Here is a 57,671-nt window from a genome sequence, read left to right on the forward strand (position 1 = left end):
GGTCGTGAGCGGCGCCGGGATGCGGTCGAGCCAGCGCTGCGCGCGGGCCGGGTCGCCCGCGGCGAGGTCGAGGTCCGAGAGATCGAGCAGCGCGAGGCGCGCCGCGTCGCGCTCCTCCGGCGCCGACGTGGCCCGCTCGAGCGCGTCGCGCGCGCCGTCCCAGCCGATGCGCTGCCCCGCGCGGCCGAGGCGGAGCCACACGTCGGCGCGCCACGGGACGCGCTTCGCGAGATCCGTGAGCGAGGCGACGACCTCCTGGTCGAGCCACGCGTCCTCCGCGGCGTCGGCCCAGAGCGCCAGCCCGACGGCCGAGTCGGGCAGCACGGAGAGGATGGTGCGGGCGTGCTCGCGGGCCTCGAGGGGCATGCCCTTCGCGAGCGCGGCCTCGGCGGCGCTGCGCTCGTTCTCTAGGCCGAGGGCGAGGATCTCGACCCGCCCGAAGAACCGGTTGAGCGCCTCGACGAGCCTCGCCATGGGCCGGATGAAAGCCTCCCGGGAGGGCGGTCGTCCAGGAAGAAGCGAAGGCCGGAGCGGCGGGCGGCCAGGCTCCGATCTGGCCGGCGGCTCCCCCGGGGAGCCTCGCTGGAGGTCTCGACCTGGGCGGGACCTCAAAAACGAGGGGACCGCCCAGGTCTGGGCCCTGCTCAGCGTCTGGCGACGAGCGCTCGGACAGATCTCGATCTGGGCGGGGCCTCGAAAACGAGGGGACCGCCAGGTCTGGGCCCTGCTCAGGATCTGGCGACAAGCGCTTTGCCAGATCTCGACCTGGACCAGACCTTGAAAACGAGGGAGCCGCCTGGTCTGGCCCTGCTCAGGATCTGGTGACGGGCGCTTTGCCAGGTCTCGACCTGGGGGGGTGCCTCGAAAACGAGGGGACCGCCAGGTCTGGGCCCCTTCAGGATCTGACCACCAGCGCTCGGCCAGGTCTCGATCGGACCGAGCCCGGAACGTGAGCGCCTGTTGTTAGAGTGGACCTGTGCCGGCAGACATCGTTACAGGGCGCGTCGATGCGCTGATCGTCACCGCGCTGCAGGACGAGCTCGAGGCTGTCCTCGCGCTCGGCGAGGGTGGTCGAGACGGCTGGCGGGAGGCGCGGGATCCGGGCGGGTTCCCGTACTTCGTCCGCGACCTCCCGAACGACCGCGGCGAGCCGCTCCGCGTCGCCGCGGCGTGGTCGGGGCGGATGGGCGAGAGCGCGGCGGCGGCGAGGGCGCAGGGGCTCATCGAGGAGCTCGATCCAGGGTGCCTCGCGATGTGCGGCATCTGCGCCGGCAAGCGCGGCGAGGTGTCGCTCGGCGACGTCATCGTCGCCGACCGGGTCTACAGCTACGACGAGGGCAAGCGCGTCGCCCACGGCGGCGAGGGCGCGTTCTTCCACGACATCGAGACGTACAACCTCGAGCGCACGTGGAACATGGATGCCGCGCTCTTCGCGCGCGAGTTCGAGCGGCAGGCGGCGTTCGCGGCCGAGCGCCCGCCGTCGAAGCCGTCGCAGGCGTGGTGGCTCCGGCACGCGCTCTACGAGAGCCAGGTGGAGGGGGGACCGCCGGCCGTCTCGCGGGGGGAGCGCGCGGCGCGGTGCCCGGGCTGGACCGAGCGCATCGGCGAGCTGGAGGCGGCGGGCGCGCTCCGCATCGGCGACGGCGGCCTCGAGCTCACGGATGCGGGCGTGGCGCAGGTCCGCCGGGATCGCCTTCTCCACCCGGACGGCCCGCCGTCGGCCCGGCCGTTCCGCGTGCACATCGGCCCGATCGCCACAGGCAAGGCGGTGCAGGAGGACGCGGGGCTGTTCGAGCGGCTGAAGCCCATCGGGCGCAAGGTGCTCGGCGTCGAGATGGAGGCCGCGGCGATCGGCTACGTCGCGGAGCGCCTCGGGAGGCGGTCGATCATCGCGAAGGCCGTCTCGGATCACGCCGATCACGACAAGGACGACAGCTTCCGCGCGTTCGCGTGCCGCGCCTCGGCAGAGTTCCTCGTCGCGTTTCTGAGGCGCTTTCTTGGGCCTGCGCGCGCCGAGAACGCCGGGCGAGTCCCCAGGCTGCGCCGCCTCCCGGCGCGCGCGCGGGGCGGCCACGCGGGTCCGCACGGCGACGACATCCTCCTGCCCGGGGAAGGGCGCAGCGACGACTTCCTCTCGCGGGTCGAGCGCGTGTGCAGGCTCCGCGAGTCCGAGGGCGTGAAGATCGAGTGGTTCGACGCGCCCCTCCCCTTCGGCGTCTACCTCCGCGTCTCGGTCAACGAGGGCGGCATCGTCCGGATCGCGCCGCTCGCGGCGCTCGAGAGCGGCATCTCGACCGAGGCGGTCTCCGCGTTCATCGAGAGCATCGACGCCTCGTACCGGCGCGAGGATCCCGGCCTCGTGTCCACGCTGGTCTATGGCGGCGAGCCCGCGCCGGAGGAGCTCGTGCGTTACGCGAGCGCGCGGCGCGTGCGCCTCGTGCGGTTCCTCGAGTACCAGGGGCTCATCGACTTCCGCGGCTACCTGGCGTGGCAAAACGCGAGCCTCGAGCGGGACCTCACGTATCCGCCGGATCTCTACGTCGACCAGCGCGTCGCGCTCACGACGGGCCAGGAGGAGGTGGTGCGCGAGCGCGCGCTCGACGCGATCGCGGAGCTGCTCGACTCCGAGCACAGCCGGTTCGTGCTGGTGCTCGGCGACTTCGGCACGGGCAAGACGTTCCTCCTTCACGAGCTCGCGCGGCGGATGGGCAAGGCGGGCGGCCCGCTGACGCCGGTGCTCATCGAGATGCGCGCGCTGGAGAAGGCGCGCGACCTGAACGCGCTCATCGCGCAGCACCTGGCGCTCGCGGGGCTCGGCAAGATCGATCTGCCCGCGTTCCGGCACATGCTGGCCGAGGGGCGGATCGCGCTCCTGTTCGACGGCTTCGACGAGCTCGCCTTCCGCGTGACGTACGACCGCGCGGTGGAGCACTTCGACACGCTGATCCAGGCGGCGCAGGGCAAGGCGGCGAAGGTGGTGGTCACGAGCCGGAGCCAGCACTTCATCTCGGAGCAACAGGTGAGATCCGCGCTGGCGGAGAAGGCCGCGCTCTTGCCCGGCTACCGGCTCGCGCGGCTCTTGCCGTTCACCGAGGCGCAGATCCGCAGGTTCCTCCTCAACCGGCTCGGCGGCGAGGAGGCGGCCGACGCGCGGATGCGGCTGCTCGCGGACGTGAAGGACCTGCTCGGCCTGTCGGCGAACCCGCGGATGCTGGGGTTCATCGCCGAGATCGAGGAGGCGCAGCTGCGGCAGGCGAAGTCTGGCGACGGGGAGATCACCTCGGCGGGGCTCTACAAGCTGCTCCTGGATCGGTGGCTCGTCTGGGAGTACGAGCGCGCGCACCCGAAGGGCGCGCAGCCGGGGCTGTCGGTGGCGCAGCGGTGGCGGGCGGTGACGGAGCTCGCGACAAGGCTGTGGCAGCGGACGGAGCAGAGCGTGAACGTGCGCGAGCTGCCGGCGGAGCTCATCGCGACGCTGCAGGCGCTCGGGCGGCACGAGCTCGACCTGGGGGTGACGGCGCACCAGATCGGGTCGGGGACGCTGCTCGTGTGGGACGACCAGGAGAACTTCCGGTTCATCCACCAGTCGGTGCTCGAGTGGCTGGTGGCGCGGGCGGCGGCCGAGGAGGTGCAGCGCTCCGGGGAGTCGACGGCGCTGGCGCAGCGGGAGGTGAGCGACCTGATGGCGGATTTCTTCGGGGCGCTCGCGGGAAGGGAGGCGGCGGCGCGGTGGGCGCGGAAGGCGCTCGGCGGGGCGTTCGGAGCCGTGGCGGCGGGGAATGCGCTGCGGATCGACGGGCGGATGGGGCTCGGGGTGAGCGAACGGATGAACCTCGCAGGGGCGGATCTGCGGGGGCAAGATTTTTCGGGAAAGGACCTCAGCGGGGGCGATCTGCGGGGAACCGATCTAAGGGGGGCGAAGCTCGTGGGGGCCAACCTGAGCGGGGCCCGGATGGCGGGGGCGCTGCTCGATGGGGCCGATCTGACAGGGACAACGCTCTGCGGGGCGGATCTGACGGAAGTGACGGCGGTGCGGGCGCGGATGGTGGGCGCGGATCTGACAGGGGCGAGACTCGCCTCGGTGAGACTGCGCGGGGCAAAGCTGGTGGGCGCGCGGGGCGTGCGGTTCGACAGGTGCGACACGTTCGGCGCGGCAATGCCGGAGGCCGCAAGGTTCGAGCCGACCTGGGCGCAAGGGAGCCGATGCAACGCCGTGGCGATCAGCCCCGATGGGATGCTGCTCGCATCCGCTCATGCCAGCTGGATCGTGCTGTGGGACCTGGCGACAGGCGCCGCGCTGCGCAGGCTGAACGGTCATTCCGACTGGGTTACGAGCCTCGCCTTCAGCCCTGAGGGCGACACCCTCGCCTCCGGCTCAGAGGACTGCACCGTCCGGCTCTGGGACGTATCGACCGCCAACCTGCTCTGCGCGCTCAAGGGGCACTCGCATCACGTGACCACCGTCGCGTTCAGCCCTGACGGGACGATGTTGGCTTCCGGCTCTTCCGGCGCCAGTGTCCGGCTCTGGCAGGTCGCCACCCTCGGGCAGCTGGGCATGCTCCGAGGTCACCAGGACAGGGTGAAGACCGTCGCGTTCAGCCCTGATGGTGAGATGCTGGCTTCCGGTTCGTCGGACGAGAGCATCCGGCTCTGGAGGGTTTCAACCGGCCACCCGATCCGGGTGTTGCGCGGTCACCGGGGCGATGTGCTCAGCGCTGCCTTCAGTCCCACCGGCGAGATGCTGGCTTCCGGCTCTGCAGATGGCAACATCCGCGTCTGGCACGTATCGACGGGCGAGGCGTTGTACACGCTGAAGCACCACGCGAAGCATGTGACCAGCGTGGCGTTCAGCCATGATGGCGCGACGCTCGCCTCGGGTTCCGAGGATGGCATGGTGGGTCTTTGGCAACTCTCGACCGGAGACGCGCCGCACCTGAAGTGCTCGTCTTTGCTGGAGGGACATTCAGCCGCGGTGACAAGCGTCGCTTACAGTCCGGACGACACGACGCTCGCCTCCGGCTCAGGAGACCGAACGGTGCGACTCTGGCAGGCGTCGACCGGCGGCGTCCTGCGCGTGCTGCAGGGACAGCCGAGCGTGTCCTTCACAATGGCACTGAGCCGTGATGGCGCAACGCTCGCTCTCGTGTCCGACGACTCCGAGGTTCATTTCTGGCAGATGTCCACGTGGCGCACGCTAACCCCATTGAAGGACAGCGGCAGATCCTTGTCGAGGGCGACCTTCAGCCCCGACAACGTGACCCTGGCCCTGTACACACACGACCGCAAAATCTGGCTATGGAAGCGTGACACAAAAGCGGCCCTGCGCGTGCTGGAAGGGCACTCCAATCACATCACGGATGTGGCATTCAGCCCTGACGGCAAGATGCTCGCGTCAGGCTCGTTCGACAGCACGGTGCGGCTCTGGCGGACCGAGACGGCGGACTCGCTTCGCGTGCTCGTAGGTCACGATGACGCTGTCAGGAGCGTGGCGTTCAGCCCTGATGGCGCGACGCTGGTTTCAGGCTCCGTCGATCGAACCGTTCGACTCTGGAACGTGGATGATACAAGAACAGCGCGCGTGCTGGTCAATCACGATGATATTGTCAGAAGCGTGACCTTCAGTCCTGACGGCGCGATGGTGGCATCAGGATCCGACGACAAGGTCGTGCTCCTGTGGTCGCTCGCCGAACACGGTAAGCCACGCGCGCTGCGCGGCCACGAGGGCCGGGTGAGGAGCGTGGCCTTCAGCCCCGACGGCACATCGCTCGCTTCCGGGTCCGACGATCATAGCGTTCGGCTCTGGGACGTGGCGACTGGCAGCATTGCGCGCGTTCTGCAAGGGCACTCCGATGCGATCGTAAACGTGGCGTTCACCCCTGACTGCACCACGCTCCTCTCCAGCTCCTTCGACAGCACCGTTCGTTTTTGGGACGTGCGTACCGGTGCGTGCCTCGCCGTGCTCCTCAAGCTCCCCGATGGCTGGGTCGCCTTCCGCCCCGACGGCCGATACAAGCTCGGCGGCAACGTCGCAGGCGGCTTCTGGCACGCCGCGAATCTCTGCCGCTTCGAGCCGGGCGAGTTCGACGCGTTGTTTCCCGGTCTGCGCATCTCGGATGACGAGCCGCTGCTCTCCCCGTCGCCTGCTCTCCACGCCTCGACGCCGAGCGACAGCCTCTCGACGAGCAACCCCGTCCGCCTCTTCTTCAGTTATTCCCACGAGGACGAGGGGCTCCGCAACGACCTGGAGAAGCACCTCGCCCCCCTCAAGCGCGACGGCTTGGTCCGGGGCTGGCACGACCGCCGTATTGCGGCCGGCGACGAGTGGGCTGGCCAGATCGACAGGAACCTTGAAGAAGCGGACGTGATTCTGCTCCTCGTGAGCGCCGACTTCCTCGCCTCCGACTATTGCTTCGACAGGGAGATGAAGCGCGCCCTGGAGCGCCACGACGCCGGCACGGCCCGGGTCATCCCGGTTCTTCTCCGGCCAACCGACTGGCACAGCGCCCCCTTCGCCCGGCTCCAGGCGCTTCCGGCCGATGGCAAGCCGGTCACTTCCTGGCAAAACCAGGACGAAGCCTGGACCGAGGTGGCCAAGGGCATCCGGCGCGCGGTCGACGCGCTTCGCGCCCGACCCCGGTGATCGGCGGGGCGCGCGGCAAGCGCTGTCGAGCTCCTACGCTGTCTCGTCGATCGCCTCGATCACGATCCCGCCGAATCGGCCCTCGTCGGCGCGGCACCTCACGCCCCGGATGACGCATGCGTGGCTGTCCCGAGGCTCGCCGGTATCGGCATAGCGCGCCCCGAAGCCGCCGCCGAACGACGTGTTGAAGAACTCGAGAGGCCGCCCGGCCTCGTCCGTGGCCTCATGCTTGCAGAGCCCGCACACCGCGCGCGGGTGGCGTGGCCACATCTCCAAGGGATCGCCGCAGATCGGGCAGCGGTGCGTCCCGTCCGGCATCCCGCTCCCATCGGCGGTCACGAGGCGCGCGCCGCGCTCGCCCGCGGCAAACCGGTACGGGCCGCTGATCCCCGCGATGCTGGCGCGCTCCTCGCTCGCGACCGCGAACAGGCCGGCGCCGGCGAGGGTGAGCGCTTCGAGCGCCGCCGCGAAGCCGGGCCGGTCGCCGGTGTCCTGCCCACGATCCTCCTGCCAGGAAGCGATCTCGACGCCTTCCCGCCTTGCCCAGGCCTCGATCGCCTCGCGCTGCTCTGTAGCGGAGGCGCACGCGGCGTCCGTGGAGACGCGGATGTAGGCGACGGCGCGCTCGGGACTGCCGCGCTTGAACCGGCGAGCTGTCATACGGGATGAGACAATCCTGGACAGTGACGGTTGTCCAGCGGGCCGTGGTCGCGGTCGCGGGTGGCTAGCCCCCGAGCACCGCGCACAGGGGATCTCGCCGCGCTGGCAGCGCGGATTGTTGGCCTCGACCTGGACAGGCCTGTAGACGACGCCCGATGGGCTCGACCCGGACGGCCTGGCACGTGCTGCTCGTCGCGCTGCTCAACCAGCGGGGCTCGCGCGGGTTCGAGGTGCGCAGCGAGGTGCCGCTCTCGAACGAGCCGCTCCGCGCCGACTACTTGCTACTGCGCCGGAGCGCCGGGCCGAGCGAGCCCGCGGGCACGCTGAAGAAGCTCTGGGACCTGTTGCCCAGGGACACCATCGTCGAGTTCAAGAGCATCGGCCGGCCTTACCGACGGCGCAACCTCGACCGGCTGTGCAGTTACCTGCACCTGTACTGCGCCGACGAGCCGGAACGGATCGAGCGGCGGAGCGACCTGTGCGGTGTGCTGCTCGTCCCGTCGCGCACCAGGTCGCTCGACGCGGATGTGGCCGAGCTCGGCCTGGAATGGGGCGACCTCGGCGGCGGCTACTGGCGGCTCGAGGGCGGGGCGTTCACGCTGCTCGTCGTCGAGATCGACGCAGCGGCGGAGGCGGAGGACGACGATCTGCTACGCTTGTTCGGGCACGGCGAGGCCCGGACCGTCGAGGCCCGAAGGTGGCTCTCGCAGCAGCTTGGAGCCGAGGAGATCGCCATGGAAATTCACGAATTGGAGGGCTTCGACGAGATTGTCCGCAAGCTCCTGGCCACCCTCCCGCCGGAGCGGGTGCTTTCGGCTTACGCCCCCGAGCAACGCGTGGCCGGGCTGCCGCCCGAGCAGCGCGTGGCGGGGCTGCCGCCCGAGCAGGTGCTGCTCGCCTTGCCCAACGACGTGCTCCGCGCCCTGTCCGATACCTACCTCGACACGCTCTCGGCGGAGACGCGCGCCGCCATCCGCGCGCGCATCGGACGGTAGGGCGGCAGCTCTGCGAACCGCGCGCAGCAGAGCAGCGTGCCGGCAGGCCGCGGCGCTTGCATGATGCGCCCAGCCAGGCATCCGCTGCGTCCGGGTAGACTCCGGACCGATGCTCCTCCCGCCGAGAACGATCGGCCTCGCCGCGCCCGCGGGCGTCCTGCGCCCGTGGCCCTCCGTGCTGGCGACGTGGGGCCCTGGAGAGCGGAGCACGCTGCACGCCCACCATTGCTGGCACCTCGTGCTGGCGCTCGACGGGGAGCTCCAGATCGGGACGGCCGACAGGGGCCCGTTCCAGCCGGGAGGCGCCGTCCTCACGGCCCCGGACACCGCGCACTCGATCGATGCATCAGGCACCCGTGTGCTCATCGTGTTCATCGAGCCGGAGAGCGACGTCGGCGATGGGCTCGCCCAGGCGCTCGGGGCGTCGCCCATCGAGGTCATGGGCAGCGAGACGGCGGATCGGCTGCGATCGCGCATCGCCGAGCGTGGAGAGGCCGGGCTCGCGGCGGCGCTGCCCGGCATGTTCGAGACGCTGGGGATCGCGGTCCCGCCCTCCTCGCCGAGGCCGAGGCACCCGGGGGTCCAGCGCGTGCTGCGCCATCTGCGGGCGGGCGCCGCAGACGCGGACACGTCGCTCGAAGCCCTGGCCCGCATCGCGCGGCTCTCGCCGGGGCGGTTCATGCACGCCTTCACGGAGAGCGTCGGCGTGCCGCTGCGGCCGTACCTCCTGTGGCTCAAGCTGGAGCGCGCCGGGGCGGCGATCGCCGGCGGCGCGGCGCTCTCGGAGGCCGCCAGCGCGGCCGGCTTCGCGGACGCGGCGCACATGACCCGGACCTTCCGCCGGATATTCGGGGTGAGCCCCTCCGATCTGAGACGCCGTAGCCAGCTCGTTCAAGACGGGTGAGGAGCGGGTCGCCACCTTGAGGGCATGGCACCTCTGATCGTCCTCTCGATCTCGTTCGCGCTGTTCGTTGTCCTCGGGCGCCTCGGCGTCAGGTACCTCGGGAGCTGGGTGACGTGCTTGCGGTACGCCCTCGCGGCGATGTTCCTGCTGACCGGCTCGGCCCACTTCGGGAGCCGGCGCGCCGAGCTCGTGGCGATGGTGCCGCCGGCGTTGCCCTACCCCGAGGTCCTCGTCGCCGCGACGGGGGTCCTGGAGATCGCGGGCGCGGCGGCGCTCCTGGTTCCACGGCTCGCGCCGTGGGCGGCGGTGGGGCTGACGGTGCTGCTCCTGGCGATGTTCCCTGCGAATGTCCATGCCGCGCGCGCGGGGCTCACGCTGGGCGGTAGCCCGGTGACGCCGCTCGTGCCGCGAACGCTGATGCAGATCGTGTTCGTCGGCGCGACGGTCGCCGCGGCGATCGGTGCCCGTGGCGGGGAGCGGATGAAGCGTGAACGAGCTCGGGGTGCGCTGCGCGGCGCGCGAGGCGCTGCCGATCGAGGCATTCGAGCCGGCAGGATGCTGGGTTAGCTCAGATCATCTCCAAACCCTCCAGACGAAGCTTCGAGACGCGGGAGAACTCGGAGACGCGCGATCGATCCCCTGCCAGACGAGCACGACCTCGACACGACGGTGAGGGGCGCCGACCTCCAGGTCAACGTGCACTATGCCTTGCTCGTCGCTCTCGTACAGCTTGCGAACCGTGTCCATCCAGGGGGCGCCTCCGGAGCGAGCAGAGAGAGCCATCTTTCTAGGATGCCGACTCGACGATGGGGCAGCTGGCTCGGTGCGGCGGCTACCGTGGCTCGTCCTTGCGCCGAGTTGACCCTCGAATCAGTTCGCGCTCAGGTCGTCTGTCCGATCGCTGTTGGCAGCGGCAAGGGCCGGCGCGACGTGGCGTCGGCCGAAACGGAGCCCGGATCCAAGGCCGCCCCGCAGCGAGCCCGAGGTGGGCGGATCGCTCTGGTGCGCGCTGCGGCTGGCGATGCCATGGAGTAAAGGCGCTGTCCGAATGTGGTCTTTCCGAGCCACGATTTCACGGACTTGCGAGGTAAATTCGGACACCACCGAATACGGGGAGATGCGGCGGCGCTCTGCGCTGCTCGCGACAACGAGCAGGTCGTCTGTCAGATAGACTGCGCCATGGCGCGAGACATCATCGACTTCAGCATCGAGCGCAACCGCCACGAGCACTTCTTCGGTCGAGAGGACGTGCTCGCCACCATCGATCACCACATCGATGGCGCGGGCGCGTCGGGCCGTTGGTTGCTCGTCACGGGCGGACCCGGCATGGGCAAGAGCGCGATCCTCTCGCGGTGGCTCGACGTGCAGGAGCAGCGCGGTCACAGGGCGCCGCACCACTTCCTCCGGCGCGACGTGATGGACTGGGCTCACCCCGAGGCGGTCGCGCGCTCCCTCTCGACGCAGATCGAGGCGCTCTACCCGGCGCAGAAGGACCCCGAGGCACGGCCGGATAGCCGGCTGATCGAGCTCCTGGCGAAGGTCTCCAAGCACGAACTCGTCCCCCGCGGAGAGCGCCTGGTGCTCGTCGTCGACGGCCTCGACGAGGCCCGGAGCGAGGGCGCCGGGCAGAACCCGCTGCCGAGCTTCCTGCCGTATGCGATGCCGCCGCGCGTGCACGCGCTCTGCGCCTCACGCCCGCAGTATCCGCACCTCGAATGGCTGGAGAGCCGCGGGAACGTGCGACGTATCGACCTCGACGCGCCCGCGTGGGCGAGTTCGAACGAGCAGGCCTGCCGCGCGTTCTGGGGCGATCAGGCGCCGCGGTTCACACCGCGGCTCAACCCGAGCCTCGTCGAGGAGGCGGTCACGAGGGCGGAGGGGAACCTGCTCTACGCGGTGAAGCTCAGGGAATGGCTCGAAGAGCAGCCGGTCGAGCTGCGGCGTGTGGAGCGCCTGCCCCGCGGGCTGAGCGGGTTCCTGGAGCAGATCTGGCAGCAGCTCCGAGACCTGCCGCGCGAGCAGTTCGGGCTCGTCGCGAGCGCGCTCGGGCTGGTCTGCGCGGCGCGCGAGGCGCTGCCGCTCGAGGAGATCGAGGCAGCGGGAGGGTGGAGCGGCGTCGAGGCCGGTGAGGACTTCCTTCGCGCCGCGCGAGCGTTGCTCTTGGAGGAGCCGGCGTCGTGGCGCGACGCGCGGGCGTACCGGCCGTACCACGAGGCGTTTCGCGCGTTCGTCACCGAGAAGCTCGGGCCGAAGCGCATGGTCGAGCTGAACCGACGGCTCCTGGAGACGACGGCCCGGTGGCCCGTAGCAGAGGGGGAGAGCGATTTCCGGAGGCGGTACGCTCCGCGCCACGCGATTGCGCATGCGCTCGCGGGAGGCAAGCAGGAGCAGGCGCGGGGGTTGTGCAAGGATCTCGGGCTGCTGGAGGCGCTCTGCCGCGAGGATGGGCCTGCGGCGCTCGAGGATGCGCTGCGCCTCGGCGCGAAGGAGCTCAGGGACGGCGAACTCGACCTGATCCACCGGGCGGTGCGAGCCGAGTCGCACTGGCTCCGCGATGCCCCGGAGGCACTGCCGGAACTGGTCTACAACCGGCTGCGCTCGGCCGGATGGGAGGCGGAACGAATCGCGCGGACGCTGCGGTTCCCGCGCGGCTTGCCGACGATCCGGCTGCGAAATCCGGTACGGATATGGACCGGAGAGGAGCGCACGCTGCACGGCCACTCCTTTTGGGTCAATGCCTGCGCGATCAGCCCCGAAGGCCAGCGCATCGTCTCGGCCGCCGCCGATGGGACGCTCAAGGTATGGGAACTGGCGACCGGACAGCTCCTTGCCACCCTCGAAAGCCACTCCGGTTGGGTCATTGCCTGCGCGATCAGCCCGGATGGCCGGCGCATCGTCTCCGCCTCCTCCGACAGGACAATCAAGGTATGGGACCTTGCAACCGGGCAGCTCCTCGCCACCCTCGAAGGACACTCCGATTCGGTCAGTGCCTGCGCGGTCAGCCCCGATGGCCAGCGCATCATCTCGGCCTCCTACGACAGGATGCTCAAGGTATGGGACCTTGAAACCGGGCAGCTCCTCGCCACTCTCAAAGGACACTCCGCTGGGATCCACGCCTGCGCGATCAGCCCCGACGGCCAGCGCATCGTCTCCGCCTCCTCCGACCGAACGCTCAAGGTATGGGATCTTGCGACCGGGCAGCTCCTCGCCACCTTCAAAGGACACTCCGATCAGATCCGCGCCTGCGCGGTCAGCCCCGATGGCCAGCGCGTCGTCTCGGCCTCCATGGACTGCACGCTCAAGGTGTGGGACCTGGCAACCGGGCAGCTCCTCGCCACCCTCGAAGGACACTCCAGGTTGGTCAATGGCTGCGCGGTCAGCCCGGATGCCAAGCGCATCGTCTCGGCCTCCGACGACAGGACGCTCAAGGTGTGGGACCTTGCAACCGGGCAGCTCCTCGCCACCCTCGAAGGACACGCCGATTCGGTCAATGCCTGCGCGGTCAGCCCCGATGGCCAGCGCGTCGTCTCGGCCTCAGACAGCACGCTCAAGGTGTGGGACCTGGCCACCGCGCAGTTCCTCGCCACCCTCGAAGGCCGCTCCAGGTTGGTCAAGGCCTGCGCGGTCAGCCCCGATGGCCAGCGCGTCGTCTCGGCCTCCTTAGACAGCACGCTCAAGGTATGGGACCCTGCGACCGGGCAGCTCCTCTACACCCTCGAAGGGCACTCCGCTCAGATCCTCGCCTGCACGGTCAGCCCCGATGGCCAGCGTATCATCTCGGCCTCCTACGACAGGACTATCAAGGTATGGGACCTGGCGACCGGGCAGCTCCTCGACACCCTCGAAGGACACGCCAATTTGGTCAGAGCCTGCGCGTTCAGCCCCGATGGGCAACGCATCGTCTCGGCCTCAGACAGCACGCTCAAGGTACGTGACCTTGCGACCGGGCAGCTCCTCGAAGGACACTCCAGTTTGGTCAGTGCCTGCGCGTTCAGCCCCGATGGCCAGCGCATCGTCTCGGCCTCCTACGATAGCACGCTCACGGTATGGGACCTGGCGACCGGGCAGCTCCTCGCCACCCTCGAAGGACACTCCAGTTTGGTCAGTGCCTGCGCGTTCAGCCCCGAGGGCCAGCGCGTCGTCTCGGCCTCCATGGACTGCACGCTCAAGGTATGGGACCTGGCGACCGGGCAGCTCCTCGCCACCCTCGAAAGCCACTGCGGTTGGGTCAGTGCCTGCGCGGTCAGCCCGGATGGCAAGCGCATCGTCTCGGCCTCCGACGACAGGACGCTCAAGGTATGGGACCTGGCGACCGGGCAGCTCCTCGCCACCCTCGAAGGACACGCCGATTCGGTCAATGCCTGCGTGATCAGCCCGGACGGCCAGCGCATCATCTCGGCCTCCTACGATAGCACGCTCAAGGTATGGGACCTTGCGACCGGGCAGCTCCTCGCCACCCTCGAAAACCACTCCAGTTTGGTCAACGCCTGCGTGATCAGCCCGGATGGCCAGCGCATCATCTCGGCCTCCGACAGCACGCTCAAGGTGTGGGACCTTGCGACCGGGCAGCTCCTCGCCACCCTCGAAGGACACTCCGCTCAGATCCGCGCCTGCGTGATCAGCCCGGATAGCCAGCGCATCGTCTCGGTCTCCGACAGCACGCTCAAGGTATGGGACCTGGCGACCGGGCAGCTCCTCACCACCCTCGAAGGACACGCCAATTTGGTCAGTGCCTGCGTGATCAGCCCGGATGGCCAGCGCATCATCTCGGCCCTCTTAGACAGCACGCTCAAGGTATGGGACCTTGCGACCGGGCAGCTCCTCACCACCCTCGAAGGACACGCCAATTTGGTCAGTGCCTGCGCGATCAGCCCGGACGGCCAGCGCGTCGGCTCAGCCTCCTCGGACAGCGCGCTCAAGGTATGGGACCTTGCGACCGGACAGCTCCTCGCCACCCTCGAAGGACACTCCGCTCAGATCCGCGCCTGCGCGATCAGCCCGGATGGCCAGCGCATCGTCTCGGCCTCCGACAGCACGCTCAAGGTATGGGACCTTGCGACCGGACAGCTCCTCGCCACCCTCGAAGGCCACTCCAGTTTTGTCAGTGCCTGCGCGATCAGCCCGGATGGCCAGCGCATCATCTCGGCCTCCTTAGACAGCACGCTCAAGACATGGGAAATGTCGACAGGAAAATGCCTGGATACAGTGCGCGGAACCAGCTCATTCTTTAGCGTGGCTGTATCACAACAGATCCTCTGCGCGGGCGACGCCAATGGCAACCTCTGGTATCTCGATTTCACGACCGCGGCACCTCGTGGGGGAAATTCCCCGATGAAGAAGACCATCCGCCTCTTCTTCAGCTACTCCCACGAGGACGAGGCTCTCCGCGACGAGCTGGAGACCCACCTCGCCCTTCTCAAGCGCGAAGGCATCCTCCAGAGCTGGCATGACCGCTGCGTCTCCGCTGGCGACGAGCGGGCTGGGCAGATCGACAAGAACCTCGACGAGGCCGACGTGATCCTCCTCCTCGTCAGCGCCGACTTCCTTGCGTCGGATTACTGCTTCGACAACGGGATGACGTGCGCCCTCGATCGCCACGACGCCGGGCAGGCCCGCGTCATCCCGGTCATCCTCCGGCCGACCGACTGGCTCAGCGCGCCGTTCGCCAGGCTCCAGGCGCTGCCCAAGGATGCCAGGCCGGTCACCCTCTGGCAGAACCGCGACGAAGCGTGGACCGACGTGGCCCGCGGCATCCGGCGCGCGATAAACGCGCTCGGAGGGCACGCCGAGTAGCTTCCCAGGACGTTCGCCTGGGGCACACCCCGGGCCCATATCCGCACCTACTCACCTTCGCGGTGTTCGTCATGACGCGGCCGCGCCAGGAGGCGGCTCGCCCAGGCCGAGGCGGAGCTGACAGCGACAACGCGGGCGCTGGATGCAGCGCCGCCGTGAACGGCGCTGGAAACGGAGCGGACCGAGATACCATGGGCGCACCGACCGCCCTTCAAGGAGCACGCGATGTCCGACGCGATCACGACGTCTCAGGCTGAGCCGATCGACGACGAACAGTACCCGGCCTTCCTCGAAGCCATCCGCGCCCGCTTCGGCGAAGTGACCGCCGGCGGCGCGCGCCTCTTCACCACGGACGCCGCCGGCCTCTTCGACGCGTTCCTCGACGGGCTCCGCGCGGAGCGGCGCCAGCACTACACATGCAGCGCGTGCCGCCGCTTCGTCGAGCGCTTCGGCGGGCTGGTGAAGGTCGCGCCCGATGGGTCCGCAACGTCAATCGCGTGGGCCCCCGAGGCAGCGCCGCCGTTCTTCCGGGCCTCCGTCGAGGCCATGGCGCTCCTCGTCGCGCGCGCGAAGGTGACCGGCGTATTCCTCTCCGACGAGCGCACGTGGGGGATGCCCAGCAACAAGAGCCAGAAGCCGCCCTTCTCCTGGAAGCACATGGCCGTCGCGCCCGGGCGGGAGCTCGTCTTCAAGCCGTCCGCCGTGCAGACCACCTCGCAGGTCGTGGCCGAGAAGCTCCAGGACTACGGCACCCTCTGCCGAGGGCTCGCCGAGTTCCCGCTCGAGGTCGTGAGGCAGGCGCACACCCTCCTGACCACCGGGAACCTCTACCGATCGGAGAAGTGCATCGGCGTGGCGAAGTGGCTGGTCGATCTGCATGAGGCGCGCGCGGCGACGAAGAACCCCGTCGCCCGCGACAACCTCACATGGCTCGCCGCGGCGACCGCGCCGGCAGGGTTCTGCCACGTGCGCAGCGGCATGATCGGCACCCTCCTGGAGGATATCCAGGCCGGGCTCGGCTTCGCCGACATCAAGGCGAAGTTCGACGCCAAGATGCACCCGCTCCTCTACCAGCGCCCCCAGGCGGCGCCGAGCGCCGGCAACATCGCGCAGGCCGAGGCCATCGTGCAGAAGCTCGGCTCGGCCGGCGCACTGGAACGCCGGTTCGCCAGGCTGGAAGACATCCAGGCGCTGTGGAAGCCGAAGGCGGGTGCGCCCAAGGAGCAGGGCGGCGGCGTCTTCGGCCACCTGAAAGCCAAGATCGCCACGGCCGCAGCGTCCGTGGAGCAGCCGCCGGTCGTCATGACCTGGGAGAAGTTCCAGCGGACCGTGCTCGCGGACGCGGAGCGCATCGAGTTCTTCGTGCCCGAGCAGAACGCGTCGTACGCGGCGCTGGTGACGGCCGCGAACCCTGATTCACCGCCCATCCTCCAGTGGGATCGCGAAGAGAAGCGGAACCAGGTGAGCTGGTACATGTACGTCAAGGGCTCGCCGGCGAGCGCGTGGAACCTGAAGGCGGGGCAGTTCCAGAACGTCACGGCGATCGCGCTCCAGCCGACGATGTGGGACGGCCCGGACAAGTACCCGCACCAGGGCCAGTCGGTCTTCTTCCTCCTCGACGGCGCGCGAGACGTGAACCACGAGCGCAGCGGCGGCCTCTTTCCGGAAGACCTGCGAAGCGAGTACCACGGCATCCGCGCCACCATGGAGGCGTACGCGAAGAACGCGACCATCGCGGGAGCCAAGGAGGCGTCAGCCTGCGGCATCAAGCTCCAGAAGAGCGCCGGCAAGTGGGATTACCTCTTCCGCGTCACCACGAAGAACGGGCGAGTCACCTACAAGCTCGACCGCTGGGACTGAGGATCGGGGACCGGGACATCCCCGCGAAGCCCTCCCTTGCGACGCTCTCGGCGAAGGGGCGCGACGCCGTGCGCGCGCATCGGACGGTAGGAACCGCACATCGGGGGCCCTGCGGGTGCTGCGTCATCGGCGGACGGGTGCCGGGAGCGCGGACACGCCGCTCGAAGCCCTGGTCCGCATCGCGCGGCGCTCGCCGGGCGGGGCATGCGCGCTGTTAAACTGGCGCCGTGGCGAGAGACCTCATCGACTTCGGCATCGAGCGCAGCCGCCACGAGCACCTCTTCGGTCGAGAGGACGTGCTCGCCGCCATCGATCGCCACATCGATAGTGCGGGCGCGTCGGGCCGCTGGGTGCTCGTCACGGGCGGGCCCGGCATGGGCAAGAGCGCGATCCTCTCGCGATGGCTCGACGTGCACGAGCAGCGCGGCCACACGGCGCCGCACCACTTCCTCCGGCGCGACGTCAGGGACTGGGATCGCCCCGAGGCGGTCGCCCGCTCCCTCTCGGCGCAGATCGAGGCGCTCTACCCGGCGCAGAAGGACCCCGAGGCGCGGCCGGAGAGCCGGCTGATCGAGCTCCTGGCGAAGGTGTCCAAGCACGAACTCGTCCCCCGAGGCGAGCGCTTGGTGCTCGTCGTCGACGGCCTCGACGAGGCGCGGAGCGACAGTGCCGGGCAGAACCCGCTGCCGGGCTTCCTGCCGTACGCGCTGCCGCCTCGCGTGCGTTCCGGAGGCGGTATGCCGCGCGACACACGATCGCGCATGGCCTCGCGGCGGGCGAGAAGGAGAAAGCGCGGGGGTTGTGCCGGGATCTCGGCCTCTTGAGGGCGCTCTGTCGCGAGGATGGCCCCGCGGCGCTCGAAGAGACACTGCGCTTCGGCGCGAAGGAACTCCGGGACGGCGACATCGACCTGCTCCACCGAGCGGTGCGGGCCGAGTCGCACTGGCTCCGCGATGCGCCGGAAGCATTGCCGGAGCTGGACTACAACCGGCTGCGCTCGGCGGGATGGGAGGAGGAGAGAATTGCGCGAACGCTGCGGTTCCCGCGCGGCCTGCCGGAGATCCGGCTGCTGCATCCAGTACGGATGTGGACTGGAGAGGAGCGCACGCTGCAGGGCCACTCCGGTCCGGTCCATGCCTGCGCGATCAGATCAGTCCAACTAGCCCATTCAGGTGTGCGGCAGCATCGCAAAAGTTCCTCTGCGCAGGCGACACAAATGCCAACGCATGGCATCTCTATTTCACGACCACGGTACCTCTTGGGAAAGGTTTCCCGATAGGGAATGCCATCCGCCTCTTCTTCAGCTATTCCCACAAGGACGAGGCGCTCCGCGACGAGCTGGAGACCCACCTCGCCCTTCTCAGACGCGAGGGTCTCCTCCAGAGCTGGCATGACCGACGCGTCGGCGCCGGCAACGAGTGGGGATGCCAGGCCGGTCACCCTCTGGCAGGACCGCGACGAAGCGTGGCACGACGTGGCCCTCGGCATCCGGCGCGCGATCGAGGCGCTCCGAGCGCGCTCCGGATAGTTCCCCGGCCACGTCCCCGCCAGCACATCCGTGGCCCTGTCGCAACATGCTCGCCTGCCCTGCCGAACAGCCCCCGGTCGTTCACACCCTGTCGGACTTACTGCGCGCTTGGCTCGCAGTCCAACGTCTCCACACGGCATGGCCGGCGAGCCCGTGGAGTCGATTCAGAGCGCCGATGACGTCTGGGAGCTGTGCTGCGGCCCGGTTCTGCTCGCGCAGGTCCCCCTCAAGAACAACGAGCTGAAGCTGGCCAGGGCGCGGTGACGTGCGCTGGCTCACGCCGGATCATGCGGAGAGGGCAGCTACGATCCCCCGGTACCGCCGGCGTGACGCTGGCCCTTGCGAGCAAACGTGCGGCCGCATGCGGGACATTTCCAGGCCGGCATGGTCTGACTCCTGCGCGAACCGGCAATTATCATTCTGCCGAACGGCGCGTCACCCCGCCGGGGACTTCAGCGCTCGTTCGAGGTGCCGCTCGATATGCGGAGAAACTTCGCCCGCGCGCTCGGAAACCAGATCATGCGTGCCGCCCGGGACGACGATCAACTCGGCTCGTGGCAGCAACTCCGCGAGCCGACGACCCACAGCCACCGGGCTGATCGGATCAGCATCCCCCCAAAGCAGCAACACCGACGTAGAGATTTCATGCAGCCGCGGGGAGAGATCGTCCCGCGCGTCTAAGAACCAGCGTGGGGCACCGGGGTTCCGCTGCTCGAACTGTGGACGCCAATCGACCGCGCCCAACGTACGGACATCAATGCCCCCGGACGTCACGGAAAGAACCATCGCTCGAACACGCTCCGGCCGCGCCATTGCCTCACGCAATGCGATCAGCCCGCCCATCGACTGCGCAAAAAGCACCACCGGACCGGTGATCTCGTTCACGACGCGCTCGACGAGGTCGGACATCCCACGCACCGCCGGATCTGCAGCTGCCCCACCAAGCCCCGGCCAGCTGAAAAATCTCCGCCGACCTCGGTGCGAGAGGCCGTCACTGACCGGCTTCCACATTGTCGTGTCACCGCCTGCGCCGGGCAGGAAGAGCAATGCTTCTGAGTCTTCGTGGAGGAAGTTGGGCACGTGCTGCTCTAGCATTCCTCCATTCCCTTGAACAGCTCGTACCTGTCACGGTCGAAGGCCGCGGAGAGGTGGCGGAGAGCGACGACTCCGGCGGGGCTTTGTCCCCTCGCGGCGTGGGCCTCGTGCTCTCCTCTGACCGAAGCCTCGGCGTCATCGAGCTCCTCATCGGACGGCCGCTATCGCAAACTGCTCACGTTGATCAACCGACTGGCACCTTGACCATTACCCGCCGACGAGCCGCCGCCCAGATCGCGACCTACCCGCTTGCCCCGCCGACGAGCCGCCGGCCATCTCACCACCTCCCCGCCCGCCCTGCCGACCAGCCCCCGGCCATGTCTCGTCCCCGCCCTCGCTCGCCCTCACCGGTACGGCCCGCCCCGCCCCTCCCCCCGCATCTGCCGCGCGAGCGCCAGCATGGGCCGCAGCACCTCCCGCGCCGCCGCCGGATCCGCGAGCGGCGCACCGATCACCACCGCGATCGCGCCCGGCGCCACCGCGACCCCCTCCTCCGCATCCGCAACCCCACCGAGGCGCGCCGCCTGCTCCAGGATCGCCGCTGCGATCCCCTGCTCCGCCGCGTTCCTCGGCCGGGCCGCGCCCTCGATCGGCGGATCCAGCCGCAACGAGACCCGCGTCCTCGCAGGAACGGCCCCCTTGAACAGCGTCTCCAGCTCGAACCGCGCCCCTTCGAGCGTCCCCGAGAGCCGCATCGAACCGGCCCGGAGCGCCCCGTCGCTCTCCTCCGCGAAGCGGCGCCACGCGGGCAGCCACGCCGCCATCACCGCCGGCGGCGGCAGCGCCGCGCCGGCCTCCGCGAGCGCCTGCGCGAGCGCGTTGACCTGCGCCAGGAACGCGCCGAGGGCCTGCTCGTCCGACGCCTCCGCGGCGCTCCACACCCACGCCTCCCTGTCGTCCACGTCGGCCCGATGGAAAGCACGCAGCGCACGGCGGAGCGCAGGCCCGAGCACGGCCACCACCTGGGCCTCCTCCCGTCCCGCCGCCCGGAAGCGCCGATCGAACCCCTCGTCCCCCGTCTCCAGCCCATCAAGCTCCAGCACGCGCCGCCACTGCACGTCGAGGCGCAACCCCCAGGGCTCCGCGAACCGCACCGTCGCGCCCAGACCGGCCCTCAACCCCTTCACGGCAGAGGCCACCTCCACGGTGCACCCCGCGCGCACGCCGCGGAGCCGCAGCCCCCGTTCCAGCGAGAGCCCCACCCGCCGCCCCGCGCGCGCCCAGACCGCGCGCCAGCGATCCGCGCCTATCCGGGGCCGCTTTCCATCGCGCCCGGTCCGCGGCTCGAACAGGCCGACGATCACCGGCACGCGGTGCCGCACCAGCTCCCCGCCCGCCAGGTGCTCGATCGTCACCTCCAGCGCGTACTCCAGGGCCACCTCGCGGAGGCTGAAGGACGGCGCGAGATCGCCCGGCAGAGAGATGCGGAAAGGCACCTCCGTTCCCTCGGCGATCCCTGTGACATCCTGGAAGAACACGTTCGGGCAGCTCTCATACGAACCGCCGCGCGCGTTCACCTGCTCCACCCCATTGCCGACCAGCGCGACGCGGAGCCCGAAGGGGTAGCGCCCCGGGAGACCACCGAAGGCGACGGCCCCGGTCACGATCGCGCCCGGGGTGAGGGTCCGGCCCGGCAGCGACACCTCGACGAAGGCGCCGCGCCCCCGGTGGCTCGCGTCGATGAACGGCCTGTCTTCCGGCCGCTGAGCGGACCGGGGCCGGATGAGGACCTCCTGGCTCTCCCGCGCGTCGAGCCACCACGGAATGGAGACGTGCGCGCGGACCTCGCACCGGCACGCCTGGAAGGCGCCGGCGAACGTCGGCGGGAGATCACCGGGCAGCGCGAACGAGACGCGGTAGCGGTGAATCCCCTCGCCGAGCCGCCCTTCCCCGGCCACCTCCTCGCTCAGGAGGAGCAGGTCGCGAACCTCGAAGGTCCTCTCGCCCGGAACCATCTGCTCGTGCGTGTGCCGCAGGGCCACGCGCACGAAGTTGATGGGCGTCTTCGCGGCGCTCTCGAGCGAGAGCCCGACGTCGAACGCCTCGCCCGGATGAACGACCCTGGGGAGGCGCAGCGTGATGAAAGGGCGGCTCCTCATCGCCGCCTCGCAGTGTAAACGACCTGGCCAACCGCCCTCCGCCAGGGCGTCATGCCGCTCGTCGAACAGCGACGCGGTTGCCCTACCCACCAGCAGCACGCCTTACCCACCAGCAGCGCGCCCTACCCGCTCTGCAGCGCACCCCCGCCGCGCGCCATGTACGCCGCGAACAGCGCCGGCGCGAGCCGCTTCATCGCGCGCCGCGCGTCGATCACCGCCTCCCCGGAGCGGCGCGCCTCACGCGAAGACGCCGCCGCGAGCGCCGCGACGAAGCGCCGCGCCCTCGAGAGCGCCTCGGCCTGCCCGGCCGCTCGCGGTGGCTCGACGACAGCTCCCCCGGACGCGGCACGCTCCTCGAGGACCGCCTCGTCCAGCGCGATCCCCACCGGCGGCGGCAGCACCCCCGTCACGATCCCCACGGGCGCCGACCACGCCGCCGGCTCCTCCTCGATCTCGATCTCGTAGCGCGCCACGTCGGGCAATCCGCGCACGGCCTCGTCGCGCGCCGACGCGAGCGCCGCGTCGAACGGATCGCGGAGGAGCGCCTCGAGGTAGTACCGCCGCGCCGCGGGCTCCCCGAGCGCCGTCGCGACGTCCGCGAGCAGGAACAGCGTGCGCGCGCTCCGCCGCACCGCCGCCGCGCTCGTCAGCGAGGCGCGCGCCTCGGCCGCGTCGCCCGCCGCGAGCCAGTAGTACCCGGGAGGCTGCCCCTCGAGCCGCCCGTCGTCGCCCTCGGCCTCGCGGAGCGCCTCCGCGACACGGCGCAGCAGCACGCTGCGCAGCAACGCGAACGCGCCGCTCGCAGGCTCGAGGCCGCGCGCGATCCCGAGCAGCGCAGCCGCCGGCGCGGCCGAGCCCTGCGCCCGCGCGAGCTTCCGCTCCAGCGCGGCGACCCGCTCTGACTGGCGGCGGAGGTCGGCGTCCGCCGGATGGATCGCCGCGAGCTCCGCGAACAGCCGCCGCGCCTCGCGCAGCTCCCCCGCGGCGATCGCCTCGGACGCAAGCGATAGCCGCAGCGTGCGCTGCGCGAACAGATCGAGCTGACCTTCGGGCGCGCCGTCGCCGGGCGAGAGCGCCGCGGCGCCGTCGACCGGGACCGGCTCCACCAGGAGCGCGCGGCCTTCGAAGAGAGACAGCTGTCGCATCGCGAGATCGAGCTCCGCGCAGGCGCGCCGAGCCTAGCTCGAGCGGCCCAGGGTCGATGGCATTGCATCGACAGCGGTCGGTTTGCCGTTCCTCGGGATGTGGCGGAGCGGCGAGCGCGCTCGGCTACTCCGCCGCCTCGCCCAGCCACGCCCGCGCGAGCTCGAGCGTGCGCGCGTTGTCGACGGCCCGCTCCAGGAAGTGCGCCCGGAACGCGCCGTCGCTGATCTTCTCGGCGCGCGCGAGCAGGCGATCGCGCGCCTCGGCGATCGCCCGCGCGGCCTCGGCGCCGCGCCCGCAGACCGACAGCGCCTCGGCGTAGACCAGGCGCACCACCGACTCGCCCTCCTCCACGCCCACCTCGTCGAGCAGCGCGCGCGCACGCTCGGCGGCGGCGAGCGCGTCGCCAGGGCTGCCGAGGTGGAGCAGCGCGCGCCCGAGCACCGCGACGGCGTAGGCGCGCATCGGCGGGGCCCGCTCGAGGATCGCGTCCGCCGCCCGCGCCTCGCGCGCCGCCGCCTCGGGATCGCCCGCGAGGAGCAGGATGCTCGCGAGGTAGACGCGCGCGCAGCCCTCCATCCGCACGTCGCCGTGGCGCTCCAGCATCGCGCACGCGGTCTCCTCGACCGACCTCGCCTCGTCGAGCCGGCCTCGGTAGGAGAGCACCAGGCCGAGGTTCTGGAGGACGTACGCCGTGGTGCCGCGCAGCTCCATGCGCTCCGACTCGGCGAGCGCCTGCCGCAGCGCCGCCTCGGCCTCCTCGAGCTGACCCACCTGGCCGTACGAGTAGCCGAGGTTCATGCGCGCCATGCACGCCCGCCGCACGTCGCCGGCCTGCTCGAACGCCGCGAGCGCCGCCGCGATGCCCGCGAGGCTCGCGCCGGGGTCCCCGCCCGCGTGCGCGCGGATCGCGCGCGCCTCGTGGAGGTTCGCCACGGCCTCGAGATCCGGCGCCGGGGCGCCCTCGATCGCGCGCTCCGCGCCCTCGAGCAGCGCGTCGGCCAGCGCGTAGCGGCCGCCGAAGATCAGCATGAGCGCGGCGGAGCTCAGGCAGGCGCTCTTGGCGGAGCTCCCGTCCTCGAGGGGCGCAGGCGTGTCGCGCGCGACGGCGGCCCAGCGCTCGACGCGCTCGAGGCCGCCCGTGGCGCCCGCGGCGATGATGATCCGGGTCAGGGCGGCGAACCAGGCGGCGGATCCCTCCGCGAGGTGCTCCGCGGAGGCCGCGGCGCGCTCCTCGGCGAGCGCGAGATCGCCGCGCCAGAAGTGCGCCTGGCTCTCGAGCAGGCGGAGCTCGCCCACCGTGGCGGGCGCCGGATCACACGCGACGCCGCGCGCCGCGCGCGCCAGCACCGCGCCGAGGTCGTTGCCCCGCAGCGCCTGCCGCGCGGCCGCGAGGTACGCCGTTGCCGCGCGCGCGGGCTCGCCGCCGCGCTCGAAGTGCTCGGCGAGCGCCATGGGGTCGGCCTCGCCGCGCTGCGCGAGGAAGCCGCCCGCGAGCGCGTGGCCGAGCCGCCGATCGCCCTCGGTCAGCATGCCGTAGGCGGCCTCGCGGATGAGCGCGTGGCGGAACCGGAGCGCGGCGTCGCCGGCCGCGCTCCGCGGCCCGATGCGCACGATCGCCTCATGCCGCACGAGCTCGTCGACCTCGCGCGCGACCTCCGACCGGCCCACGAGCGCGGCGACCCCCGCCTCGGTGAACGCCTCGCCAAAGACGCTCGCGGCGCGCAGCACGCGGCGCGCCTCCGGGTCGAGCGCGTCGAGCCCGGCCTGCACCATCGCGAGCACCGTCTCCGGCGGCGCCGCGGTCCGGCCGCGGGCGGCGGCGCGGATCTGCTCCTCCAGATAAAACACGTTGCCGTCGGCGCGCTCGACGAGCGTCCTCACGAGCTCCGCGCTCGCCCGGGCGCCGAGCGCCTCCCGCACGAGCCGCTCTCCGCCCGACGGCGCGAGCGGAGAGAGGCGGACCTCCCGGACGAGGTGAGGCCCCCAGAGCCCCGGGAAGAGCTCGTGCACGCCGGGCCGCGCCAGCGCGAGCACCGCGAACCGCCTGCCCTTCAGGTTGCGCAGCGCGGCCTCGACGAGCGTCACGGTCGGCAGATCGCCCCAGTGCAGGTCGTCGAGCACGAGGAGCACCGGCTGCGCGGCGCACTCGGCGTCGAGGAAATCCTCCCACGCGAGGCGCAGCTGGTCGCTCATCAGGAGCGGGTGCCGCCGCGCCACCCTGAGCTGCACGTCGTCGTCGTCCGGGAACGGCGCGCCCGCGAGCTCGCCGAGGAACGGCGCGACGCGCGCGGCCGCCGCGGCGCCGCAGCGGCGCTCGACGCGCGCGCGGATCTTGCGCCGCTTCGACTCGATCGGCTCGCCGTCGCGCAGGCCGAGCCCGCGGCGGAGCGCGCGCTGGAGCAGGCCGAAGGCGGAGCCGGCGCTCATCGGGTCCGCCTGGCCGAGCCACACCGCGAGGGGCTCGCTGCGCGACCGGAGCGCGCGGACGAGCTCGTAGCAGAGGCGTGATTTGCCCGACCCCACCGCGCCCGTCACCAGCACCGCGCCCGGGGCCGCCCCGCGGACGCAGGCGTCGATCTCGGCCTCGATCAGCCCGAGCTCGCGCTCGCGCCCGACGTAGGGCGCCGGCCGGCCGAGGAGCGAGGGCTGCGTCTCGGGCTCCTCGCGCGCGCCGTGGAGCCAGCACCCCGACGCGTCCCGGGTGGCGTCGAACCGCGCGCCGAGCAGGCCCGCGGTCGTGTCGTCGATGCGGATCGCCGCCGGATGGAGGGGCTCTCGGCTGCCCTGGACGAGCTGCACGAGGCGATCGATCACCGCGCCGACCGGCAGCCGCGCGGCGACCTCGGCCCGGCCGATGACGAGCGAGAGGCGGGCGCCGCCGAGCAGCTCCCTGAGCGAGAGGGCGCAGCGGGCCGCCTGCGCCGCGAGGTCGGTGGGCGCGGCCGATCCCGAGAGCGTCACGAGCAGCCACCGCGCTTCCAGGAGCTCGATCCGGCCGCGGTGGCGTTCGACGATCTCGCGGATCGCCCGCGCCCGCGCCTCGTCCTCGACGTCGGAGAGCGTCGCCTCCGCGTCGGCCCAGCCCTCCCGGGCGAGGAGGAGGCACATGACCTTCCGCTCGCTGGTCGTGATCTCGCGGCCGCGCTGCGCCGGCGGGTGGGACGACGGGGGCTGCAGCGACGGCGGGCCCGCGTCGAGGCGTGAATCCAGCGCCTCCGAGGCGAGCGCCGCCGCGACGACGCCCGCGTCGCGCGGCCGGGATTCCCGCGCCTTCGACAGCATCCGCGCGACGAGCCGATCGAGCCAGGCCGGGACGTCGTCGCGGAGCTCCCTGAGCCGCGGCGGCTCCTCGAGGAGGACCTTCATGAGGACCGAGAGCGGGTCGCTGCCGCCGAACGCGGCGCGCCCGGTGAGGCACTCGAAGAGCACGCTGCCGAGCGCGAACACGTCGGCGCGCGCGTCGATCTGCGGCTCGCCGCGGGCCTGCTCCGGGGCCATGTACTGGGGCGTGCCGCGGATGTCGCCGAGCGTCGGGAACTCCTCCTCGTCATCCCCGGAGAAGCGCGCGACGCCGAAGTCGATGAGCCGGACGCGCTGGAGGTCGCCGCCCTCGAGGATGAGGTTGCCCGGCTTCACGTCGCAATGCACGAACCCCAGCTGGTGGACGGCGGCGAGCGTCTCGGCGATGCGCGCGGCGAGCGTGAGGCCCTCGGCGAGCGTGAGCGGGCCGCGATCGAGCCGCTCCGAGAGGGTCTCGCCATCGAGCCACTCCATCGCGAGGTAGAGCCGGCCGCCGCCCGTCGCTCCGTGCGCGACGTAACGGGCGACGCCGGGGATCGCGAGCGTCGCGAGGGCGAGGTGCTCGCGCGCGAGGGCGCTCAGCGACGCGGTCGCGGCGGTCTGGAGGAGCTTGAGCGCGACGAGCTCGCCGGACCGGAGATCGCGCGCGCGGTACACGCGCGCCGTCGCGCCCGAGGCGGCGTGCTCCTCGATCTCGAACCGGTCGTCGACGACCTCTCCTGCCTGCATCGAGCTGACGCGCTCCTGGCGGGCGCTCTGCCGCTATTGCACAGCGTGCCAGCGGCGCGCGCCGTCCGTCCACTGTCACTTCGCTCGACGCCGCGCGGCGTGCGCGCCGGCTCACCGTGGCCGATCCCCTGGCCGAGCCACCTCGCAGGGACGCATGTCGCGGCGCAGGCGCTCGCGTCGGCGCGGCGCACACGCTGGCGCACTGGCGCGCCTCCCCGGCCCACCTACCTGTCGCGCTGCGCGCCCGCGTCAGGGGGCGCTTGGCCTGCCTCTGCGTCGCCTGCGCGCCGCCGCAGCACGACGTAGCGGAGGTGCGGGAGGCCGCTCACCGCCACGGGAGCGAACGCGTCGCCAGCGCCGGGCAGGCGCGCGACGCGCTGCTCCACCCCGCGCGCGAACCGCGACGCGGGCCACGGCGACGCGGGCGCCTCGCCCTCGGCGAGCAGCAGCACCAGCGCGTCCACCCGGCGCGCATCGAGCAGCGCCCCGGGGATCCGCTTCGTTGTGTGCCCGCCGGGCAGCGCCGCGATCGCCGGATCCGTGACCCCCGCGAGATCGACGAGGGTCGCGCCCGTCGCCGCCCCGAGCCAGCCGATGTCGAGCGCCGCGACGACCTCCGCCCCGGCGAGCGCGCCGCGGAGCTCCTCGACGACGCGCAGCCGGTCGCTGCCCACCCGCGCGGCGGTCGGCCCGACCCGGACCATCACGAAGAGCTCCCCCGCGAGCGCGAGCGCGAGCCGGAGCGCCGTGGCGCGCGCATCCGCCACCGAGGCGACGTAGGCCGCCGCGAGCACCACGGCGGGCAGCGCCGGGACGACGAGCCGCGAGAGCGGCATCCAGTCGCCGCCCGCCGCCGCGACCGCGAGGAAGTGCACCGCGACCGCCGCGAGCAGCCCGCGCGGCCACGCGGGGAGCGCGCGCCACGCGGCCGGCGCGATCAGCGCCGCAGGCCCGGTCAGGAGGAAGCACGCGAGCGCGTACCGGGCCCCGAGCGCCGCGTCCGGCGCCTTCGCCAGCGCGGCGAGCGGCGCGGCCCGCCCGAAGATCGAGAGGCGCGCGAAGGCCACGGCGACGAAGGGGAGGCCCGCGAGCGCGAGCGCGGCGAGCGCTCGCGCCCACGCGGGCCGCGGCGGCGCGCCCCCCGCGGCGTCGCGGCGCGGAGCCGCCTGGGCCGAGAGCGCGACGACGAGCGCGAACGGCAGGAGCTCCGGCCGGAGCGCCGCCGCGGCCCCGGCGCAGGCCGCGCCGGCGAGCGCGCGGCCGAGCGCCGGTAGCGCGACGGCGAGCGCCCCCAGCGCCGCGACGACGCCCGTCTCCATGCCCGCCACGCTCCAGGCGGCGAGCGGCGCCGACGCCGGCACGAGCGCGAGCGCCGCGAACCGGATGGGACGATCGGACGCCCGATCGATCGCGAGCGCCAGGACGCCGGCGGCGAGCGTCCACGCGAGGGCGCCGAGCGCCTTCGCGGCCGCGAGCGCGGCGAGCGGCCCGCCGGCCGCGAACGGCGCCAGCACGAACGCCCACCCGAGCGGCGTCACGCCGTCGGTCACCGGCCCGGCCGCGTTGAAGCGGTAGCCCAGCCCCCGGGCGAGGTGGTGCGCATAACGCGCCGTGATCAGGGCGTCGTCGACCGTGAACCCCGAGAGCGCGAGCGCCGGGAGCAGCGCCGAGAGCGCGCCGGCGAGCGCAACGAGCAGCGAACGCTCCCGCCCCGTCACGCCGCCCGTGCGTCCGCGCGGCACTCCGATGGACACGAGGCGCCGACGCCCGCGCTGGACCGGAGCCCGCGCCGCTCCGCGCGATCTCCATCGAGGACGCACGGGCAGCGGAGCAAGCGCTCAGGGTGTACGGCGATCAGCACGCAGCGATCCTGTGACAGGCGCACGAAGGACGCAATTGCGCTCGTCTGCCCGCAATCGTGCGAGCAGCCGAGATGCGAGACGCGACCACGCGGACACGTGCGCGCGAACGTCGCGAACACCTGGGCTCGCCGCGGCGCGCACGCCTCGGACAACGGCGGCGGCGCTGCGCCTCGTGGCAGCCATGCGCCCTCGTGGACGGTATAGTTCCCCGCATGGCACTTCCCGCCGCGCTCCTGGCCGCCGTCGAGCGGCATTCGTGTTTTACCGGCTGCTATCGCAGCGAATCGGAAGTCCAGGTCTGCATCGATCCCGCGCAGGCGCTCGTGCCGACGGTGCCTGTCTGTTGCAGCGATTGCCTGAACTTCCACCCGGCGGCGCTCGTGAGCCTCTTGCCCCTCGGCATGACGTCGTACGCGCTCGCGAACGCGCTGACGACCCACGTGCGCTCGCTGCGCGGGTACAAGTGGGCGACCGGCGGCTACCACACCGCGGGCACCGGCTTCTGGCTCAACGCCGCCTACTACGGCAATGGCCTCTTCCTGGTCGACGCCGCGCGCAACCGCAACGCGAGGACGGACGTCGACATGCTGATCGAGGCCTTCCAGCACGGGATCGTCCAGCCGGAGGACCCGCGCATGCTCGATCCGGCGCTCTACACGATCGAGCTCGCCTACATCAACATGTCGCGACCCATCCTGCCGGTCCGCAGCAAGCAGGATCTCCTGACGTCGCCGCAGCGCAGCGCCACGCCGAGGCAGGGGTTCTCGCGCGTGTCGATCGTGGAGTTCCAGCCGCTCGCCGTCGCGGGGACGTCCCCCTCCGCGCAGCCGGCGAAGCCGGCGCCGCAGCCCCGCGAGCTCAAGCTCGGCGATACGTGCCCGACGTGCGGCGCCGCCGTGATGGAGCGACCGCTGTTCTCGGGCACGTTCGTGGGCTGCCTCTGCTGAGGGCGCGCCGCGGGCCACGCCGGCGACCGGCTCACGGCGACGGCGGCGTGGTCGCGCGCCACGCGGTCTCTCCGGTCGCCGGGTCGATCGCGCGCAGCGCAGCGCCGCTCACGGCGGCGCCGCTGATGACGTAGACGTAGGGGCCGGACGCCTTCGCCGCCGTGAGCCGGTCGCCGAGGTAGGCCGCGGCGCGCTCGTACCGCGCGGCCCCGGACACCGGGTCGAGGGCGATGATCCGCGGCTCGGTGCCGTTCACCACGTCGACGCCGACGACGACGGCGGCGCCGCCGCTCGCGACGAGGAACAGGTCGGGCCGCCCGCCGGAGAGCGGCGCGCGCGCGGCGAGCTCCTTCTTCCAGAGCGACTCGCTGCCGCGCCGCCCCTCGGCGGTGAGCCGCGGCGGGCCCCCGGCCGGCGCGGTGAGCACGACCTCCACGCCGCCGGCCTGGACCACCTGGGGGTTCTTCTTGCGCTCCCAGAAGTGCCCCGTGATCGCCGACGGCTGCGGCGCCGTCGGGCAGTCGTCCGCCGCGCCCCCTTCGAGCTTGATCCCGGTCGCCGTGCCGTCCTTCATCACCACGGTCGCGCAGCCGTCGCCCCCCGCGATCTCGTCGGGGACCCCGGGGAGGTTCGCCACCCAGCGCTCCTTGCCGGTGCGGGCGTCGAGCGCGCGCAGCGCGGCGTCGCCCCCACCCGCGAGCACCGTGTTCGCGTCCGCGCAGGCGAGCGCGTCCGGCTCCTCGATCTCCTGCGACGCCCAGATCCCCTGCCCGCTGCGCCCGTCGACGGCCACCACGCGCCCGCGGGTCTTGCCGTCCTGCCACAGCACCGGGTCGGGCGCGTCGTCGCCGTTCGCGTCCACGAAGCAGAGGGCGTCGAGCTGGGTGGAGAGCGGGCGCGCGCGCGGCGCGGGCTCCTGCGGCGGGTCGACGCGCGCGAAGAACATCACCGCGAAGCCGATCCCGACCGCGGCCATCGCCGCGGCGAGGAGCACCTTCGTCGCCCGGGATGGCCCAGGCGCGGGCGCAGCCCCCGGTGCAGCCGCGCCTGCGACGCCGGGGGCATCGGCGCCGCAGCGCGGGCATGCGATCCCATCACGACTTGCCTCCAGCGAGGCACCACAGCTCCTGCAGGGCCGCATCCGGGCAGTCTATCGCCGCCGGGTGCCCGTGATCGAGAGCCACCGTGCGCGGCCCGGCCGGACCGGGGACTCGCCGCCGCTACTTCGCCCAGAGCACCGAGAGATCGATCTCGATGGCCTCGAAGGGCACGACCCGGACCCGCGCCGTGTCGCGGTGGACGGGGCCGGGCTCCCAGCCCCTGCCCGCGGCGAGCGAGAAGACCTCGAGGGTGCGCCGAATTGGATCGACGAGCCACGCGTGGAGCACGCCTTCGCGCGCATAGAGGGGCATCTTCTCCGTGCGATCGACGTCCTCGGTCGACGGGCTCAGGACCTCGCAGATCCAGTCGGGAGCGAGCGGGAAGAAGGCCGTCTCGGGCAGCTCGGGCATGCGCTCGATCCGCCAGCCGGCGAGGTCGGGCACGAGCACGTCGAACTCACCAGGCGTGCGCGGGTCGGGGAGGTGCAGCTCAGGCTCGACCAGGATGGTCCAGCCGCCGGGCCCGCCTTCGCCCAGGTCGAAGGGGCCGGACAGCTTCCCCCCAAGCCGGGACGCGGCTCGCGCATGCCGCGGCGCCGGGCGGGGGAACACGTGCAGGGTGCCGCGGACGAGCTCCGCCACCTTGGTCGACGGGATGGCTTCGAGGTCGGCGTACGTGGCACGGGGCTGCTTCTCGGCGGGCTGACCCATGACCGGAGCCTGCCTGGACGCCCATGGAGAGGCAAGGTGTGTAGCGCGCCGGCCCTGAACGCTCGCGCGGCGCCGCGCGCCCGCCCCTCACCCCTTACGGCTTCGGTATCCTCAACGTGCCGCTGACCATGGCGCTGCCGCTCACGACATAGACCAGGCTGAGCGGGTGGAACGCCCAGGGGCCGAGCGCGATGGACCCGAGCCAGAGCTGCTCGTGCACGCGCTCCTTGGCGAAGAGCACCCCGAAGAGCAGCACGATGAGCAGGCTCGTGGGGATCGGCGTCCCCTCGTAGTAGCGCACCTTTCCTCGCTCGTCCGACAGCTCGGCCGCCGTGACGTTGTACCGCGCGAGGCGGCTGATCCCGCAGGCGACGAAGTAGACGAGGGCTGCGGCGTCCCACGGCCCGCGCAGGCCGAGCGCGTAGCCGAGCACCGCGGGCGCGACGCCGAACGAGACCACGTCGGCGAGGGAGTCGAGATCGGCCCCGAGCGGCGAGTGCTTGCGACGCCAGCGCGCGATCGTGCCGTCGAGGACGTCGCACGCCAGCGCGAACGGCAGGAGCCCGAAGGCCACCCAGATATAGATGCGCTCGCGCTCGGCCACATAGTTCAGGCAAAGCAGGATGCTCAGCGTGCCGCTCGCCGCGTTCGCCAGCGTGACGAAGTCGGCGAGCGCGAACGACCGGAGCATCGAGAAATGGGGCGGTCTCTCGGGAGGCATGGCGCTCGGGGTGCGCAGTGTCGCACGTCCGGTTCGATTGCCAACCATTCTGCGCGGCGCGCGTCGCCGTTCTCGGGGCGTCCTCGCGTCGCAGGGCGCCTCGGGCCGCGGCGCGCCCGGCGCCGGCGCCGTCTAGCCAGGTGGCACGTGCTTGTCCACTCCGCGGCGATCCGCGCACAAAACTTAGGACCGGGCCGCGCGCTGCCTAGCATCCGTCGGCGGATGCCCGGACTGTCACTTGTCGCCGACAACACCCGTTGCTCATCGGAGCCCGAGCGCACGTCGCTGCACGATGTGCTCGACTTCGTCCTGGAGGGGGCGCGCAACGCGCCTCCTCCGCTCGATGGAGCGGCGCTGCCGCTACGCGCCGAGACCGAGGCGCTGCCGCTGCTCTGCGAGCTCGCCGAGGCCGCGGCGGAGCTCGCCTCCGGACGCCGCGCGCGCGCGGTCGTGCGCCTGTGCCTCGAGCCCGACCCTTGGGAGCTCGGGCTGGAGCGCGTGGGCCGCGACCTCCTCGTCACCGTCTTCCAGGGCGGGGACGTGCCCGAGGTCGCCCTGCACGAGCGGCGCTTCGACGGCGAAGCGCTCTGCGCGCGCCTCCTCGCGGCCATCGACCGGTTCGCCTCGCGCAGGGGCCCGGGCGCGCGCCGCGACGCCGCCTTCGCCGAGAACGACGCGGATCGCGGCGGGATCGGCGAGCAGCGGCTCCCGGCCGCGCGGCGGTGCCTCGCGGCCTCCCTGCCGTTCTCGCCGGACGAGGCGGGAGGAGAGCCCGCGATCGTGGGCGTCGAGCCGACCGGCGAGATCCCGATCGCCATCGCGGCCGAGGCGCTCCTGCGCACGTCGCAGGGCGCGGCGCTCACGCAGCCGGCCGTGCTCAGAGCCGACCTCTTCTCGCTCCTCTTCCGGGGCAAGATCCGCGTGCTCGTGGGCGAGGAGGCGCGGGAGCTGCCCGACGTCTTCGTCTTCCCGTTCGCAGAGCAGCTCGCGTCGCTGTCGCTCGAGTCGCTCGACGCGTGGGCGCGGCGCCAGCCCTACCACCGCCGGCTGACCGTCGGCGGCGCGATCCTCGGCGTCCGGCTGCACAGCGAGGGGGCGCTGTCGCTCACGCTCGGCGTGCCCCGCGTGGGCCGCGTCCCCTCCGCGGATCCCCGCGCGCCCGGCGCTGGCCGCGTACCCTCGTTCGCGGCCGCCGAGGAGCGGGCGCAGACCTGGACCTTCCCGGCCGTCGACGTGGCGGCGCTCGCCCAGGGCGTGGTCGCGTTCGGGCGGGCGCTCGCGCGCAGCCTGGTGCGCCGCGATCGCGGGCAGACGTCGAACCTGCGCCTGTTCGAGTTCCGGGCGCGCGTCCGCGCGCTCTCCGAGCGGCTCCGCGAGCTCACGCGCAACGACGCGAAGATCAACGTGGCCCCGGAGACGTACCGCGCCTTCGCGGCGGCGGCGCGCCCGCAGGCCGCGGCCGAGGACACGTTCGGGCGGACGCGCCTGCGCTTCACGGCCCGGTGGATCGCGGCGATCCCGTCGCTCGATCTCCGCGCCACCTTCCTCTGCGGCGACGTGCTCGTGGTGGGCTCGACGCGCGAGCTGACGTGCATCGATCGGCGCACCGGCGAGTGCCTGTGGCGCAAGCCCGCGCCGCGCGCGGTCTCGGTGATGACGCCGGTCGGCCTCGGGCGGCTCCTGCCCGACGGCACGCTGCAGCTGCACGATCTGGCGAGCGGCGAGGTCGCCTGGTCGACGCGGCTCTCGCCGCGCGTGGGCGCGAACGCCTCGGGCGCGGTGGTGAGCGGCCCCGGGCTGCCGCGGATGCTCATCGTGAGCGAGGGGACGCGCCACCTCGCGGCCGTGGACCTCTACTCCGGCGAGGTGCGCTGGCGCTACGCCGCGCGGCGCGGCGAGAACTTCCGGCTCCGCCGCGCGGGCAAGCTCGTCCTCGTGGGCAGCGGCGAGCCGGCCCTCGCGGCGCTCGACGTGCTGAGCGGCGAGGTCGTGTGGCGCTTCTGCGACCGGCTCCCGTTCGCGTCGCCGGTGGCGGTCGATCAGGACGCGCTCTTCGCGCTGGCGGGCGACGGCGCCTTCGTCGGCCGCGGCGGGGCGCGGCTGCACCACCTCGACCCGTGGTCCGGCGAGGCGCGGTGGACGGTCGATCTGCCGAAGCACGTCGCGCCGGTCGGCGCGCCGCTGCTCGGGCCCGAGACGGTGTGCGTGGTGACCCACGGGCGGCGCGGCACGGGGCTCGTGGGGCTCGATCGCCGCACCGGGGCGACGCGCTTCGACCTGACCGCGTGCGCGTCGATGGCCTCGTGCCTCATGGTGGACGATGTGGTCGTCGTGAACAGCGAGGCAGGCGAGATCGTCGGGGTCGGCGCGCACGACGGCGCGGTCCGGTACCGGCACGTCATCGCGGGCGGCGTCGAGGGCGACAGGCCGCGGCGCCTCGAGCCGGTGCTCCGCTCGGGCGCGCTGTTCGTGCCGCAGAGCGAGGTGCACGTCGTCCGGCCGCGCGACGGCGCGCTGCTCGGCAAGGTGCCGACGGACCTCATCCCGGATCTCCTGCGGGTCGACGAGCGGTGCGACGTCTACGTGGCCGAGGAGAGCGGCCACCTCGCGGCCTTCTCCGCGGCCCCGCGGCTCAGCCTCGTCCAGTAGCGGTAGCCGCGGCGGCGCGCGTCAGCGCGGCCGCCGAGCCGGCTTCCAGATGAGCTCGAGCGTCACCTGGGTGACGCCGTCGTCGATGAGCCCGATCCGCTCGGCGGCCTTGCGCGAGAGATCGATGATCCTGCCGCGCTTGAACGGGCCGCGGTCGTTGATCCGCACGCGCACGCGGCGGCCGTCCCGGCGGACCACGTCGACCACGGCGCCGAAGGGCAGCGTCCGGTGCGCGGCCGTGAGCGCGCGCGGGTTGTAGCGCTCGCCGCTCGCGGTGCGGCGGCCGTTGAACTTGTCGGCGTAGTAGGTGGCGCGCCCGCCCTGGATCGGCGTCCCCTTCGCCGCGCTCCGCGCGCTCGCGGGCGCGATCGGCGTGGAGACGCCGTCGATGTCGTCCGGATCGTCGTCCTCGGCCTGGTGCCGCGGGGGCGCCGGCGGGGTGCTCGGCGCGACGCCGAGCGCGATCGGCGCGTCGGCTCCCGTGCGGGGCGCTGCAGGCTGGTGAGCGGAGCAGGCGGGGGTGCAAAAGAGGAGGAGGAAGGCGAGCGTCCTCGCCACGCCGCGGCGTCCACCGGGCGTCATCACGTCGCCTCGGGCGCGGCGCGATCGGCCGACGAGGGGTCGAGGTCGGCCGCGGGCGAGGTCACCGCGGCGACCAGGGCCAGGGCCGAGGGCTCGCCGCTCCCCGCCCCGTCCGCGGACGGGGCCGCCTGGGGCCTGGCCTTGGCCCGAACGAACCCGGCCAGCTCGCGGAACGGCACGCCGGTCGGGCAGATCCTCTCCTTCTCGGCGAGCACCTCCTCCGGCACGTGCGCGAGCGCGAGCGCCGCGGCGTCGAAGTCCGGCATGCTCCGCGACGACGCGAGCACCACGGTCATGAGGCCGCGGTAGGCCCCCCTGGAGGCCGCGATGCGCTCGGCCTCCCCGAGGTCGCAGCGCCCGCACGCGATGCAGCGGGAGAAGCGGGGCAGGGCCGCGCGCTCGGCGGGCGAGAGCGGCGGCAGGCCATCGGCGTCGTAGTTCTCGCGGAAGAGCGCGAGCCCGCTCGGACCGTCGTCGAAGAGACGGCGCACCGCGACCTTGAGGAGCGACCACGCGAGGACCGCGAGGGCCAGGGCACGACCGGAGAGCACGATCCGTCCATAACCCGAAACAGGCCCGCGCGCCGAGCCGATGCGCGCGGGGTCTCCAGATCGGCGCCGGGCGCGTGAACCCGCGTTAACAGCGCCTCGGGCACGCGCAGGTCCGCGGCGACCCGCCGCCGCTGCGATGACCCCTGCGACGCGCGCTCGTCGCCCGAGCTCCGCGGCGCCCGAGATCGCGCGCCGCGCCGGCGCTCCGCGGCGGATCGCGCGACGACGGCCGCCGCCGGGCGAGGACGCCGCGCAGCGACGCCACGCCCTCGCGCATCGGTCCTCGCTGGCACGTCGGGTGCACAGGAGCGAGGCATGCCCAACGACTTGCTTCTCTGCGACAACCGACGCTCCGAAGACCTCGGCGACCTCGCCGAAGGTGCGCTGGTGGAGGCGATGATCGCGGGGGACGAGCGCGCCTGGCGCGCCTTCCACGCCGGCTACGATCGGCTCGTCCACCGCTGCATCAGCGGCGTGATCGCCCGCTTCTCCGCTGTGGTCGCGCAGGACGACATCCGCGACATCCACGCAACGCTGCTCGTGCAGCTGCTCTCGAACGACATGCGCAAGCTGAGGACCTTCGACGCAGGCCGCGGCGCGCGGCTGAGCTCCTGGATCGGCACGCTCGCCGTCCACTGCGCGTACGACCACCTGCGATCGAGGAGGCGCGCGCCGCGCTGTGCCCCGCTCGACGACGCGGCGGTCCAGCTCCCCTGCGAGCGCCCGTCGCCGCAGGAGCAGGCCGAGCGCCGCGAGCGCGCCGCGCTCGTGGGGCGGGTGCTCCACGCGTTCTCCAACAAGGACCGCGAGTTCGTCGCGCTCTACTTCGCCGAGGGCCTGCCCCCGGAGCAGATCGCGGCGCGGATGGGGATCAGCGTGAAGACGGTGTACTCGAAGCGCCACAAGATCCAGAGCCGCCTGGAGGCGATGCTGTCCAGCGTCAGCCTCGCGGCGTGACGTTTCCCTCCCCCGAAGGGGGCTCGGCGGCCGTCGGCCCTGTGGTATGAGCCGAGGAGGATGGCTCGCCCGCCCCGCACCTCCTCCGCGCTCCTGCTCATCGCGGCCGCCCCCCCGCTGCTCGGCGCGTGCGGCGGCGGCGACGGAGATGCCCCCGCGATCCCCCTCGCCGACGAGCGCGGCGGCGGCGCGCGCGTCGCCGAGATCGTCGGTGACGCCGGGTGGCTCGACCCGGAGGACGAAGAGAGCCGGCGCTGCGCCGCGCCGCCCGCTCGCCGCGCCCACGTCACCGGCGCCACCCTCGTCGCCATCGACAGCTTCGACGAGACCGGCGAGGGCGCGCGCGGCAACCACTACGTGCAAGACAGCGCCGACAAGCCCGTCCCCTACTCGGGGATGACGGTCTTCCAGCCCGCGTTCGACCCCCCGGATCTGCGGCTCATCCCCGGCGACGTCGTCGACGTGCTCGGCGAGCTCACCGAGTTCCTCGGCCCCTCCGCCGGCCGCTTCGGCGGCTGCCGCACCTTGCCCGAGCTCGGCGGGACCATGAGCTTCCGCTTCGAGGACCGCCCCGCCGTCCCGATCCGCGTGCCGCTCGACGACCTGAGGGGCTACGCGTCGGCGCGCCCGTACATCGGCATGCTCGTGCGGGTCGAGGGCGTCAGGATCGCCGGCGACCCCTCGAGCCGCGACGGCCGCTACGCGGCGTCGATCGACGTCGGGGCCGGCGTGCGCCCCGCCGACGTCCCGCGCCTCTCGAACGAGCTCTACGATCTCGAGCGCGAGGGGCCGCCGCTCGCGGACGGCGCCTCCTTCCGGTCCGTCACCGGCGTGCTCACCTACTTCTACGGCTTCAAGATCGCCCCGCGTTGCCCGGCCGATTTCCAGCTGGAAGGCGCGCCGCTGCCCTCCGACGACGCATGCGCTCCCTGAGGCCCGCGCTCCTCTCGCCGCTCGTCCTGCTCGCGGCCTGCCAAGGCGCGGCGCCCGGCGGCCCGTCGGCGCCGGGGCACGCCCTCGCCTCGACGCCGGAGGGCAGCGTCGGGCGCATCGAGGTGCGCCACCTCGACGCCCGGCCGCGGCTCGCGCTCGTCTCGCGCGACGGCGATCCCGCGCCCGCGCTCGTCGTCTCGGTCGCGACCGATCTCGGCTCGGTCGCGACGACGGCGCTCGCCAGCGTGGTCGAGGCGCGCCTGCTCGCCGCCGGCTTCGACGTGGACGCGCGCATCGACCGCGGCGCCTTCCGCGTGCGCTTTCTCGTCAGGGACGCGGCGCGCGTCGCGCCGTTCCTGCGCGCGCTGTCGGCGGCGTTCGCGCAGCCCATCGCGGCGGGCAGCCCGGAGGTCGCCCGGGCCGCGGAGCGGACGCAGGCGCTCCGATCGAGCCCGCTCGACGCGCCGGAGCTCTCGCCGATCGCGGCCTGCACCGGCCAGCTGGGCCTCGCGGGCGCCGAGCCCGTGGTCGATCTGGCGACGCCCGCGGGCTCGCGGGAGCTCGAGGGGTGGCGCGCCGCGGCGCTGCACGCCGGGCGCACCTCCATCGCCGCCGTCGGCCCGGCCGCGTTCTGCGAGGAGGCGGCGCGCGCGGCGGAGGGCATCGACGCCTGGCCGGCGGGCGGCCCGCCCACGGACCCCTGGCCGGCGGCGGACACGGTCGGCGTGTACACGACGAACCAGCTCGGAGGGCGCGCCGCCCGCGTGACCGTCGCCGCGCGCGTCGCGAGCCCCCAGGCGGCCGTCGCCGCGGCGGAGCGGCTCGGCGCGCCGGGGTCCCCGCTCCGCGCGCGCCTCTCGGCGCTCCCCTCCCCGTTTCGCGCCGTCGAGGTGCTCGGGGTCGCCCGCCCGCGCGGCGGCTGCGTGAGCGTGACCATCGAGGCCGCCGATCTGCCCACGGCCCCGCCCCTCGAGGCCTCGGCGGCGCTCGCGGCCGCGGTGGCGCGGCAGGAGATCCGCCGCGGCCTCTCGGCGCCGGCGCACCCCGACGTCGCCACGCGTCAGGTCCTCACCGCGCAGGACCCTCGCGACGCCGGCGCGCGCGCCTCGTGGTGGGCGCTCTCGGGGAGCGCCCCGGGCGCGCCGCCGGAGCGGTGGGCGACGGCGCTCGGCCTCCCTCCGAGCGCCGACCCGCCGAAGCCCGCGGCGCCGGGCGAGGCCGGCGCTCGGCGCTTCGAGGCCGAGCTCTCGCGCGCGCTCGCGCCGGGAGCCCAGCCCTCCCTGGAGCGGCGGGCGCTGGTCGAGCGCGGGCAAGGCGAGGTCTGGGTCCTGCTCGGGAGCCCGTGCGGCGTCGCCGAGGAAGGGCTGTACGACGCCGGCGCGACGGCGCTCGCCGCGCTCGCCGCCGTGCAGACCCGGCGGCGCGAGCTCGACGTCACGATCGAGCCGTGGGTCACGGCGGATGCCGTCGGCGTGATCGCGCACGCGCCGTTCCGCGACGAGCGCGAGACCCCGGCCGAGCTCGGGCGCCGCGTGGCGAACGCCGCCGCGCGCACGGTCGCGGCGACAACGCTGGGCCCCGAGGCGCTGACGCTGGCGCGCGCCGCGGCGCTCCAGCACCTGGAGCACCTCTCCGGAGGGCGGGCCGCGGCGCTCGAGGCCTTCGCCTCCGCGATCGCGCCCGATCACCCGTCCTGGATCGAGCCGTTCGGCGTCTGGGACCGGGTGGCGAGCGGCGCGCTCGAGACCGTGCAGCTCCGCTGGCAGGCCCTCGCGACCGGCCCGCTCCGGCTCGCCGTCCTCGCGAACGCCGACGCCTCCCAGGCGGCCGCCGCGGCGGAGGCCGCCGAGCGCTGGCTCGCGCCGCGGCTCACCCCGCGCGGGTGCGGCTCACCGGACGGCGCGGTGGTGCCCCGGCTCGGTCACCACGACGCCCGCCTGCCGGCCGGCGCGGCCCTGTCGCAGGCCGTCGTCGGCGCGCGGCTCCCTGCGGCGCGCGAGGCCTCTCCCACGGCGCGCGAGCTCGCCGAGCTCACGGTCTCCGCGCTCAACGGCGAAGGCGGACTGCTCGCGGCCGCGCTCTCTCCCGCGGCGAGCACGGCGTCCCCGGCTCCAGCCAGCGCGGCGCCGGCGAAGCGGCCGCTCGCGGCCCGCGCGAGCGCGCGCGTCCTCGGCGGGACACGCGCCGCGGCGCTCGCCGTCGAGCTCAGGGCAGAGGCCGGCGAGCTGAGCGAGGCCTCGGCCCGCGTGAAGGAGCTCCTCGCCGGCCTGGCGCAGCGGGTGACCGACGCCGATCTCGGCCGCGCCGAGGCCCACCTCGCCCGGCGAGAGCGCGACGCGCTCGCGGAGCCCAGGCGCCGGCTCATCCACCTGTTCAACGGCCGCCCCTCCCGCGCGGCCGCCCCGAAAATCACGCTGGTCGCATGGCGCGCCTTCCTGGCGGGCGCGCTCGGCGCGGACGCTATCGTGACCGTCGAGGCCCGGCCCGACTGATCACTCCCCGCCGTCGAAGTCGCCGGCGTCCTCGATCTCGGCCGTCCGCCCGGCGCTGGTCGCGTCGAGGCCCTCGTCCTCAGCGTCGCCGTCCGCGCGCGTGGCCTCGTCCTCGTCCTCGTCGACCTCATCCTCGTCGTCGTCGTCCGGCTGGGTCAGCACGGGGAGCCGGCGCTTGCCGACCGGACCCTCGTCGACGTAATCGCGCAGCGCCGACATGTCCTTCAGCGCCTCTAGCTTCGCGAGCGCCTTGACCTCGACCTGGCGGATGCGCTCGCGGGTCAGGTTCATGATCGCCCCGACGTCCTCGAGCGTCGTGCCGCCGCGATCCGCGACGTCGAGCGCGCACGTCTCGTTCATGTCCCAGACCTCGAGATCGGGGAAGTTCAGCTTGATGGCGCCCGTCCTGGCGGAGACGTCGAGATAGAGGTGGTGCTGGCACGAGACGTACGGGCACGGCCTCGGACCATCGACGCACTCGGCGCGGGCCCGCGGCTTGTAGTAGTCGGTCTCGGGGTAGAGCATCCGGCCGATCTCGAGCTCGCGCTTGGTCATGCGCTTGACGCTGATCGTCCGCGCCCGGATCTCGCGCTTCCGCCGCGACCTGCGCTGCTCGCGCGTGATGGCGTTCCCCGACTCCGCGGGGTCGACCTGGAGCGCGAGCGCGCCCTCCACGACGGGCTCCGTTGAGCCCGCTGGGTCGCGATCGCCCTCCGCCGCATCCGCACCGTCCAGGCCGAAGATCTCGAGCTCGCTGTCAGACACCGTCGCCATGCGCTGCCTCCGTTTGGTAGCGTCTCCGCTCTCAAGCGCGCGCGTCTCTCCCCGTACGTCCGAGTCCCAGCTCGAACGCAGAGGGATCCGCTCCTTAAGCCCGACGTAAAGCCGGATGCCGTCCCTAAAAAATTGCGACGAAACGAGCCGATGCCCGTCCCGTCGATCGCATCAAACCCAGGCGGGGCCGCGCCCGCGGCCCCATGTACTTCACGACGACGAAAGCCCCGCGACTCGGCCCCTCAAGAGGAAGCCGCCTGTTTCGTGAGCCGCGCTTGCGCCATCAAGCGCTCTTCTATCAACGCCAGCTTGGAGACGAGCTCCCGCGCGAGCGACTCTGCGCTCGCGAGGTCCTGGGCTATCGCCCTGCCGCTCGTCTCGCTCCGCCTTTCCTTGGCGGCATCCCTGAGCGCATTGAAGACCTTGGCCATCGTGCGCTCGAGCTCCTCGATATCACCTCTCACGAACAGGAATTCACGCTGGATCTCTTCGATGGTGTAGTCCTGGGCCATCATCTCTTTGATGCGCTGAACCTGGCGGACTACCGTGGCCGGATACATCCCCTGCGAGCCCTGGTGCTTGCCCTTGCGCCCCACCCGCACGCTTCGCGGGAGCAAGCCGAGCTGCACATACTTCCGGAGCGTCGCCTCGCTGAACTTGATGCCATGAGCCGCGAACAGCTCGAGGATATCGCTCGATGTGATCCCCTGGGCGTGCTCCCGCTCGATGCGATCAAGCACCTCCTCAGGGATCCTCTGCACCGGTCCTCCCATCGATCGCCGGAGGCCCTACCCAACCGACGCGGGCGACTCTATTCCACTGAATGGAATACAGTCAATTGACGCGACTACGATTATTGTGTGGCTGTCGCGAGACGCGGTGCTTTGCTGGGGTTCTTGACATACCTCGGACATTTTTCGTCCGTCGGAGCGACGCGTCGGCCCGCCCGGCACGACGCGGGTCGGAGGCCGGGAGGGGAAAAAGGCGACGCTCGGTTCAATGGGTGCGAGCAGGGGGGCGCCCGACACCCTGCGGGGCTCGTGCAGCGGCATGCCCCGTACCCTGACACACATCGGTCCTTTCAGACAAAAGGGCTGATAGTCTCGCCGCCACCATGGCCAAAGCCCTCGCCAGCGAGGGTCGGGGCTCGGCCTCTCCCGCCGCCCCCCGACCCGTCGAACGCGTCATCAGGGATGTCACCGCCCGGGGTGTCAGGATGCGGGTCCTGGTCGCTGGCGCGGGCAACGGCCCGGCGCTGCTGCTGATCCACAGCTTCCTCGTCAGCCACCTGGAGTTCGATGACGTGATCGACACGCTGGCCCAGCGGTTTCACGTCATCGCCCCGGACCTGCCGGGCTTCGGTGAGAGCGAGAAGCCGAGCCCGGCGCGGTACGCTTACGGCATCGAGACGTTCTCCGAGGCCGTGGCCGACCTCATCGCCGCCTTCGGCGTCGGCCGCGCGCACCTCGTCGGCCACGCGATGGGCGCCGCCGTCGCGATCACGCTGGCCGCCAACCACCCGGAGCTCGTGCAGCGGCTCGTCCTGGAGGACGCGCTCTGTTACCCGTTCCCGATGAGCTTCAAGATGAAGCTCCCGCTCCTGCCGGTCGTGGGCGGCATCGTCTTCAAGCAGCTCCACGGCCGCGGCACGTTCCGGTCGTACTTCCGCGACGACGTGTTCCGGGCGGACGCGGCCGTGCCGCTGTCACGCGTCGACCGGCACTACGATCTCTTCAACGCCCCCTCGGCGCGCGAGAGCGCCCACGCAGTGATGCGCGCGGTGCTCGACGCGCGCCCCGTCGTCGCGCGCCTCACCCGGATCACGGCGCCGACCCTCGTCGTGTGGGGGCGCGACGATCGCATCTTCCCTGCGGCGAGCGCGCAGCGGCTCGCCCGCGAGATCTCCGGCGCGATGCTCGAGATCATGGACGCCGGGCACTCGCCCCACGAGGAGCGGCCGGGGGAGTTCGTCGCGCTCGTGACGCAGTTCCTCGAAGGGAAGCGGTGACGGCGACGGCGCGCTGGGCTCGGCTCTCGCGCGGCGCGGCGCGAGCGGCCGGGCGCGCGGGGCGCGCCGTCCTCGGCGAGGACGCGGCGCGGCGGTTCCTCGGGGACCGCTCGGCGCTGCTCGGCCTCGGGATCGTCGCGCTGCTCTCGCTGTTCGCCGCCGTGGGGCCGGCCGTCATCCCCCACGACCCGAACGCGAGCGACTTCACCCTCGCCCGCGACGCCTCCGGAGCGCCGCCCGGGCCGTCGGCCGCCCACTGGCTCGGGACGGACCCGCTCTTCCGCGACCTGCTCGCGCGCCTCGCGCACGGCGCGCGGCTCTCGCTCGCCGTCGCGCTCTCGTCCACGGCCCTCGCCACGGGGCTCGGCGCGCTCGTCGGCGTCACGGCCGGCATGGCCGCCGGCACGCGGGCGGACGCGCTCGACGGCGCGCTCATGCGGCTCGTCGACGTGATCCTCGCCCTGCCCTACCTCCTGTTCGTGACCGCGATCGGCGTCGCCGTGGGGCGCGCGGACGTGGGGACGATCCTGCTCGTGCTCGGCCTCACGGGGTGGACCGGGGCGGCGCGGGTCGTCCGGGCCAAGACCGCAGAGCTCGCGCAGCGCGATTTCGTGGCCTCGGCGCGCGCGCTCGGCGCGGGGCCGCTGCACATCGTCCGGCGGCACGTCCTGCCGAACGTGGGCGGGACGCTGCTCGCCCTCGCGACAATCAGCGCCGGGCAGATGATCCTCGCGGAGGCCGCCCTCGGCTACCTGGGCGTCGGCGCGCAGCCGCCGACCGCGACCTGGGGCCGCATGCTGCACGAGGCCGAGCCGTACCTCGGGGTAAGGCCGCTCCTTGTGGCCGCGCCGGGCTTCGCCATCGTGCTCGCCGTGCTCGGCTTCCACCGCGCGAGCGAGGGGCTCCGCGACGCGCTCGATCCGGCCGGCGCGGCGCTCCCGCGCGGCCGTCGCCTGCCGGTCGATCTGCTCGTCGCGGGCGCGGCGCTGCTCCTGCTCTCGGGCGGCTCGGCGGGCGGCGTCCGCGCGCCCCTCGGCGGCGAGCCGGCGCCCGGCGCGCCCGTGCGCGGCGGGACGCTGCGCCTCGCGACAACGGTCAACGCGCGCGCGCTCGATCCGGCGATCGCCTACGACGAGCTCTCGAGCACCGTCGCGGAGCTCGTCTTCGCCCGCCTCGTCACGTGGGACCAGGGCGGCCGCATCACGCCCGATCTCGCGCGCGCGATCGAGGTGGAGCGCGGCGGGCGGACGTACGTCTTCACGCTGCGCGAGGGCGTGCGGTTCCACGACGGCGCGGAGCTCCGCGCCGCCGACGTGAAGCGCTCGATCGAGCGGACGCTCCACCCGAGGACGCCGAGCCCGGGCGCGAGCCAGTACGACATGATCGAGGGCTTCGCCGAGTACCACGCGGGCGCGACGCCGCACCTCGCCGGCGTGCGGGTGCTCGGCGATCACGCCGTCGCGATCGACCTGCGCGCGCCGGACGCGACGTTCCTGCCCCTCATGACGCTCGCGTTCATGGCGCCGGTGTGCCCCTCGTCCGGGGCCGCGGTCGACGCGGCGAGCCCGCCGCCGCCGTGCGGCGCCGGCCCGTTCCGCGTCGCGCGGTGGGACCAGGACAGCGGCATCGGGCTCGCCCGCCACGAGGGGTACTTCCGCCCGGGCCTGCCGTACCTCGACGCCATCGCGTGGCAGACCGGCGTGCGCGCGACGACCCAGCGCTACAAGTTCGAGGAGGGCGAGCTCGACGTCCTGCGCGATCTCACCGCGATCGACGCGGCGGCCTACCGCGCCGCGCCCGGGTGGGAGGGGCGCAGGCGCTGGGTGACGCGGGACAGGACCAACGCTGTCTTCCTCAACACCGAGCTCGCGCCGTTCGACCAGCTCGCCGTCCGGCGCGCTGTCGCGTTCGCCCTCGACCCCGCCGTGCTGGAGAAGGTGCGCCCCGATCTGCTCGCGCTCGACCGGGTGCTGCCGCCGTCGATCCCGGGCCCCCCGCGCGACGCGCCGATGCGGCAGCACGACCTCCCGCGCGCGCTCGCGCAGATGGCCGAGGCCGGCTACCCGTACGACCCGGCGACCGGGAGGGGCGGCTACCCGGGCGTCATCGACTACATCGCGGTCCCGGACACGCTGGAGCAGGCGATCGGCGAGATCGTCCAGCAGCAGCTCGCCAGGATCGGCCTCCGCGTCCGCCTGCGGCTCGTCAGCTGGGCGACCTACCTCGCCGAGGCCTCGCGACGCCGCGCCGTCCCCATGGGCTGGGTCGGGTGGCAGGCCGATTTCCCCGACCCGGCGAGCGTCTTCGAGCCGACGCTCTCCACGCGCGCCATCCGCGACGAGGGCTCGCAGAACTACGCCTTCTTCAGCGACGAGGAGCTCGATCGCACGCTCGACGCCGCCCACGCCGAGCAGGATCGCGCGCGGCGCCTCGCGCTCTACGACCGCGCCGAGCGCATCGTCCGCGATCGCGCGCCGTGGGTGCCCACGTACACGACGCGGCAGCTCGAGCTCTGGCACCCCTACGTGCGCGGCCACGAGGGCGCCGCCGCGCTCATGTCCCGCCTCCACGAGGTCTGGCTCGACCCGTCCGCGCGGCGCGCGGCCGGCGGAGGGCCGCGCGCCGCCGCGCCACGAACCGCGACGCCGCTCCGCGCGCTGCTCGCGCGCGCGGCCCTTCCTCGATGAGCACCACGCGCGCGCGCCGTGCCTCCACGCCCCGCCCGGGCCGCGCCTCCGCGGTGGGCTCCGCGCTGGCGCGCCTGCTCCGGCGCCTCGGCTGGGCCGCGATCGTCATCGCGGGGGTCACCGCCGTCTCGTTCGGGATAGCGTACCTGCTCCCGGGAGACGCCGCGCGGATGCTCGTCGGACCGCAGGCCTCGGCGGCGGACCTCGAGCGCGCGCGGACCATCCACGGGCTGGATCGCCCGGTCCCCGTGCAGTTCGCTCGGTTCGTCCGGCGGCTCATCCACGTCGGCCCCGCGGGGGTCGGCGACGGCGGAGCCCCTGGCGCCCGCGCGGGCGCGCGCGCCGATCCGGAGCACCGCAGCTGCGCGGCGGGGCCGCTCGGCCTGCACGTCGACCTCGGCTACAGCTTCCATTACCGCAAGCCTGTCGTGGATCTGCTCGAGGCGAAGGTGCCGCGCTCCGTCGAGCTCGCGCTGGCCGCCCTGCTTGTGCAGCTCCTGCTCGGCCTCTCGCTCGGGATCGTCGCGGCGGTCCGCCGCGGGACGGCCTGGGAGGACGCGGCGCTCGGCGCCACCCTGCTCGGCGCGAGCGCGCCGACCTTCGTGATCGGCCCCGCGCTCCAGTACGTGCTCGCCTACAAGCTCCAGCTCTTGCCCTACGACGGGTACGGCGCCACCGCGGCGGATCACCTGCGCTCCCTCGTCCTGCCGGCGCTGACGCTCGGCGTGTTCGGCAGCGCCCTCTACGCGCGCATCGTCCGCGAGGAGCTCCGGACGCTGCTCCGCCAGGACTTCATCCGCACCGCGCGGGCCAAGGGCGCCTCTCGCCTGCGCGCGCTCGTCGTCCATGCGCTGCGCAACGCGCTCTTGCCGCTCGCCACGCTCGCCGCGCTCGACCTCGGTGCGCTGGCGGGCGGCGCGATCGTCACGGAGAAGCTCTTCCGCTGGCCCGGCGTGGGGAGCATGGCGGTCGAGGCGCTCCAGAACCGGGACGGCCCGCTCATCGTCGGGACGGTGCTCTTCTCCGCGGCCGCCATCGTGCTCGCCACCGTGGCGCTCGATGTGGCGGCCCTGGCCCTCGATCCCCGGCTCAGGTCGCGGTCGCGCTGAGCGCGGACCTCACGCTCACGGCATGCCGGCGAGCGCGCGGCACTCGGCGCCGAGCGAGGACTCGGGCGAGGAGAGCTCGGCGCACTTGCGGAACGAGGCCCGCCCGCCGCGCCCGGCCGCCTGCTCTGCGGCGCCGCGCAGGTGCCACGCCGCGGCGCTCCCCGGGGAAGCGGCCGTGAGCTGCTGCGCGAGCTGCACCGCCTTGCCGGTCTGCCCCGACTCCAGGGCGCGCATCACGCGCGTCGAGAGGGGCCCGCCCTCGTCCGGCGCGGCAGGCGCGGACGCGGGCGGGGCAGCCGAGGGCTCCGGCTCCCGCGCCGGTGCGGCGGCCTGGCCCGCGGTCGCCGCCGCGCTCGGCGGCGCCGCGTCGGTGGTCGGCGCGTGCGAAGCGCGCTCGGAAGGCGCTCCGGCCGGCGCGGGGCTCGCCGCGGCAGGTTTCGCCCGCGCGCTCGCGGAGGCCGGCGCGGCCGGCTGGCCAGCCGGGGCGTCGGCGGGGGTCGCTGCGGAGAGCCCCGCCGCGGCGGCGGCCGCCGGCTCTCCTTCCGGCTCCGACGCGGCCATGGCCGCTGCGGGCACTGCCGCGGAGTGCTGACCCGCCGGTCCCTCCTCCGGCAAGGGCGCATGGACCGGGGCCGCTGGCACGGGGCGCCCCGTCTGGCCGACCAGCCACACGCCGGCGGCCCCGAGCGCGAGCGCCGTGACCAGGCCGGCGACGATCCGCGCGGTGCGGGCCCGGCGCTCCTCGTGGCGGGGCCCGAAGAGCGTGGCCTCGACCGCGCCGGCGGTCGTATCGGCGTCCTCGGCCGAGGGATGCTCCTGCGCCGCCATCCCCTCCGGCGCGTCCGCCCCGCCGCCGAGGAAGAAGCGCTCGCTCTCGCTGATCGGCCCGCGGTCGCCAGGAGGCGCGTCGTCCGGCGCCGCCGCGAGGCTCGCCGCCGGGGCCGCGCCGGCCGGTGCGGCGTCCGGCAACGGCGGGGGGGCCACGATCGGGCGCGCCTCCCCGGCCTTCGCTTCGACGGGCTGCGGCGCCGGCGCGCGCGGGACGGCGACAGGCGGCGGCGCGTCGCTCGGCGGGCGGGGGCGCAGCGTGGGGCTCGTCGACGCCGCCGGGGTGCGCTCCTCTCCGGCGGGCAGCGCGACGCCCGCTGCCGCGGCAAGCGCAGGCGGCGCTGCCGCAGGCGCGGGTGGCGCCGCTGGCTCGGGAGGCGCCGCTGCGGGCGCCTCGGGGGGCGTGGAGCGAACGCGCTGCTCGGCGGGAGCGGCCGCGGCCACGGGCCTGTCGCTCTTCGTGGGGCGCTGCTTCTGCGCGAAGCTGCGCGGCGTCACGAGCGGTCGCGTGAGCGGGGCCTCATCGCTGCTCGCGAGCGTGGTGTCCTTGTCGAGATCGACCTCGGCGCGCGGCCACGTGACCCGGGCGGCCTCGGCAGGTGATGCGGCGTTCCGCGGCGGCTCCGACGGCGCGCGGCCCGCTGTCGCCCCGGGCCGCGCCGCGGCGCTCCGCGGCGGCTCCGACGGCGCGCGGCCCGCTGTCGCCCCGGGCCGCGCTGCGGCGTTCCGCGGCGGCTCCGACGGCGCGCGGCCCGCTGTCGCCCCGGCGCGCGCCGCCGCGGCCGACACGGTGCTCCGCGGCGGCTCCGACAGCGCGCGGCCACCCGCCGCGCCGGAGCGCGCCGTCGCGGCCGACACGGCGCTCCGCGGCGGCTCCGACGGCGCCCGTGCCCCCTCCAGCACGGATCGCGCCACGGCGGCGCTCGCGCTGGCCGCTCGACCGACCGCCCCTGGCCCGTGCACCGCGCTGCGGGTCGTCACGGGGCGCCCGGGGGACTCCGCGTCGGGGTCCCCCGCCGGCGTGTGCAGCTCGTGACCGGGCCGGGAGCGCGGGAGCACCGCCGGAGAGACCCGGTTCGAGAGCGGCGCCGGGACCACGGCGGCATCCTCGAGGTCGTCGGAGCCGGCGTTCCCCGGGCTCCCCTCGGGGTAGTTGGAGTTGGAGCGCCGCGCGCTCGACGGCGACGAGAGCGGCGAGAACTCGTCGTGGAACGCCGCCTCCGGCTCGCTCGGCACCACGTCGTCGGGCGGGAGCGCGGCGGCGGGCACCAGCAGCCCCTCGAAGTAGAGCTTCGAGATGGTCGAGAGCGTCGAGAGATCCTCGAACGGGGACGCGTCGACCACCTGCATCAGCGTGCGCTTGCCGTCGAACAGGCGCAGGATCCCGTTCAGCTCGTCGGGGATCTCGTTCAGCCGCTCCAGGAGCTCTTCGCTGTCGACCTCGAACACGGTCGCGAGCGACGGCAGCGCCTCGAGGAGCCGGCCCCACTCGTCGACGCGGCGCATGCCCTCCATCAGGAGGCCCTGCGTCGACGTCTCGATCCCGTCGGGGTTGTCGACCTTGCAGAACTCGACCTCGAACGTCCCCTCGTTCCACAGGAGCGCGCGGTAGACGGCCTCCTCGCCGCAGAGCCGGCCGAGCGTCGCGTCGACGACCTTGCCCTCGCGGAAGTAGACCTGGGCCTCGTTGTCCGCGTGCGACAGGTGGACGATCCCGCTCTTCCGGCTCACCTCGAACGTCTGCAGCAGATCCACGACGTTCATGTCGAGGATCGACCCGGAGAACCTGGTCCGCCCCGTCGTCGAGAAGTGGCGCGTCGTGATCCCCTCGCGCGTCCGCCGCGCGAGGAGCAGCGTCACGCGCGCGATGAGCTCGCGCACGAAGATCGGCTTGGTGAGGTAGTCCTCGACGCCGAGCTCCAGCCCGCGGATCTTGTCCTCGATGGACCGCTGGCTCGTGAGGAAGACGACCGGGATCGAGGCCCAGTCGGCGTGCTCCTTCATCTTGCGGACGAGGGCATATCCGTCCACGTTGGGGAGGCGCGTGTCGCTGAGGACGAGGTCCGGCGTGGAGACCTCGAGCTTCGCGAGAGCGTCCGCTCCGTCCTTCGCGGTGGTCACGCTGTAACCGGCCTTTTTCAGGCTGACCTCGAGGACCCGAACGCTTCGCGGATCCGCGTCGACCAGGAGGAGCTGTTGCTTGGCCACTAGAGGTTTCCGCCTCGCGAAGGATGGCGAGCCCGAACGGACGCTGTCAAGCGCTCCGCCCTGAGCGTCGCCGCTGCCGTCGATCGCTTGTCCCGCGGCCGCGGGCCCGGTTCTCGACGTCGTCCATCGTGCACACAGGACGGCTGGGAAGGCCAGGTTTCGTCGCGCGCCGATCGGGCGATCAGCGCTTCCAGGGATCGACGATATCGCCGGTTGCTTGCGGCCTTACCATGGAGGCCGTGGGCGCCGCGGTCGCCGACGGACGGGCCGTCGGCGCGGTCGGCTTCGCCGGGATCGGGGCGGCTGTGCCCTGGGTGCGCGGCGGCTCCTGCGCGGTCGGCGCGGGCGCCGTCGTCGCGGCCGCGGTCGTGGCGGGCGGCTCGTCGATCGCCCTGGCGGGCGCCGTCTCCGCCGGGAGGGCGCCGCCGGGAGCCTCGGCGGCGGCGACCTCGGGCAGCTCCTCGGGCGCCGAGGCGCGCAAGGCGCGGACGCCGAGGGCGATGACGATGGGCACGAGGACCGCCGCGAGCGCGATCGCCACGCGCGCGGCCATCGAGAGGGGCTCGGACGGCTCCGGGGGCGCCTGGACCGGGGCGAGCATCTCCTCGGTCGCGCGCGGCCGTATCGACTCGGTCGCGCGCGGCCGCATCGACTCGGTCGCGCGCGGCCGTATCGACTCGTGGCGAGGCAGCTCGCCCGGGGGCGCGACGGAGGTCACGCGGCCCGGCGGATCGAGGGCGAGCTCGATGGCCTCGACGAGGTCGGCCATCGAGGAGAAGCGCTCCTCGGGGTTCTTCGCGAGGCAGCGCATGACGATCGGACCGAACGCGCCGAGCGCGGTGGCGTCGGGCATCACCTGCTCGAGCGGCTCGGGCGACATGTACATGTGCTTGGTCAGCACGCCCATGTACGTGTCCGCCTCGAAGGGGACGCGCCCCGCGAAGCACTCGTACATGAGGACGCCGAGCGCATAGATGTCGGCGCGGGCGTCGATGCGCTTCCCCTCCGCCTGCTCCGGGCTCATGTAGTGCGGCGTCCCGAACACCATGCCGATGCGCGTGAGCCGCTTGCCGCCGGTCACCTTCGCCACGCCGAAATCGAGCAGCTTGACGAACTCCTGATCGCCGTTGCGGACGAGGTACACGTTGTCGGGCTTCAGGTCGCGGTGGATGACGCCCGCCGAGTGCGCGGCCCCGAGCGCGGCGGCGCACTGGAGCATGATCTGCCCGACCCTGTCGGCCGGCAGCGTCTTCTCGGTGCGCAGCAGCGACGCGAGGGAGGTCCCGGAGAGGAACTCCATGACGAAGAACGGCAGCTCTGCCTGCCCCGTCTCGACCTCGATCGCGCCGAAGTCGCTCACCGCGACGATGTTGGGGTGGCCGATCGCCGCGGCCGCCTTGGCCTCCTGGATGAAGCGGGCGACGAGCTCGGCGTCCTGCGCGATGTCGTGCCGGAGCACCTTCAGGGCGAAGAGGCGGCCGAGCGACTTGTGGCGCACCTCGTACACCGTCCCCATCCCCCCTTCCCCCACCACCGCCTGCACCTCGTAGCGGCCGTCGATGGTGCGCCCGAGCATCGGATCGGCCGATGGATTCCAGTCGGGCGCGTCGGCGAGCGGATCGCCGTCGAACGGGCAGAAGCGGGAGTCGCCGGAGAAGGTCTGCTTGCAGGTCGGGCAGCGCCGCGCGCGGGGGGTCTGCTTCGCCTTCCCCCGGCGCGCCGGCCCGTCGAAGCGCGCCGGCAGGGGCGGGATCGCCGGGCGCGCGTCGACGTGCGCTGGCAGTGGTTCCCCGCGCGGCGGCACGTCGCTGCGGAACGGCAACTCGCTGCGCAGCGGCACGTCGCTGCGCAGCGGCACGTCGCTACGCCCTGCTGGCGGCACGTCGCTACGCCCTGCTGGCGGCACGTCGCTGCGCGCTGGCGGCACGTCGCTGCGCGCTGGCGGCACGTCGCTGCGCGCTGGCGGCACATCGCTGCGCGCTGGCGGCACATCGCTGCGCGCCGGAGGCTGGGCAAATGATTCGTCTCCGTGCAGCCGCGGGATGTCTTCCCGATGGAACAGCTCGGCAGCCTCGGACTCGCCGGCGGTCATCTCGGGCTGAGCATCCCCGGCCATGCGGAGCGTCACTGGCACCCCATCGAGTCTAGCCGAAAGCGCGCTCAGTGGTTCGGATCAGATGGCGCCAGTTCGGCGACCGCCGTGGAGCGCCCCCCCGCGGGTCGCCGCGCGCGGCGGCCGGCGCCGCCTGGTAAGGACTCAGATCTCTTCGAGAATCTTCGCCTTGCGGGCCTGGAACTCCTCGTCGGTGATGAGGCCCTTGCTCTTGAGCTCCCCGAGGCGCTCCAGGCGCTGCTCGATCGACGGGGCTGCGGCGGGGGCAGCCTGCGGCGCGCCCGGGTAGCCCTGCGGCGCCCCCGGGTAGCCCTGCGGCGCCCCCGGCTGCTGCATGTGGGGCGGCACGAACTGGGGCTGGCCCTGCGCGGCGAGCGCGGGGTTCATCGCCTGCGCCAGGCCGGCGCCGATCGCCACCTGGGCGCCCAGCCCCGCGACGCCGCTGCCGTCGCCGCCCTGCGCCATGCCCTGGCCGGCGCCCATCATCGCCTGGCCGGCGGCGTAGTTCTGCCAGTTGCCCGCCAACTGCTGCACGTACCGCGCGTCCTGCTGGAACCGCTGATCGAGCTCGAACTGCTTCGCGCGGGCGGTGTCCTGCGCGACCCCGATGCCGCGGCGCGCCTCGCCGCGCGCCTTGTTCGCCTCGCGGAGGAGCTTCTGGTCCTCGGCCGAGAAGTTGATGTTGAAGTTGCCGATCTCGAGGATCTTGCAGCCGATCTCCTCGAGGTTCGGCGCGGATTGCACGATGCGGGCGCCGAGCTCCATGCTCATGCCGCCGAGGTTGAGCAGGCTCTTCTGCTGCTGCGCGCAGACCTGGCCGATCACCGTCTTCACGCTCATGAAGAACTTGCCCTTGATCCAGCTCAGGACGACGTCGTTGTCGCCGCTGCCGCCGCACTGCCCGTGGTACCCGACGACGAACCGCACCGGATCGACAACGACCAGCGAGAACTCACCGAAGATGCGCGGCGTCACGAACTCGTAAAGGGTGGGGTCCTCCATCGACTCCAGCGGCCCGCCGAACGGCACGCCGCGGACCGGCTGCGTCTTGACGAAGAAGATCTCGGCGATGAAGACGTCCCCGCCCGTGAACTTGTTGACCAGGTTGTTCAGGAACGGGATGTTCTGGGTCTGGAGGGTGTGGCGCCCTGTGGGCAGGTAACCCATGTACCTGCCGTCCTTGAAGAAGAGGGCACACTCATCGCTGTCGACCGTCAGCTGCGACCAGAAGGGGATGTTCTGGTCCGGGTGCTTGTAGACGATGAGATGCTTCGCCGCGTCCGGGCGCGCGATCATCATCTCGCGGACGCCGCTCTTCACGAAATCGAAAATCCCCATGTCGCGCTCCTCTTCGGTGTGCTGGGTGTGACGGACCTGCCGGTCCCCTGCCCCCCGGGCTCGGGCTTCATTCCGGCAGACGGCGCGCAGGGCCCGCGCCGTTCGTTCTCCGTTGACGATCGCCGCGCCTTTCAGGCACACAGCGGCCTCAGGATAGTCCGCAGATCGCAGGGCAGCAATGCCCGCCGGGAGGACCGTATGCCCGTTGCTCCGCTTGCTCTGCTAGCTCTGGTCGAGCCGCTGGTGCCATCCGAGTCGCCCGAGTCACCCGCGTCGGCCGTCCCAACCGCGTCGCCTGCGTCCTCCGGGATCCCGAGCTCCGCCGTTCGGCAGCCGAAGCGCTCGTCCTCCTGGCACGGGGCCGCGCTGGCGGGGGCGCCTCGATGACCGCGCCGATCGACGTAGGCGCCCTCTCGGCGCCCGCGCAGAAGCTGGCGCAGCCGGGCGCGCCGCAGAAGCTCAGGGAGATGGCGGCGCGCGGCATCGCCCCCGGGCTCAAGCCGGGCGAGGTCGTGACGGTGCTCGTGCTGCTCGCGTCGCGCGAGGAGGAGCCGGCCCGCGAGGCCGCGGAGAAGACGCTGGCGGCGCTCCCCGAGCCGCTGCTCCAGGGGGCGCTCGGCGCGGATCTGCAGCCGCCGGTCATCGACCGGCTGGCCCGCGTGTACGCGGACCGCCTCCCGGTCGTCGAGAGGCTCCTCGCGATGCCGGGCGTCGCCGCGGAGACGATCGAGGAGCTCGCGCGGACCGGGGGCGAGGCGGTGACGGAGCTCATCGCCGTCAACGAGGAGCGGCTGCTCAAGAACCCGCGCGTCATCGAGAAGCTCTACCTCAACAAGAACACGCGGATGTCGACCGCCGACCGCCTCGTCGATCTCGCGTCCCGCAACGGGGTCGAGCTCACGGGCATCCCGGCGTGGCGCGAGGTCAGCGTCGCGATCAAGGACGAGCTCATCGCGGAGCCGTCGCCCGAGCCCACGCCGGACGACGTGCTGTTCAGCGAGACGCAGGCGCTCGCGGAGTCGCTCGCCGCGGACGAGCCGGTCGACACCCACGTCGAGGACGAGGAGGGCAAGGAGGCGCTCAAGGAGCAGTACGTCCCGCTCTACAAGCGGCTCGCCGACATGACCATGTCGCAGCGGATCCGGCGGGCGATGCTCGGCTCGCGCGAGGAGCGCATGCTGCTCGTGCGCGACTCGAACCGCCTCGTGGCCAGCGCCGCCGTGCGCAGCCCGCAGATGCAGGAGGAGGAGGTCGTCCTCATCAGCCGCAACCGGAACATCTCGGACGAGGTGCTGCGGATCATCTCGACGACGCCCGAGTGGCTGAAGAGCTACACCGTGAAGCGGAACCTCGTCGAGAACCCGAGGACGCCGGTGCTCGTCGCGACGCGGCTGGTCCAGCACCTGCGCGAGTCGGATCTCCGGGGCATCGCGAAGAGCAAGAACGTGACGTCGCCGGTGAAGGACGCCGCGAGGCGGCACCTCGAGCGGCGCAAGAGCTGAACGGGGGACGAGCGATGAGCGACCTGGTCCGCTTCGGCGTGGCGATGGATCGCGCGCTGCTGGCCGAGTTCGATCGGCGCATCACCGCGCAGGGCTACGAGAACCGCTCGGAGGCGCTGCGCGATCTGGTCCGCGCGGACCTGACGCGCGCCGCGCTGGACGAGGGGGCCGAGGTGGCGGCCACGCTGACGCTCGTCTACGAGCCCGAGGTGCGGGAGCTCGTGCTGCGGATCTCCGAGCTGGAGGAGCGGCGCGCGGGGTCTCTGGTCTCCAGCCTGCTGGTCCGCCTCGACGCGGCCCGGGTGCTCCAGGTGATGGTGCTGAAGGGCCGCGGGCAGGAGCTGTCCGAGCTCGCCGGGCAGCTCGCCGGGGCCAAGGGGGTCCTGTCCTGCGCGCTCACGCCGGCCGCGGCGCTCCCGGGGGCGGCGCGCCGGTAGCGGGGGCGGCGCGCCGATGGAGGAGGGCTCTCCAGGGCGCCTGATCTACGCGTCGTCGCCGGAGCTGTCGGCCACCTTGACCGTGGTCTTGGGCGGGTCGACGATGAACGTCACGAGGCGCTCCTTGGCCTCGAACTCCTGCCGGTAGATCACGGCCGAGCGCTTGTACTTGAAGGGGCCCACGCGCACCCGGTGCCAGAGGCCGCGGCCCTTGACGTACGCCGGCTCGACGTACGCCTTGTGCCCGCGCCGGCGCAGGGCCGCCGCGAAATTCTCGGCGTCGGTGGGGTCCTTGAACGAGCTCACCTGGAGCTGGTAGCTGCCAGGCCCTCCCCGCTCGGTCTCGGGCCCCTCCTCGCGCGACACGTGGCGAGCCATCGCCGTGAGCGTGTCGTTCGGTGCGGCCTCGCCGCCGGAGGGCCCGAGCACGTGCTGCGCCGGCAGCGGGACCACGGGCAGCCGGTCCGCGGCAGGCGGCGGGAGGGGCTCCGCGGCGGGCGCCTCGGCGGAGGTGGCCGCCTTGGCCGCCCGCGGATCGCGCACGGCCTCGAGCGCGGTCGTCGGGTGCTCCGCGTCCGAGAGGACCGCGGGGAAGGTCACGTCCTCCCCGATCGTGGCAGGGCGCGGGGCCGGCTTCACGCCGGCCGGGTGGGCGCGCGCGACCAGATCGCCGAGCGGATCGGCGGTGACCGGCCGCTCGCGCTGCGGGGCGCGCAGGAGCGCCACCGCGGCGAAGACGATGCACGCCCCGCCGAGCGAGGCCAGCACCAGCGCGCCCGCGCGCGACGGGCGAGCCCCGGGATCCTCTTCCTGGATCTCCTCGAGGTTCCGCACCGCCCCGGTGTCCATGCTCTCGCCTTTGCTGCGCCTCATGCGTCCTCCTCGCCTCGTCTACCCTGCCCGGCCGGCGACCCACAACTTTCGTGTGCTACTTTATCCTACATCTCCCGGATAGGTCCGGTCTCTGGACGAGCGCTCTCGGGTGAGCGCGCGCTTCGGCGGGGCCGGGCAGCCTCGCATGCGCGGCGCGCGCGGAGAAAGTTCTCGGCTGGCGCCGGGCGCGCGCTGGCCAGCCGATCCCCGCGGGCTTCGTCCGCTGTGAGCCGTCTCGCGGCGCTGCCGTGACTCAAGGGGGCCGATCGGATCACGAGGCGGCAGGAGGCGTTCGGTCATTCCCAGCGGAGCCCCACGATCATGGTGATGCGCGCCAGCGCGCTCGCGCCCACGCGAAGGCTCGGCGTGGTCGCCTATGCGAGCGACGAGGCGCTCGTGGAGGGCCTCCGCGCGAGGCATCCTGCTGCGCTCTCCGCCTTCCACGAGCGCTTCTCCGGGCACGTGCTCCGCGTCCTCGGCCGGGTGCTCGGCGGCAGCCGCGACCTCTCCGACGCGCATCACGACGCCTTCGTCCGCGCGCTGTCCTCCCTCGACACCCTGCGCGATCCGGCGGCGCTGAAGGCGTGGATCACCTCGGTCGCCGTGTTCACGGCGCGGACCTGCATCCAGCGGCGCGCGCGCCGGAGATGGCTCCTCTTCTTCGCCCCCGACGAGCTCCCACCCCTCGTGGAGCCCCCGTATGAAGGTGAAGCCCGCGAGGCGCTGCGCGCGACCTATCGCGCGCTGGAGCGGCTCCCGGCCGACGAGCGCATCGCGTTCGCGCTGCGGCGCATCGAGGGCATGGATCTCCAGGAGGTCGCCGACGCGTGCGGCGTCTCGCTCGCGACCATCAAGCGAAGGCTGGCCCGCGCGGAGGCCAACTTCCTCGAGGCGGCGCGGGAGCAGCCCGCCCTCGAGGAGTGGCTGAAGGGAGGCGCGTCATGAGCGATCGTCCCCCGTTCGATCGTCTTCATGAGCTCCGCCGGGCCCAGGATGAGGAGCTCGCGGCGCAGGATCTCGAGGGCGCGCGCCGACGGTTCCTGGAGATCGCGGCCGGCGGATCCTCCCGTCCCGGGGCCGCGCGCATCGGCCCCAAGCGTCCCCGGTGGATCGCGCCCGCGGCCCTCGTGGCGCTGGCGGGGGTCTGTGCGGCGCTGCTCCTCGTGCTGCTCCCCTCGTCGCGGTCGCTCTCGTTCGCGGTGGGCTCCGCGCGAGGTCAGGTCGGGGCGTGGATCGCCGCCAGCGCGGATGCTCCTCTGGCGGTCGCCTTCTCGGACGGCACCTCCCTGGCGCTGGACGCGAACGCCCGGGCGCGCGTGGTGGCCGCCGACGCACATGGCGCGCGCGTGCTGCTGGAAGGCGGCCGGCTGACCGCGACCGTGACGCACACCGCGACGAGCGCCTGGAGCTTCGACGTCGGCCCGTTCGACGTGCTGGTCACCGGCACGCGCTTCGAGCTGAGCTGGTCCCCGGCGAGCGAGCAGCTCAAGCTGGTGCTGCGGGAAGGATCGGTCGCCGTGTCGGGGCCGCTCGTGGGGGG

At 73.1% G+C, this 57,671-nt stretch carries 38 protein-coding genes and 1 pseudogene (2 of these 39 cut by a window edge); 20 read left to right on the forward strand and 19 right to left on the reverse strand.

The window, feature by feature from the left end; genetic code table 11:
- A protein-coding gene (locus tag WMF46_RS19820; RefSeq protein WP_437987035.1) for a dynamin family protein crosses the window boundary here: on the reverse strand, positions 1-474 show its 5' portion. The gene continues 2,235 nt to the left of window position 1, outside the view; only the first 474 of its 2,709 coding nucleotides appear in the window; it begins with the start codon at positions 472-474; its stop codon lies beyond the left edge, outside the window.
- Positions 475-976: 502 nt separating this feature from the next.
- Here WMF46_RS19820 and WMF46_RS19825 point away from each other — a divergent pair.
- Positions 977-6,640, forward strand: coding sequence for a pentapeptide repeat-containing protein (locus WMF46_RS19825; RefSeq protein WP_437987036.1), 5,664 nt, complete (start codon positions 977-979; stop codon positions 6,638-6,640).
- A gap of 33 nt (positions 6,641-6,673) precedes the next feature.
- Here WMF46_RS19825 and WMF46_RS19830 read toward each other — a convergent pair whose 3' ends face one another.
- Positions 6,674-7,300, reverse strand: coding sequence for a recombinase family protein (locus tag WMF46_RS19830; protein ID WP_437987037.1), 627 nt, complete (start codon positions 7,298-7,300; stop codon positions 6,674-6,676).
- Between the two features lie 155 nt (positions 7,301-7,455).
- Here WMF46_RS19830 and WMF46_RS19835 point away from each other — a divergent pair, with 155 nt between their 5' ends.
- The 3 genes from WMF46_RS19835 (at position 7,456) to WMF46_RS19845 (ending at position 9,766) form a co-directional block, all read left to right on the forward strand.
- Entirely contained in the window at positions 7,456-8,295 is an 840-nt protein-coding gene (locus WMF46_RS19835; RefSeq protein WP_437987038.1) for a hypothetical protein, read from the forward strand.
- 109 nt (positions 8,296-8,404) lie between these two features.
- Positions 8,405-9,199: a helix-turn-helix domain-containing protein gene (locus WMF46_RS19840; protein WP_437987039.1), complete on the forward strand. Its 795-nt coding sequence runs from the start codon at positions 8,405-8,407 to the stop codon at positions 9,197-9,199.
- Between the two features lie 24 nt (positions 9,200-9,223).
- Positions 9,224-9,766: a DoxX family protein gene (locus WMF46_RS19845; protein WP_437987040.1), complete on the forward strand. Its 543-nt coding sequence runs from the start codon at positions 9,224-9,226 to the stop codon at positions 9,764-9,766.
- Positions 9,767-10,069: 303 nt separating this feature from the next.
- Here the strand turns inward: WMF46_RS19845 and WMF46_RS19850 are convergent, their stop codons facing one another.
- Positions 10,070-10,582, reverse strand: a complete 513-nt coding sequence (locus WMF46_RS19850; protein ID WP_437988048.1) for a hypothetical protein — start codon at positions 10,580-10,582, stop codon at positions 10,070-10,072.
- Between WMF46_RS19850 and WMF46_RS19855 the strand changes: the two genes are divergently transcribed.
- The 4 genes and pseudogenes from WMF46_RS19855 to WMF46_RS19870 all read left to right on the forward strand — a co-directional run.
- Positions 10,472-14,992, forward strand: coding sequence for a TIR domain-containing protein (locus WMF46_RS19855; protein WP_437987916.1), 4,521 nt, complete (start codon positions 10,472-10,474; stop codon positions 14,990-14,992). The two genes, WMF46_RS19850 and WMF46_RS19855, sit on opposite strands and share 111 nt — an antisense overlap.
- A gap of 225 nt (positions 14,993-15,217) precedes the next feature.
- A complete protein-coding gene (locus WMF46_RS19860) occupies positions 15,218-16,852 on the forward strand; it encodes a hypothetical protein (RefSeq protein WP_437987041.1) in 1,635 nt (544 codons plus the stop codon).
- A 227-nt stretch (positions 16,853-17,079) separates the two neighbouring features.
- Positions 17,080-17,676 (forward strand): ATP-binding protein, encoded by a 597-nt coding sequence (locus WMF46_RS19865; protein ID WP_437987042.1) that lies wholly within the window; start codon positions 17,080-17,082, stop codon positions 17,674-17,676.
- An 842-nt stretch (positions 17,677-18,518) separates the two neighbouring features.
- Positions 18,519-18,644 (forward strand): annotated as a pseudogene (locus WMF46_RS19870) (IS481 family transposase); the annotation flags it as partial.
- A 171-nt stretch (positions 18,645-18,815) separates the two neighbouring features.
- Here WMF46_RS19870 and WMF46_RS19875 read toward each other — a convergent pair.
- The 5 genes from WMF46_RS19875 to WMF46_RS19895 all read right to left on the reverse strand — a co-directional run bounded on the left by WMF46_RS19875 (position 18,816) and on the right by WMF46_RS19895 (position 28,503).
- The gene (locus WMF46_RS19875; protein ID WP_437987043.1) at positions 18,816-19,475 is read right to left on the reverse strand and encodes an alpha/beta fold hydrolase; all 660 of its coding nucleotides are present in this window, start codon (positions 19,473-19,475) and stop codon (positions 18,816-18,818) included.
- Between the two features lie 344 nt (positions 19,476-19,819).
- Positions 19,820-21,574 (reverse strand): hypothetical protein, encoded by a 1,755-nt coding sequence (locus WMF46_RS19880; protein WP_437987044.1) that lies wholly within the window; start codon positions 21,572-21,574, stop codon positions 19,820-19,822.
- A 122-nt stretch (positions 21,575-21,696) separates the two neighbouring features.
- Positions 21,697-22,719, reverse strand: a complete 1,023-nt coding sequence (locus WMF46_RS19885; RefSeq protein ID WP_437987045.1) for a hypothetical protein — start codon at positions 22,717-22,719, stop codon at positions 21,697-21,699.
- A gap of 124 nt (positions 22,720-22,843) precedes the next feature.
- Positions 22,844-26,749 carry a serine/threonine-protein kinase gene (locus WMF46_RS19890; RefSeq protein WP_437987046.1) on the reverse strand — a complete coding sequence of 1,302 codons (3,906 nt, stop codon included), beginning with the start codon at positions 26,747-26,749 and terminating at the stop codon, positions 22,844-22,846.
- Positions 26,750-26,973: 224 nt separating this feature from the next.
- Entirely contained in the window at positions 26,974-28,503 is a 1,530-nt protein-coding gene (locus WMF46_RS19895) for a hypothetical protein (RefSeq protein ID WP_437987047.1), read from the reverse strand.
- A gap of 320 nt (positions 28,504-28,823) precedes the next feature.
- Between WMF46_RS19895 and WMF46_RS19900 the strand changes: the two genes are divergently transcribed.
- Positions 28,824-29,558 carry a hypothetical protein gene (locus WMF46_RS19900; protein WP_437553977.1) on the forward strand — a complete coding sequence of 245 codons (735 nt, stop codon included), beginning with the start codon at positions 28,824-28,826 and terminating at the stop codon, positions 29,556-29,558.
- A 31-nt stretch (positions 29,559-29,589) separates the two neighbouring features.
- On the opposite strand, the gene WMF46_RS19905 is transcribed toward WMF46_RS19900, so the two are convergent.
- The 3 genes from WMF46_RS19905 to WMF46_RS19915 all read right to left on the reverse strand — a co-directional run bounded on the left by WMF46_RS19905 (position 29,590) and on the right by WMF46_RS19915 (position 32,090).
- Positions 29,590-30,552, reverse strand: a complete 963-nt coding sequence (locus WMF46_RS19905) for an outer membrane protein assembly factor BamB family protein (RefSeq protein WP_437987048.1) — start codon at positions 30,550-30,552, stop codon at positions 29,590-29,592.
- Between the two features lie 226 nt (positions 30,553-30,778).
- Positions 30,779-31,369 carry a Uma2 family endonuclease gene (locus WMF46_RS19910; protein WP_437987049.1) on the reverse strand — a complete coding sequence of 197 codons (591 nt, stop codon included), beginning with the start codon at positions 31,367-31,369 and terminating at the stop codon, positions 30,779-30,781.
- Between the two features lie 94 nt (positions 31,370-31,463).
- Positions 31,464-32,090, reverse strand: coding sequence for a CDP-alcohol phosphatidyltransferase family protein (locus WMF46_RS19915; protein ID WP_437987050.1), 627 nt, complete (start codon positions 32,088-32,090; stop codon positions 31,464-31,466).
- Positions 32,091-32,312: 222 nt separating this feature from the next.
- On the opposite strand from WMF46_RS19915, the gene WMF46_RS19920 reads away from it, so the two are divergent.
- Positions 32,313-34,739 carry a PQQ-binding-like beta-propeller repeat protein gene (locus WMF46_RS19920; protein ID WP_437987051.1) on the forward strand — a complete coding sequence of 809 codons (2,427 nt, stop codon included), beginning with the start codon at positions 32,313-32,315 and terminating at the stop codon, positions 34,737-34,739.
- 21 nt (positions 34,740-34,760) lie between these two features.
- Here WMF46_RS19920 and WMF46_RS19925 read toward each other — a convergent pair whose 3' ends face one another.
- Both WMF46_RS19925 and WMF46_RS19930 read right to left on the reverse strand, forming a co-directional pair.
- Positions 34,761-35,129, reverse strand: coding sequence for a septal ring lytic transglycosylase RlpA family protein (locus WMF46_RS19925; RefSeq protein WP_437987917.1), 369 nt, complete (start codon positions 35,127-35,129; stop codon positions 34,761-34,763).
- Positions 35,130-35,320: 191 nt separating this feature from the next.
- A complete protein-coding gene (locus tag WMF46_RS19930; RefSeq protein ID WP_437747138.1) occupies positions 35,321-35,872 on the reverse strand; it encodes a hypothetical protein in 552 nt (183 codons plus the stop codon).
- Positions 35,873-36,187: 315 nt separating this feature from the next.
- Here WMF46_RS19930 and WMF46_RS19935 point away from each other — a divergent pair, with 315 nt between their 5' ends.
- The 3 genes from WMF46_RS19935 to WMF46_RS19945 are packed head-to-tail and all read left to right on the forward strand — an operon-like array spanning position 36,188 to position 40,254.
- Positions 36,188-36,829 (forward strand): RNA polymerase sigma factor, encoded by a 642-nt coding sequence (locus tag WMF46_RS19935; RefSeq protein ID WP_437987052.1) that lies wholly within the window; start codon positions 36,188-36,190, stop codon positions 36,827-36,829.
- 60 nt (positions 36,830-36,889) lie between these two features.
- The gene (locus tag WMF46_RS19940) at positions 36,890-37,762 is read left to right on the forward strand and encodes a hypothetical protein (RefSeq protein ID WP_437987053.1); all 873 of its coding nucleotides are present in this window, start codon (positions 36,890-36,892) and stop codon (positions 37,760-37,762) included.
- On the forward strand, positions 37,750-40,254 hold the full coding sequence (locus WMF46_RS19945) for a hypothetical protein (protein ID WP_437987054.1): 2,505 nt from the start codon (positions 37,750-37,752) through the stop codon (positions 40,252-40,254). Before WMF46_RS19940 ends, WMF46_RS19945 begins: the two co-directional genes overlap by 13 nt.
- Here WMF46_RS19945 and WMF46_RS19950 read toward each other — a convergent pair whose 3' ends face one another.
- A complete protein-coding gene (locus WMF46_RS19950; RefSeq protein ID WP_437987055.1) occupies positions 40,255-41,028 on the reverse strand; it encodes a sigma factor-like helix-turn-helix DNA-binding protein in 774 nt (257 codons plus the stop codon).
- Between the two features lie 242 nt (positions 41,029-41,270).
- A complete protein-coding gene (locus WMF46_RS19955) occupies positions 41,271-41,768 on the reverse strand; it encodes a MerR family transcriptional regulator (RefSeq protein WP_437987056.1) in 498 nt (165 codons plus the stop codon).
- A gap of 476 nt (positions 41,769-42,244) precedes the next feature.
- On the opposite strand from WMF46_RS19955, the gene WMF46_RS19960 reads away from it, so the two are divergent.
- From WMF46_RS19960 to WMF46_RS19970, 3 genes are read left to right on the forward strand one after another with little or no spacing between them, the layout of a single operon-like run.
- Positions 42,245-43,036 carry an alpha/beta fold hydrolase gene (locus tag WMF46_RS19960; RefSeq protein ID WP_437553997.1) on the forward strand — a complete coding sequence of 264 codons (792 nt, stop codon included), beginning with the start codon at positions 42,245-42,247 and terminating at the stop codon, positions 43,034-43,036.
- On the forward strand, positions 43,033-45,723 hold the full coding sequence (locus WMF46_RS19965) for an ABC transporter substrate-binding protein (protein ID WP_437987057.1): 2,691 nt from the start codon (positions 43,033-43,035) through the stop codon (positions 45,721-45,723). Before WMF46_RS19960 ends, WMF46_RS19965 begins: the two co-directional genes overlap by 4 nt.
- On the forward strand, positions 45,720-46,832 hold the full coding sequence (locus WMF46_RS19970; RefSeq protein ID WP_437987058.1) for an ABC transporter permease: 1,113 nt from the start codon (positions 45,720-45,722) through the stop codon (positions 46,830-46,832). The genes WMF46_RS19965 and WMF46_RS19970 overlap by 4 nt, the downstream gene beginning before the upstream one ends.
- Before the next feature lie 15 nt (positions 46,833-46,847).
- Here WMF46_RS19970 and WMF46_RS19975 read toward each other — a convergent pair whose 3' ends face one another.
- The 3 genes from WMF46_RS19975 to WMF46_RS19985 form a co-directional block, all read right to left on the reverse strand.
- Entirely contained in the window at positions 46,848-49,868 is a 3,021-nt protein-coding gene (locus WMF46_RS19975) for a response regulator (protein ID WP_437987059.1), read from the reverse strand.
- A gap of 181 nt (positions 49,869-50,049) precedes the next feature.
- Complete coding sequence (locus WMF46_RS19980) at positions 50,050-51,984, reverse strand: protein kinase domain-containing protein (protein WP_437987060.1); 1,935 nt, start codon at positions 51,982-51,984, stop codon at positions 50,050-50,052.
- Positions 51,985-52,125: 141 nt separating this feature from the next.
- A complete protein-coding gene (locus tag WMF46_RS19985) occupies positions 52,126-53,319 on the reverse strand; it encodes an SPFH domain-containing protein (protein ID WP_437910114.1) in 1,194 nt (397 codons plus the stop codon).
- A gap of 383 nt (positions 53,320-53,702) precedes the next feature.
- On the opposite strand from WMF46_RS19985, the gene WMF46_RS19990 reads away from it, so the two are divergent.
- Both WMF46_RS19990 and nikR read left to right on the forward strand, forming a co-directional pair.
- Complete coding sequence (locus WMF46_RS19990) at positions 53,703-54,821, forward strand: hypothetical protein (protein ID WP_437987061.1); 1,119 nt, start codon at positions 53,703-53,705, stop codon at positions 54,819-54,821.
- 14 nt (positions 54,822-54,835) lie between these two features.
- Positions 54,836-55,258, forward strand: coding sequence for a nickel-responsive transcriptional regulator NikR (nikR, locus tag WMF46_RS19995; protein ID WP_437987062.1), 423 nt, complete (start codon positions 54,836-54,838; stop codon positions 55,256-55,258).
- A 45-nt stretch (positions 55,259-55,303) separates the two neighbouring features.
- On the opposite strand, the gene WMF46_RS20000 is transcribed toward nikR, so the two are convergent.
- Positions 55,304-56,131: an SPOR domain-containing protein gene (locus WMF46_RS20000; RefSeq protein ID WP_437987063.1), complete on the reverse strand. Its 828-nt coding sequence runs from the start codon at positions 56,129-56,131 to the stop codon at positions 55,304-55,306.
- Positions 56,132-56,452: 321 nt separating this feature from the next.
- Between WMF46_RS20000 and WMF46_RS20005 the strand changes: the two genes are divergently transcribed.
- Both WMF46_RS20005 and WMF46_RS20010 read left to right on the forward strand, forming a co-directional pair.
- On the forward strand, positions 56,453-57,076 hold the full coding sequence (locus WMF46_RS20005) for an RNA polymerase sigma factor (protein WP_437987064.1): 624 nt from the start codon (positions 56,453-56,455) through the stop codon (positions 57,074-57,076).
- On the forward strand, positions 57,073-57,671 hold the 5' portion of the coding sequence (locus WMF46_RS20010) for a FecR domain-containing protein (RefSeq protein ID WP_437987065.1). 673 nt of this gene lie beyond the right edge of the window; the window shows 599 of its 1,272 coding nt (coding positions 1-599); the start codon lies at positions 57,073-57,075; the stop codon falls past the right edge of the window. The genes WMF46_RS20005 and WMF46_RS20010 overlap by 4 nt, the downstream gene beginning before the upstream one ends.

The sequence above is a fragment of the Sorangium sp. So ce117 genome (genome assembly GCF_051524395.1).
Lineage (GTDB): Bacteria > Myxococcota_A > Polyangia > Polyangiales > Polyangiaceae > Sorangium > Sorangium cellulosum_B.

Excerpts from the sequence above, each read along its gene's own strand:
- WMF46_RS19970 (WP_437987058.1), top strand. The coding sequence starts at position 45,720 with ATGAGCACCACGCGCGCGCGCCGTGCCTCCACGCCCCGCCCGGGCCGC.
- WMF46_RS19845 (WP_437987040.1), top strand. The coding sequence starts at position 9,224 with ATGGCACCTCTGATCGTCCTCTCGATCTCGTTCGCGCTGTTCGTTGTC.
- WMF46_RS19880 (WP_437987044.1), bottom strand. The coding sequence starts at position 21,574 with ATGAGGAGCCGCCCTTTCATCACGCTGCGCCTCCCCAGGGTCGTTCAT.
- WMF46_RS20005 (WP_437987064.1), top strand. The coding sequence starts at position 56,453 with ATGGTGATGCGCGCCAGCGCGCTCGCGCCCACGCGAAGGCTCGGCGTG.
- WMF46_RS19950 (WP_437987055.1), bottom strand. The coding sequence starts at position 41,028 with ATGGCGACGGTGTCTGACAGCGAGCTCGAGATCTTCGGCCTGGACGGT.
- WMF46_RS19985 (WP_437910114.1), bottom strand. The coding sequence starts at position 53,319 with ATGGGGATTTTCGATTTCGTGAAGAGCGGCGTCCGCGAGATGATGATC.
- WMF46_RS19990 (WP_437987061.1), top strand. The coding sequence starts at position 53,703 with ATGACCGCGCCGATCGACGTAGGCGCCCTCTCGGCGCCCGCGCAGAAG.
- WMF46_RS20000 (WP_437987063.1), bottom strand. The coding sequence starts at position 56,131 with ATGAGGCGCAGCAAAGGCGAGAGCATGGACACCGGGGCGGTGCGGAAC.
- WMF46_RS19830 (WP_437987037.1), bottom strand. The coding sequence starts at position 7,300 with ATGACAGCTCGCCGGTTCAAGCGCGGCAGTCCCGAGCGCGCCGTCGCC.
- WMF46_RS19920 (WP_437987051.1), top strand. The coding sequence starts at position 32,313 with ATGCCCGGACTGTCACTTGTCGCCGACAACACCCGTTGCTCATCGGAG.
- WMF46_RS19980 (WP_437987060.1), bottom strand. The coding sequence starts at position 51,984 with ATGGCCGGGGATGCTCAGCCCGAGATGACCGCCGGCGAGTCCGAGGCT.
- nikR (WP_437987062.1), top strand. The coding sequence starts at position 54,836 with ATGAGCGACCTGGTCCGCTTCGGCGTGGCGATGGATCGCGCGCTGCTG.
- WMF46_RS19900 (WP_437553977.1), top strand. The coding sequence starts at position 28,824 with ATGGCACTTCCCGCCGCGCTCCTGGCCGCCGTCGAGCGGCATTCGTGT.
- WMF46_RS19885 (WP_437987045.1), bottom strand. The coding sequence starts at position 22,719 with ATGCGACAGCTGTCTCTCTTCGAAGGCCGCGCGCTCCTGGTGGAGCCG.
- WMF46_RS19860 (WP_437987041.1), top strand. The coding sequence starts at position 15,218 with ATGTCCGACGCGATCACGACGTCTCAGGCTGAGCCGATCGACGACGAA.
- WMF46_RS19940 (WP_437987053.1), top strand. The coding sequence starts at position 36,890 with ATGGCTCGCCCGCCCCGCACCTCCTCCGCGCTCCTGCTCATCGCGGCC.
- WMF46_RS19915 (WP_437987050.1), bottom strand. The coding sequence starts at position 32,090 with ATGCCTCCCGAGAGACCGCCCCATTTCTCGATGCTCCGGTCGTTCGCG.
- WMF46_RS19840 (WP_437987039.1), top strand. The coding sequence starts at position 8,405 with ATGCTCCTCCCGCCGAGAACGATCGGCCTCGCCGCGCCCGCGGGCGTC.
- WMF46_RS19835 (WP_437987038.1), top strand. The coding sequence starts at position 7,456 with ATGGGCTCGACCCGGACGGCCTGGCACGTGCTGCTCGTCGCGCTGCTC.
- WMF46_RS19910 (WP_437987049.1), bottom strand. The coding sequence starts at position 31,369 with ATGGGTCAGCCCGCCGAGAAGCAGCCCCGTGCCACGTACGCCGACCTC.
- WMF46_RS19875 (WP_437987043.1), bottom strand. The coding sequence starts at position 19,475 with ATGCTAGAGCAGCACGTGCCCAACTTCCTCCACGAAGACTCAGAAGCA.
- WMF46_RS19960 (WP_437553997.1), top strand. The coding sequence starts at position 42,245 with ATGCGGGTCCTGGTCGCTGGCGCGGGCAACGGCCCGGCGCTGCTGCTG.
- WMF46_RS19945 (WP_437987054.1), top strand. The coding sequence starts at position 37,750 with ATGCGCTCCCTGAGGCCCGCGCTCCTCTCGCCGCTCGTCCTGCTCGCG.
- WMF46_RS19890 (WP_437987046.1), bottom strand. The coding sequence starts at position 26,749 with ATGCAGGCAGGAGAGGTCGTCGACGACCGGTTCGAGATCGAGGAGCAC.
- WMF46_RS19935 (WP_437987052.1), top strand. The coding sequence starts at position 36,188 with ATGCCCAACGACTTGCTTCTCTGCGACAACCGACGCTCCGAAGACCTC.